Origin of the sequence: Nocardia sp. NPDC060259, from assembly GCF_042728775.1 — a bacterium.
Taxonomy (GTDB): domain Bacteria; phylum Actinomycetota; class Actinomycetes; order Mycobacteriales; family Mycobacteriaceae; genus Nocardia.
The window spans coordinates 1-55,019 of the sequence record NZ_JBHXAY010000039.1; the positions used below are offsets into that span (position 1 = coordinate 1).

Sequence of the window (55,019 nt, forward strand, 5' to 3'; positions counted from 1 at the left end):
CCCCGCGCATCCTCGAGGATGCGCGGCTGTCTCCGTTTCACCCGGACGTCCGGTTCGGCATTGGCGACGGTAGCACGTGCCGCTGTATGGTTAGCTTCTGCTGCGGAAGGAGGCCGTGATGACCGAAGCCTTGCTCAAGATCGGTGAGCTCGCCGCCCGCGCCGAAGTCAGTACGCGCACGATCGATCACTACACCGGCATCGGTCTGCTCGCGCCTGCCCAACGCAGTGCAGGCAACTACCGCCTCTACAACCCCGCCGATGTCGAACGCATCCACCTCATCCAGCGTCTCGAAGCGCAAGGCATACCGCTGGAGGAGATCGCGTCCGCGCTCAACAGCGGCCCCCGGGATATGAACGAAGTCCTCGCACGCCTCGATGACGATCTGCGGAACCTGCAGACCGTCACCGAGACCGCGCCCGTCGAGATCCACGGACTGCTCAACATCATCGCCACCCGCGTGCACTCGCTGATCGCGGTCGCCATACAGCTCCCACCGGACCTGCCGATCCTGTGATCAGTCGCCGGCGGTGATATCGGCGACGACGACGGTGACGTTGTCCGGGCCGCCGTTGAGCAGGGCGAGTTCGACCAGTTGCTCGGCGCACCCGGCCACGGTGCCTGCCGAGCGCAGGAACTGGGCGATCTTCTCCTCGGTGACCACGTCGGACAATCCGTCCGAGCACAGGAGGTATCGGTCGCCGGGTTCGGCATCGCCGAGCACCAGCGTCGGGGTGACCGGATCGCCGGTGAGCGCGCGCAGGATCAGTGACCGGCGAGGATGGGTTCTGGCTTGTTCGGCGGTGATGTGGCCCGCGTCGACGAGGCTTTGCACGAAGGTGTCGTCGTGGGTGATCTGGGATAGTTCGCCGGCGCGCAGGACGTAGGCGCGGGAGTCCCCGACATGTGCCAGCCCGTACCGGGTGCCGTCGAACAGCATCGCGGTGAGCGTCGTGCCCATGCCGCTCTGCTCGGTCGAACGGGCCGCCTGCTCGGCGATGGCGTTGTTGCCGCGCAGGACAGCCTGCTCGAGACGGTCGAGCAGTTCTCCCTCGTGGTCGTGCTCGAGGGGTAGGAGCGCGGCGATCATCAGTCCGGAGGCGACTTCGCCCGCGGCGTGGCCACCCATCCCGTCGGCCAGCGCCAGCAGGCGGGGCCCGGCATGGACGGAGTCTTCGTTGCCCTCCCGGACCAGGCCGCGATGAGTGCGTGTCGCGTGGGTCAGTTGTGTGTTCACGAGGACACCTTCGTTCGGTGGAGATGGATCAGATTTCGGCAGCGGACTGCAACAGCCGTTCCAGGACATCGGTGATCGTGAGCAGGCCGACCAGCTCCGCACTGTCAGGGCTGGTGACCAGGCTCAGGTGGCTGCGGGTTTCGCGCATCGTGCGCAGCGCCTCGTACACGGGGACCGTTGTGGCGATTTCGAGCACCGGCCGCATGAGCTCGCCCGCGATGGTGCCGGGTGCGGCGGTGAGGCTGTCGCGGACGTGGACCACACCGCGCACGCCGTCGCGATCGCGGACCAGCAACCGCAGGTGGCCGGTAGCGCGCGAGGCGGCCTGGATCGCGGCGGTATCGGCGTCCGGCGGCACAGCGCTCGGCGCGGTGTTCGGTGCGACGATGTCGCCGACGGTCAGCTGTTCCAGTTCCAGTGCGCTGGTCAGGTTTCCGCGGTAGCGCTCGTCGAGGGTGCCGACGGTCGCCGAGTGTTCGACCAGGTGCCGAAGGCCTGCCGGATTCTGTCCGGCGTCGACTTCGCCGACCGGGGTGACGCCGACTCTGCGCAGGCACCAGTTGGCGGCGTGGTTCAGTGCGACCAGCACCGGTCGGGTGAGGGTCATGAACAGCTGCATCGGCAGCGCGAGCAGGGTAGCCGACTTCTCGGGGTGCGCGATCGCCCACGACTTCGGCGCCATCTCGCCGATCACCAGGTGCAGAAAGGTCACCACGATCAGCGCCAGCACGAAACCCGCGACATCGGCCACCCACAGCGGTGCCCCGAGATGCTCGATCAGCGGGGTGATCCAGTGATGCACAGCGGGTTTGGTGATCGCGCCCAGCGCCAGCGTGCAGACGGTGATGCCCAGCTGGGAACCGGCGAGCAAGACCGGCAACTCGGCCGAACCGCGCAACGCGGCCCGTGCGGCCCTGCTGGTCGGCGCGGCGTCTTCGAGCCGATGCCGCCGGGCGGCGATCAGCGCGAATTCGACGGCGACGAAGAACGCGCTGGCCGCGATCAGCGCGATCGTGACCGCGACGACAACCCAGGGATTACTCATCGCCGCCTCGCGCGGATCGGAGGGTCAGCGACACCGACGACGGCACGTGTCTACCGACCGCCCTGACCTCGGCGAGAACCGTCCGCGCCGCCGGGGGCTGTTCGACGAGGAAGTCGGCGCCGCTGGAGGGCACCGCGATTTCCACTCGGTCGCCCACCTGCGGCAGCCCGCCGAACACGCTGATGACCAGACCCGCGATGGTCTCGTAGTCACCGTGCGGCAGTTCGAGGTCGAGCAGCCGTTCGGCTTCGTCGAGATGCAGGTCACCGGCGACGAGCCAGCCTTCACCATCGGCGATGATCTCGGCGGTCCCGGAGTCGTGTTCGTCGGCGATCTCACCGACGAGTTCCTCGGCGATGTCCTCGACGGTGACGATGCCGGCGAACCCGCCGTATTCGTCGACGACCAAGGCCATCTCTTCGTTCGCGGCACTGAGCCGGGTGAACACCTCGGGCAGCGGCAGCGACTCGGGGACAAGCAGTGCCGGACGCATCCGGTCTCCCGCGGTGCCGGTCACCGGCCCGTCGAGCAGGTCGTGCAGGTGGATGACGCCGCGCAGGTCGTCACTGCTGGTGCCGACGACCGGGTATCGCGTGTGTCCCGAACCCATGCGAGCCAGGACCTGCTCGGCCGGTTCGTCCACCGGCACGGTGTCGACCTGGGCCCGCGGAATCATCGCGTGCTCGGCGTTCTCCGAGGGAAAATCGAGGATCCGGTCCAGCAGCGTCGAGAGCTCCCTGGGCAGTTCGCCCGCCTCGCGAGAGGCGGCGACGATGTGCTCGAGGTCGCGCGGGGTCGCCGAATGCTCCACATCGTGGACCGGCTCGATCCGCAGCAACCGCAGCAAAATATTGGCCGACTGATCGAAAAGCCGGATCAGCCAGCCGAATACGCGGAGGTAGGCCGTCGTCGAGCGAGCCAGCCGGCGCGCCACCGGCTCGGGCCGGGCGATCGCGAGATTCTTCGGGAACAGCTCGCCGAACAGCATCTGCACCAGGGTGGAGAACACGATGGCGAGCACGGTGCCAACAGCCACGCCGACGGCTACCGGCACGCCGACCCCGCCGAGCAGCTCGCCGAGCCCGCGCCCGATCAACGGCTCGGCCACATAGCCGACGAGCAGACCGGTCACGGTGATACCGAGTTGGGCGCCGGACAACATGAACGAGGTCCGCCGGGTCACCGCCAGCGCGCGCCCCGCCGCACTGTCGCCGGTCTCGGCGCGTGCCTTGAGCCGCGACCTGTCCACCGCCATGTACGCGAATTCCTGGGCGACGAAGTACCCCGTCAACGCGGTGATGAGCAGGACGACAGCGATTCCGGCGACGACGCTCAGGACGGTCAGCATGCGTCGGCCTCGTCCGAGGGGCCGCGGCGGGATCGCTCAGCGGCCGTGTACCCGGGAGGTCGAGGTTCGCGCGTGCCGCGAGATCCCTCCTGGTCTGATTCACCATCAGGCATACGCATCACACTAACACGTGCCACTGTATGGTTGCCGGTGCGACTTCGCGTACCGAGCGGTCGCGACGCTGCTCACCAATTCGCCTATCCGCCAGCTTGTTTCGGCTTCCGGCTCCACCGGCTTCCGGTAAACCAGACAGTGGCACGTGTTAGTGTGCGAATGGTCGGCACCTTTCGGGCCGACACGATCGATGGGAGATATCGGTATGGGTGTCAGTTTGTCCAAGGGTGGCAATGTCTCACTGACCAAGGCGGCGCCGAACCTCACCGCGGTCGCGGTCGGCCTCGGCTGGGACCTGCGGACCACCACCGGAACGGACTTCGATCTCGACGCCAGCGCGATCGGGCTCGGCGCCGACAAGAAGGTCGTCTCGAGTGGGCACTTCGTCTTCTTCAACAACCTCAAGTCGCCGGAGGGGGCGATCGAGCACGCCGGTGACAACCGGACCGGCGAGGGCGAGGGCGACGACGAGGTGATCAACGTCGATCTGGCCAACACCCCGGCGACGATCGATTCCATCGTGTTCCCGGTCTCGATCTACGACGGCGCGAACCGCAGCCAGTCCTTCGGGCAGGTGCGCAACGCCTACATTCGCGTGATGGACCGCAGCAACGGTGCGGAACTGGCTCGCTACGACCTGTCCGAGGACGCGTCCACCGAGACCGCCATGGTCTTCGGTGAGCTGTACCGCAACGGCGCGGAGTGGAAGTTCCGCGCCATCGGCCAGGGTTACGCGTCCGGTCTGGAGGGCATCGCCCGGGACTTCGGCGTCAACCTCTGACGCTGATCCCGACGGCCTCCGCCGGTGGGTGTACGGGAAACCGGCGGAGGCACGACCGACGCCGGGTGGCGTGGTGTCGGGTGTGCGCGGGGCACGACGGTGATCTTGCTACCTCGAGTGCACTCGAGGTCAACGCGGAGTTCAGCGGTCCGCGCGGACCAGTGGTGCGAGGAAGCCGGTGACCTGTGCGGTCGACGGCTGACCGAGGCGGCGGCCGAGGATGTCCGGGGCATCGGCGGCCGCGCGGCACCGGTCGGGGTCGGTGTTGGCGGGGTCGGCGGAATAGCGTTCGCCGATCATGATCGCTCGCCCGGCCTCGCGTCCGGTGCGCAGTTCGTAGACGGTGATCTCGTAGGTCGCCCGGAACAGGTTGACGGTGCGGCCGATGGGAGTGCCTGGGGCGGGCGGGAGTTGGCAGGTCTGGACGAGATCGCCCAGGCTCACCTGCTGCATGCACGCGATGAGCTGGACCGACGACGTGTCGCTCGGATGCCAGGCGCTGGACTCGCTGGTGGCGACCATCGTGGCGAGATCACCCGACAGGTAGATCGGCCGCGCGCCGTCGCGCTGGTATTCGGCGGCGTTCGGGAACGGTATCCGTTCGCCGCACATCCGGTCGTAGTCCGACATCTCGAACCGGCTCGCCTGTACCGCGGTGATCGCGAAGAATCCCACCCCGAACAGCACGATGAACAGGATCAATCCCACGCCGGGACCGATCCGGATCCGGGGTTGCGTGCGTTCGCCCCGCTCCCGCACCGGGGTATTACGCCACCGTTCGACCAGCGACGGCCCGGTCGACTTGTTCTGTACCCGCTCCCGCGACCGGCTCGACGCGGTCGGCCGCGCCGGAGGATCCTGTTCGACCCAGTCGGTCCAATGCGCGGAACTGTCGAATTGCTCCGCCGATTGCGCGGTGCCGCGGTGTGCCGGATCGGGGTCGTGCGACGAACTGGACGACCATGCCGCGGCGGCCCCGGCTACTCCGGCAGCGGCGCCGACCGCGGCTGCGGCGGCGGGCGCCGCGTACTCGGCACTCGGCGTTTCGTGACCCCAGTATTCCGGTTCCTCGTCCGCGGGCCACGGCTCGTAGTCCGGATCGTCGTATCCCTGCGACTCGTGTGCGCCGACGGGATCGTCCTCGTGTGGAATCTCCCCGCTCACAACCTCGCTCGCGGCGCTGCCGTCGGCGGCCGGTTCGCCGGCCGAATCGTCGTCGGTGTCAGCCGAGGGTTCTGCGGCTGACTTCGTCAGCGACACAACACCTGCCGATTCGACGCCGGTCGGCTGGGCAGCGACAGTGGTGTCTTCGTCTGTGTCGCCTTCGCTCGGGTCCGCTGCCGGAGCGGTTGTTTCGCCGGGTGACGGAGTACTCGCGTCGTCGTCTCCGTCGACTGACTCGTTGTCGGCAGGCTCGGCCCGGAGATCAACAGCATCGTCGGAATTGGTCTCGGCACTCGAATCCGCCTCTGTCACTGCACCACCGGATGCATCGTCGGCGCCGGGATCCTCGGCTTCATCCGTGCTGATCGTTGGAACCGCAGTGGTTTCCGCTGCGAAGGCCTCACTTGCGTCCTCGTGATCCACCAGCGGGGCGGCAGTTGCGCTGTCGTCGGGGGTTTCTGTCGAGCCTGAGGCGTTATGCGAAGCGACATCCTGTGAATCCTCCGCTGCGGCAGGAACACTCACCAATCCCGCCAAGGGCGAAACCGCACCGGCCGTGTCGCCTGCGGACACCTCGGCGCTTTCCGGCGCGGACGCCGTCTCGGATCGCTCCTCGGCACCGGATTCTTGTTCGGGAGAGCGCTGTTCGTGACCGTGCGTCGCCCCGGGCACCTCAGCCGATGTCGCCGACGCGCGCGGCCGATGCGCGAGTCGATCGATCGCGGCGAGAAACGCGGGTGTACTCGCCTGCGCGAGCCGTGTACTCACCCGCGACAAACCACTCTCCCCGGACCCCGCGGCAGCGTCCGTCTCCTCGGCGTCGCCGAGTTCGATCGAGGCAGGCGCGGCTGGCCGGCTCGTGGTCGACGGATCGAGCCGCGCGGGAAAACCCTGATCCGCCAAGGCGACCCGGCTGGGCAGCAGGTGGCTGAGATTCAGTGCCGCGAACACCCTGCGGACATCGTTGACGCTGAGCCGGACCGTGCGCCCGGTCTCGGCGTGGAAGTAGTCGTGCAGCGCCGTCGAGTCGTCGCGGTGGACGAGGACGGCGCGGTATCCGTCGGCGATGCGGGCCTCTTCGAGGGTGACCTGCGATCCCGGCTGGGGGACCAGCGCGACCACCGCGTTCACCCACCCGAAGATCCCGGACTGCTGCAGCAGGTTCTTCGCCGCGAATACCTGCCGCCGGACCTGGACGAACGGATTCGGCACGCGCACCGCGTGATAGAGCGCGGCCTCCTCGCCGCCGACCGTCCACGGCCCGTTGGGCGGGGTGGCCAGCGTGCCGTCCTGGCGGACGGTGAATCCCTTCACCTCCACCACGGTGGCGCCTTGCGGCGTGCACACCAGCGCGTCGACCTCGACCGATCCGCCCCGGCTCTCCGGCACATGGCACCGGAACACCGCGACGCCACCCACCTCGGACGCCAAGTCCCGGATCGCCGCGCCGACGACCTCTTCTGCGCCTTCGAGTTCGGTTTCGTCCGCGACAACGACGATCACCACGACCCCCTGCGTAACCGATTGCGGACCTCTACCAGGATACGACCTACGCCATCGAAACCGAATCCCGTTGCCGAGCAACGGGATCGGCAATCACGATTACCGCTCTCACCACGGGGCGCCGGGGAACCGCCCCGGCCCGGGTTCCGCGGCTGCGGGCCGGACCCATTCCAGCGGTGTCCGGGTCACCTGACCTGCGACGATGGCCAGTCCCGTCGGCCGGTCCACCGCGACGAACCCGAAGGGCCGGTCGATGCGCACCGAGGTGATCGTCGACCAGCTCCGCTGCGGAACGCCGCCCGGCGCCATGGCGACCGCGGAGACGGCGGCGGCTTCGAATCCGGTGGCGTCGAACCGGGCGACGACATTCTGGCCTGCGGCCTCCACGGCCAGCGGCGCCGGGCTGAGCCCGGGGAAGTGGCCTCGGTTCTGGTCGAGCGCGGCGGAAAGGCCGAACAGTGCGGCGTGGTCGGTGAGGTCGTGGGTGGCCGCGACCTCGAACGGCGGCAAGGTCAGCGCCACGGAATCATGGCCACCGTAGGTTTCCCGCCGCTCGACGGTCAGACAGGGCGCGGTCGTGCCGACGGGGAGGTCGGTGCGCACCGGGACAGCGCCATCGAGCGCGGCGAGGCCCGCGGTGACCGCCTGCTGTGGAGCGCCCGCGCCGATGAGCAGATGGACGTCGAGTTCGCCACGGCCGGTGACGATTACCCGCGTCACCTCGTCACCGAGGACCGCAACGCTGCCATCGGGATAGGTGCTGCGGTACAGACCGGGGCCCCGATGCCCTTGCCACGGCCCGGTTTCGGGCGTGTACAGGATCTCGTCGAACGGCGTCGCCCAGCGTGTGCGCGCCAGCAGCGCGGTCGCCAGCGCGAAGAGGGTGCTCTCGGTGATCGGGACCGGGAACTTCTCGATCAACCCGTCGGTCTTCTCCCGCGCCCACTTGTCCAGTGCGGCAGGGTCGTCGAGCGTCCCCACGGTGCCCGCGGGCAGGCCGGCGACCCAGTCGTCGCGCAACGGCAGTCCCGGCCGCACCCAGGCACCGATCGCCGTCGACACCTCCCGCGACGCGTCCAGCGATGCCAACATCGCCAGCCCCGCCGCGTGGGCCTGCTCCGCCGGAACCCCCACCGCGGCGGCCAGCTCGGCCCTGGCCTGCCCGCTCGCGGCACCGGCCAGCACCGCGAGCAACGGCCACAACCCGGCCGCCGACACCACCGCGTCCTCGCCCCCGAACGTCCGGCACCACCGCGCTGTCAGCTCGTTCGACGAACGGACATGCCCCATCAGTGAACTCCCCATGCCCGGATCCTACGACCAGACCCCGACACTCCGCAGCCTCCGTCCCCGCCGTCGCGCCGTCGGTCAGTCCCGCACGATGCCCAGCCACACATAGTCCCTGGCCCGTGTCACCGCGACGAACTGCTGACGCATGGTCAGCTCGTAGCGTTCCCGCTCGGCCTCGGTGGTCGGCGGCGCGGGCTCGGTGAAGGGATGGATGACCGCACGGAAGTCCAGACCTTTGGCGCGGTAGACGGTGCCGACCTTGACGCCGGTGTCCTGTTCGGCGCAGCGGTAGTCGACCAGGTTCTGCGCGGGGATCCCCCATCGGCGGAGCAGGCCGAGCAGGTAATCCGCTTCGGCGTTCGTGATCGTGATGATGGCGGTGTCCGACAACGAGATTCCCTCGGCGACGATGCGATCCAGCTGCCTGCGGACCTGCTGGCCCACCTCGGCGCGGGTGCAGACCCAGTGTTCGGCGTTGCCGTCCGGCAATACCGAGTCGGTGAGGTCGATCGCCTGCGGTTCGCGCGTCTCGCTGTCCTCGACCGGCCTGGCTCCGGGAAGGCTCGCCGCCAGTTTCAGGATGGCGCGCCGGTTGCGGTAGTTCCTGGTGAGCCGTTCGCTGCGCCCGACGATGGTGATGCCGGCGTCGGCGAACCGCCAGCCGCCCGCGTAGATCTGCTGCTGCCGGTCACCGACGAACAACAGCGAGTTCGGCTCGCCGCCGGTGAGCGCATGGACCAAACGCACGCTCTGCACGGTCATGTCCTGAACCTCGTCGACGACGACCATCGCGTAGGGCCGGTCCAGTGGCTCGGCGCGCAGGGCATCGAGCGCGGCGGAGATGATGTCGTTCCCGTCGAAGCACTGCCGCTCGGAGCGGATCGACTCGTATTCCTCGTACAAGGCCCACACGTGTCTGCGCTGGCTGGTACGCAGTCCGACGCGCCGACCACGCCGATCCACCGCGGCGTACTGGGCGAAGCCCGCCTCGGTGGCGGGAATGCCGCGCCCTTTGATCACCCGATCGATCTCTTCCCGCCAGTAGCGGCGATCGGATTCGATGGCGACCAACGGCCCCGGTCGGCCCACGTGCATCCACGCCAGGTTGAACGCCGTCTCGGTGCGGGGGAGCTCCATCACCCGGCGAATACCTCTGCCCGACAGGAACTCCTGCGCCCAGGAATGCAGATTCGTGAAGGTCGCGCGGCCCGCCGCGTCGGGGAGCAGGCGCGCGAAGGCGGACTCCTGACAGGGTGGCAGGTTTTTCACCAGAGTCGTGAACAGCAGCGGCCCGGTGCTGCGCCGGGCACGATGGGCCATGCGATGCAGAGCCAGCACGGTCTTCCCGGTCCCCGCGGGCCCGACTATCCGCGCCGGACCGTTGTAGTTCCGGCTGACCAGCGCATTCTGCGCGGGGTCGAGGAACGCTGTCCACGTCGGGAACGGTGCGGCCAGCGCACCGGCGAGATGGTCGGTGCGCAGCGACTCCACCTCGAGCAGACCCGCCACCTCGACCGGCTCCGGCGCCGGGACGAGCTGCGGCATCGGTCGATAGTCGGAGTCGCGCCGGGCGGTGTGCTCGGCGAGCTCACCGGCCGACCGGGCAGGCATCACCGAATGCCGTCCGGTCAACCGGTGGACGGTCGTGTCGGTGCACACGACGAACCGGCCGTCCACGCCCGCGGACCGTCCCGGCGGCAGCACGAACACCAATTCGACTGTCTCCCGCACGAACTCGTTGCGATTCGGCCCGATCGCCACCCCGGTGAACAACTGCTCGGCATGCGCCCGCAGCCGCCGGACCTCTGCTTCGCCGGGCAGTTCGTCGACCACATTGAGAGCGAGCACGCCGCCCTGCCCGATCAGCAGCGCGTCACACCGCCCCGCGGGCGCCGGCTGCGTGCGATGCAGCAGCAGCCGCCACCGCTGCAGCCCCGCCATCAGCAACGTGATGTAGACAGTGCGCGATCGCCCCGACAACTCCCCGCTGGTTTCCGCGAGCATCTGCTCGCCGCGCCGGCGCAGAATTTCCCGATCATTGCTGGACGTCATGTCGGCCACCCCTGCTTGGTCCGCGTACTCCGCCCCATCGAGTATGCGTGAATTACCCAGTAGCAGAAGTGGTTTCGTAGGAGACATCCCGCATCGGCGGACCGGCGACGAGAGCAACGCGGCGCACGTCTACGCCGCCTATGGTCGCAACAGCACCGTGCCGAGCGCGGTCCGCTCCTCGAGCTTGCGATGCGCGGCAGCGGCATCGGTCAGCGGCAGCACGGAGTCGATCCCGACGGCCAGCTCACTCCGCGCGGCGGCCGCCAGTGCGGCGGGCCGTTGCCGCGCGACTTCGCCGAGCCACGCGGTCCCCGCGCACCCGGTGAGGGTGAGGCCGCGCAGGATGAGGTCGACGGCACCGATCTGGGCGGGAGCGCCCGAGAGCCAGCCGTAGCTGAGGATGCGGCCGCTGAGCGGGGTGATGACGTCGAGGAGCGGGGTCAGCGAGTCACCGCCGATCGAGTCGAACACGACATCGACGGTGTCGCCCGCCAGGAGTTCGCGCAGCCGATCGGCCCAGCCCGGCACGGCATGGTCGATCACCTCGGCGGCGCCGTGTGCGCGGGCAAGGCGAGCCTTGTCCGCCCCGCCCGCGGTGGCGATCACCCGCGCGCCGCGTGCCACGCACAACTGGGTGAGGCAGCTGCCGACGCCGGTGGCCGACGCCTCGACCAGTACGGTCTCGCCGGGAGTGAGGGCCGCGGTGGCGACCAGGGCCATGGCGACCGACCCCGGCATCTGGGTCGCGGCGGCGAGCTCGGTGGTCAGCCCGTCCGGGATGACGATCACCGAACCCTGCTCGGCGGCAACGAGTTCGGCGTACGCGCCGAAACCGCCGGTGTCGGTGACGACCCGGGCGCCGAGCAGGGCCGGGTCAACGCCGGCGCCGAGCTCGACGATCGTCCCCGCCGCCTGGAACCCGAACACCGCGGGCAGCGGCGCGGGGAACGGGAACGCGCCCGCCCGCACCAGGGTCTCCGGATAGAGGACCGGGATCGCCTCGGCGCGAATGACGACCTGTCCGTTGCCCGGTCGCGGTTCGTCGACGTCGCGCGCCACCAGCACCGTGGGTGCGCCGGTCTCGGTCATTACGATTGCCTGCATCAGAACTCCATAAGTTGACTGCCGGTCCAGATAAATCGAACGATATGGACCGGCGGTCAACTTGTCAACGGATCGGCCGGTGCCGAGAAAGCGATGCGATGCCCGACCCACGCCCCACCGAACGCGCCGACGCCGCGCGCAACCGTCGAGCGATCCTCGAGGCCACCGCCGCGCTGCTGGCCGAACACGGTGCGGCCGGCGTGACGATGGATCGGGTCGCCGCGGCCGCGGGCGTCGCCAAAGGGACCATCTTCCATCGCTTCGGCAGCCGGGCCGGTCTGCTGTACGAGCTGGTGGCCGAGGGGGCGGCCGAGATGATGGCGGCGGTGCAGGGCGGGCCGCCGCCGCTGGGGCCCGGCGCGCCTGCGACCGATCGACTACTCGCCTTCTTCGACGCGATGACGACCATGATCACCGCCGACGTCGAGCTGATCGCCGCCTACAAGGCCATGCCCCCGCATCCGCGCAGTGCGGAATTCCACGCGTTCTGGGCCGAGCACATCACCGGGTTGCTGCGCGAGGTCCGCCCGGAGATCGACGCCGAGACGGTGGGCGCGCTGCTGCTGTCGATCATCGGCGGGGAACTCGCGCAGCAGATGGCCAGGGCTGGTGAGGTCGACCGGCTGCGCGCGGGGGTGCGGGAACTGGTGCACTCGGTGCTGAGCGCGCCGTAATCCGCTTCTGCTCGCGCTGTTTCGCCGGCCGGTGCCCGCAGCGGGCCGGGGATCACCGGACGTTGCGCGGGCGGAACTGGATGCTGATCCGCGGGCCGACCGGCCGTGACGTTTTGGGCACCGCGTGCTCCCAGGTGCGCTGGCACGCGCCGCCCATCACCAGCAGATCGCCATGGCCCACGGTGAATCGCAGGCTGGCCCCGCCGCCGCGTGGTCGCAGCAGCAGTGCGCGCGGTGCGCCGACCGAGACGATCGCGACCATGGTGTCGTTGGTGGCGCCGCGGCCGATCGTGTCGCCGTGCCAGGCGACGCTGTCGCGGCCGTCGCGGTAGAAACACAGGCCCGCGGTGCGGAACGGCTCGCCGAGCTCGGCGGCGTAATGGCCGGTCAGGGCCTCTCGTGCCGCGACCAGGATCCGGTCGGGTAGCGGGTCGTTCTCGCCGAAGAACGACACCAGCCGGGGCACGTCGACGACCCGGTCGTACATGGGCCTGCGCTCGGCGTGCCACGGCACCCGTTCGGCCAGGCGCTCGAAGACGGTGCTCGCGCCGCTGAGCCAGCCGGGTAGGACATCCACCCAGGCCGTCGCGTCGAGCTGGGTGCGCCGGATCGTCTCGATCGAACCCAGCGCAACCGCATCACCGTCGAACAGTGAACCTTGCAGGGGCAGCGACATGCCCGCCAGTCTACCCCGTGTTCGAACGTATGTTCGTATTAGCGGTGGGATTGCCGAACCAGCGGGCGAGGTGGTCGTCGAGGCCGGGCTGGTGCTCGCCGATCCAGGCGACGTGGCCGTCGGGCCGGAGCAGGATGGCCGGAACATCCAGTGCCGCGGTGGGATCCGCGATGAGGTCGACCCGGTCCGACCAGCCCTCGACGGACAGACGTTCGGTGCGGTCGAGCACCAGGCCGCGGCCCCGATGCAGTCGCTCGTAGAGGCGGCCCTGCTTCAGGTCGATATCGGGCAGGCGGCGTCCGAGCAGGTCGGGGCCATCGCCGAAGTCGTAGCGGATGGTGATCGCGGCGATCTTCTCGATCAGATGGCGGTTCACCTCGTCGAAGTCCATCAATTCGGTGAGCAGCCTGCGCACGGCCCGGGCGCCCGGCTCGGTCGACGACAGCTGCACCTGGGCGCGGGTGTTGTCCAGTACGTCAGCGGCGACCGGATGACGTTCGGCCTGGTAGGTGTCCAGCAAGGTTTCCGGCGCCCATCCGTGGACCTGCGCGGCCAGTTTCCAGCCGAGGTTGACCGCGTCCTGAACGCCCAGATTGAGGCCCTGACCGCCGGCGGGCGGGTGGATGTGCGCCGCATCGCCGGCCAGCAGCACCCGACCGACCCGATACCGCTCGGCCAACCGGGTGGCATCACCGAAGCGGGACAACCAGCGCGGGGAATGCACACCGAAATCGGTTCCGGCGATCGCGCGCAACCCTTGCCGGAAGTCCTCGAGGGTGGGCGGCTCCGCGCGATCCTCGCTGACTCCCACAGCGGGGACGACGACGCGATAGATCCCCTCGCCGAAGGGCCCGAGACTGAATGCCGGAGTGGTCGCGCGGATTTCGGCCACCTGGGCGGCGATCTCCTCCAGCGGCACACCGACTTCCATCTCGCCCATCAGCGTCTCGGTCCGCGAGGGCTCGCCGGGAAAGCCGACGCCGAGCAGTTTGCGCACCGTACTGCGCGCTCCGTCACAGCCGACGAGATACCGCGCACGCAGTCGCTCCCCGTCGGTGAGCTCGACGGTCACGCCCTCGTCGTCCTGCTCGAAACCGGCCACCGCGCAACCACGCCGGACCTGCGCGCCCAGCGCGATCGCATGGTCTCCGAGCAGATGTTCGACGACCGGCTGCGGGATGCCCAGCTGATAGGCGTAGGTGGAATCCAGGCCGTCCGGCGTGGGTGTGGCGATGGCGGCGAAGATGCCGCCGACCGGACGCTGCCGCCCGCGTTCGAGCAAGCGATCGAGCAGTCCGCGCATCGCCATCAGCTCGAGGCTGCGCATATGCAGACTGACGATGCGGACGAACGACGACACGGGCTCGGGTTCCTTCTCCAGAACCAGTACCCGCACATCGTGCAGCCGCAGTTCGGCGGCCAGCATCGCACCGGTCGGCCCGCACCCGGCGATGATCACGTCGACCATGAACCACCCCTTCGCTGAATCCGGATTTCCGCAGGTCCTGGCATCGGCTGCCCATTGTGCGGTACCCCGGTTCCTGCCACAAGCGAATTTCGACGGCGTTCTGTGAACCGCGAATTCGGCGACGGCCGCTGCGCGCGGGAGAAGGGGGAATCGGAACGCCCAGCGCTCCTTGCCCCTTCCAAGGTATAGCCGACCCGGGGGCTTGCGGCAAGACCCCGGTCGTCCTGCACAATCGCACGTCGATGTTCGGACCAGCGAAAAACGGGAGTAACGCAGTGCGTGAGATGAAGACCGACGTGATCGTTGTCGGCGCGGGCCCTGCCGGACTGATGCTCGCCGGGGAGCTGTCCCTGGCCGGTGTGCGGCCCGTGGTGCTGGAGCGGCGTGCGGAGCCGGGCACCGCGCACAAGGCCAGCGGCCTTGGCGGCCGGATCCTGGATGTGCTGCGATACCGCGGCCTGCTCGACCGCTTCGCCGCGGTGGGCAGCCCGATCCCGGCGCCGATCTTCCCCTTCGGCGGCATGCATGTCGATTTCAGCCTCCTGGCCGACGGTCCCATGGACGCGATGGGGATTCCGCAGGCGCGCGTCGAGGAACTGCTCGCCGAGCGCGCCGTCGAACTCGGCGCCGAGATCCGCCGCGGGCACGAGGTGGTCGCGGTGAGCCAGGACGACAGCGCGGTGACCGTGGACGTGCAGGGACCGGACGGGCCGTACCGGGTGACCACGCAGTACCTGGTCGGCTGCGACGGCGGACGCAGCCGGATCCGGGAACTGGCCGCGATCCCGTTCCCCGGCAACACCTTTCCCGAGGTCAACCGCCTCGGCGTGGTCACGGTGCCGGACTCGGTCACCGTCCTCGACGACGGCGGCCTCGACGTCCCGGGCCACGGCCCGATCAGTCCCGGCTTCACCCGCACCGAGCGCGGTGTCTTCGCGATGGGGCCGGTCGACCCGGCGGTGCGCACGATGTTCTTCCAGACCACCGAGGACGATCTCACCGAATACGACAACGACGACCCGATGACGCTCGCCGAACTCGGTGACAGCGCCCGCCGCGTGCTCGGCGCCGAGCTGCCGCTGGGCGAGCCGATCCGGTTGTCCCGCTACCAGTTCCAGGCACGGCGGGCCGACCGCTACCGGGCGGGCCGGATCCTGCTCGCCGGTGACGCCGCCCATCTGCTCCCCGCCACCGGTACCGCGCTCAATGTCGGCATGCTCGACTCGGTCAACCTGGCGTGGAAACTGGCTGCGACCGTGCGGGGTTGGGCGCCGTCCGGCCTGCTCGACACCTACCACGACGAACGGCACGCGGCGGCGGGCCGGGCGCTGCAGCAGACTCGCGCACAGGCGGCGCTGCGCCGCGGCCAGGACGCGGCAGCCGATGCCCTGCGCGCGGTCTTCCAGGAACTGTTCGCCGACGAACCCGCGCTGCGCCGCCTGGCGGGCATGATCTCCGCGGGCGACGTCCGCTACCCGATGCCCGGCGCAGATCCGCACCCGCTGGCGGGCACCTTCGCTCCCGACCTCACGCTGCTCACAGAGGCAGGCACGACCAGCGTGGCGGAACTCCTGCACACCGCCAGGCCCGTCTTCCTCGACCTCGCCGATCGCGCTGACCTGCGCGAGCTCGCCAGGGCGCGGGAGCCGCGAATCGAGATCGTCACCGCCAAAACCGAGGATCGTCCGGCCGACGCGCTCCTCATCCGGCCCGACGCCTTCGTCGGCTGGGCCGCGGCCGTCGACGAAGCCGCCGACACCGCGACCCCGGCCCTGCGGGACGCGCTCGACCGCTGGGTCGGACAGCCCTGACGAAGCGGTCGCGGATCAACGGGCGACGGCGGTCGCCTGCTCGATCCGCGACAGCTTCTCGGGATTGCGCACCACGTAGAGACCGGTGATCGACCCGTCGTCGATCCGCGTCGCGACGACACTGTCGAGCATCCCGTCGATCCGGATGACCAGCGCCGGAGCGCCGTTGATCTGCACCAGTTCGGTCGACACCTGGCCGCCGACCCGGGGCAGCCCGGCAGCCATCAGCCGGGCGACCCGGTCGGCGCCGACGATCGGGCGCACCACGGCCTTGACCACGCCGCCGCCGTCGGCGAGCAGCACGATGTCGGGCGCGAGCAGGTCGAGCAGGCCCTGCAAGTCACCGGTCTCGACCGCGCGCCCGAAGGCCTCGAGCGCGTGCCTGCTCTCCGCCGAGGACACCGTCCCGCGCGGCCTGCGCGCGGCGACATGGGCCCGCGCCCGATGCGCGATCTGGCGCACCGCGGCCGGGGTCTTGTCCACGGCGGCGGCGATCTCGTCGTAGGCCAGGTCGAACACCTCGCGCAGGACGAACACCGCGCGCTCGACCGGCGCCAGCGTCTCGAGGACCAGCATCATCGCCATGGACACGCTGTCGGCGAGCTCGACGTCCTCGGCGATGTCCGGCGTGGTGAGCAGCGGCTCGGGCAGCCACGGCCCGACGTAGGTCTCCTTGCGCCTGCCGAGCGTGCGCAGCCGGGTCAGGGCCTGGCGGGTGGTGATCCGGACCAGGTACGCGCGCTGGTCACGGATCTCGGCCTGCTCGACGTCGACCCAGCGCAGCCACGTCTCCTGCAGGACGTCCTCGGCGTCGGCGGCCGAACCGAGCATCTCGTAGGCGACCGTGAACAGCAGATTGCGGTGCGTCACGAACGCCTCGGTCGCCGGGTCCATTCCCTCGGTCATGGGTGGTCCTGTCTGTCGGTGGCTGTCTTGCCCATGAGACGCCGCACCGCGCCGTCGTGTGACATTTCGGGGGAGTGGGCTGGGTCACGTCCCATTCTCGCGTTGAAATCCGGGGTGGGCTGTGGATTACTCCTGGAGTGAGCGCGATGTCTACGACCGAGCGGCCGAGCCGTGCCATGCTGCCCGGCTGGTCGGTGCCGCTGGTGTTCGTCGTCGCCGCGACGTCGCAGTATGTCGGTGCGGCACTGGGCGTTTTCCTGTTCGGCACCACCGAACCGGCGACCGTCGCGTGGCTGCGCGCCGCGGCCGCCGGGGTGGCACTGCTGGCCTGGCGGCGGCCGTGGCGCAGCCGGTGGACGCGGCGGGGGATCGCGGTGGCGGCCGGGTTCGGCATCGTCACCGTGTCGATGAACATCGTGTTCTACGAGGCGATCGCGCGGATTCCGCTCGGCACCGCGGTCGCCATCGAATTCCTCGGTCCGGTGGCCGTGGCCACCCTCGGCTCGCGCCGGGCGAGGGACTTCGTCGCGGTGGTGCTGGTCGCCGTCGGTGTGGTGCTGCTGGCCGGTGTGCAACTGGATGCCGAACCGGTCGGTGTGGCTTTCGCTCTCGCCTCGGCGATCCTGTGGGCGGCTTACATCCTGGTCGGTAAGCGTGTCGCCGACAGCGGCGACGGACAGGATTCCCTCGCCGTCGGCATGGCGGCCGCGGCCGGACTGCTCGCACCGGTCGTGCTGATCCCGCAACTGGCCATCGACGCCGCGGTGTTCGCCGACCCGCGCACCTGGTTGCTCGGGCTCGGCGTCGGCGTGCTGTCGAGTGCGGTGCCGTACGCCCTCGACCAGGTGGTCCTGACCGCGGTCGGCCGGGCGCGGTTCGCGTTGTTGCTCGCCCTGCTCCCGGCGACCGCGACTGTCGTCGGTGCCCTCGCGCTGAGCCAGCGGCTCACGATCCCGGAGCTGGCGGGTATCGCGCTGGTCATGCTGGCCTTGACGGTCAGTGCCCTGCCCACCCGCCAGCCCGCGCCGGAACCGCCCGCGCCGCTGTAGCGCGATGGCGGGCGGTGACCCACTGGTCGGCGTCGCGCTCGCGGTGCGCGGCAGGCGGTGCGACGGTTTGACCCTCACGTTGCGTGAGGGTCGACGATGCCCGTATGAGCACACCATTTCCCGCTTTCGAGATCAGCCCGGTCCCCGTTCCCGGCCCCGACGCCGTGGCTCCCGAACCGTTCCACGGCATCTACGGCATGCCGATGTTCGTCACCGTGCCGTCGGTCGATCTGACCGTGTCGACGGACTTCTGGGTCAGCGCACTCGGCTTCTTCGACCTGTTCTCCGTCCCCGGTCAGCTGACCCATCTGCGCCGCTGGACCTTTCAGGACGTCCTGCTGGTCTCGGGCGAACAGCAGGACGACACACCCGCCATGACAGTGAGTTTCTCCTGCGTACTCGGCGAGATCGAGGCGATCGCCGCCGCGTGCGAAGCGATGTCACCCGGCTGCACGACCGGTCCGCGGCTCATGCCGTGGAACTCGATCGAACTGGAGGTCCGCACGCCGGAGAACATCCGGGTCGTCATGACGGCCGCGCGGCCATGGGACCCCGACAGCCCGGAGGCCGCGCACCTGCGCTCGATCGGTATCGAGGCACCCGAGCTGTGACGGTCATCGGGCACGGCACACTGGATGCCGTGTCCGAACCGCTCACCGTCGGCGCCGCGGCCGAACTGCTCGGCGTCACGACGCGCACGCTGCACCACTGGGACGCGGTCGGGCTGGTGCACCCGTCCGACCGCACCGCCGCCGGCTACCGCCTGTACACGGCGGCGGACCTGGCCCGCGCCCAGCGCGTCATCGTCTACCGGGAACTGGGCGTGGCGCTGGACGAGATCGGCGCGCTGCTGGACGCGCCCGCCGCCGATGCCATGGTCACGCTGCGCCGCCAGCGCGAGGCCTTGCACGCCAAGACGCTGCGCCTGCAGCGGATGACCGCGGCCATGGACCGGATGATCGAGGCGAGGGAATCGGGGATCCTGCTGTCCGCGCAGGATCAGGTCGCGATCTTCGGTGCGGACTGGCGGCCGTCCTGGGTCGACGAGGCTCGCGAACGGTGGGGTGACACCCCGCAGTGGACCCAGTACGCCGAACGCGCCGCGGCCAGGTCGGCGGGGGAGTGGCGGCGCATCACCGACGACACCGCCGCCCTGCACGCCGACTTGGCCGAGGCCCTGCGCGCGGGTGTCACCCCCGGCAGCCCGCGCGCCGACGCGCTCGCCGAACGGCATCGCGCCTCGATCGCCGTCTACTTCGACTGCACCCACGCAATGCAGGTGTGTCTCGGCAGGCGCTACATGACCGATCCGGACTACACCGCGTTCTACGACGCCATCGAGCCGGGACTGACCGCCTGGCTGAGTGCGCTCATCGACGCCAACGCGCGAGCGCACGGCGTCGACCCGGACACGGCGACCTGGGAATAGTGCGCCGAATGAGCTGTCACAGTGATGATCTCGCCGGGTCCTCGAGGAAGCGGTCAGCGGGGGTCGCCGCGACTGTCGCGCCGGAGTTCGTAGACGATGTCACTCGGCGGTCATCTCGGGAGCCGTGGGCCAGGTCGGGTAGCCCGTGTCGCAGCGGATTTCGCGGCGTCACCCGGCGAAGCCGAACAGCAGCGCCGCGACGACCAGTGCGGCAAGAGCCCCCACATCGACCCGTGCGACCCGCTTCGTCGGGGCGCCGAGATCGCCGAGTCCCACCACGGCGGCGAGCACGAGAAACGAACTGGTGCTGATGATCCCGGCCGCGATGGTCACCGCCCGCACCGGTGGCACGAACGCACCGACCATCAATCCGGCACCCACCAGGGCGAGCAACACCGCGCGATGACGCAGCAACAGCTCGAGATCCCGGTTCGTGATCGCCGTGCCGTAGACCCCCGCCGCGCGCCCCGGCGCCACCGCGACCACGCCCGGCACCACATGCACCAGACCCACACCAACCAGCAGCACCGCGCCGACAATTTCTCCGACCATGTCCCCTCCTTCATTCGACACTTGTCGTGCAAGCATTGCCTGCATGGGCGCAGCGCCACTTCCGGAAACGTGCAGTACCCCGGCGACGGTGTGGCTGGGGGCAGGGCACGCCATCTACCTCGGCCCGTCGCTGCGACTCGACCGGCATTCCGGGTCCGTGGCATGCCTGGCGGTCGGGCTGGAAACACCGTTCACGGTGCACGCGGACGCGCTCGGCGCCCGGACGATCCGCAGTGTGCTGGTCCCCCCGCGTACCCCGCACCGGATCGTCGCCGACGGGCGAATGCTGTTCTGCTACCTCGACTCCGGCTCACCGCGCGCCGCCGCCTGCCGGGACCGGATGCTCGAACAGGCAGGCGGTTTCGGCTTCGGACACCGCGAGGAGGCCGCGCTGATCCGCTGTGCCGCCGACTCCGCGCCCGCCGCCGTCCTCGATCTCGCGTGCGGCCCGGGCAGGCCCGACATCGATCCCCGAATCGCCGCCGCCACGGCCATCCTGTGCGCCGATCCGGCCGCCGCGATCTCCGCCGATCAACTCGCCGCCGCGGTCCACCTGTCGAAATCCCGTCTGCTGCACCTGTTCTCCGCCCAAGCGGGCACGACCTTCCGGCGCTACCGAGTCTGGGCGCGCATGCTCGCCGTCGGCCGGGCAGTGGCCGACGGCGCCGACCTCACCACGGCCGCGGCGCATGCCGGGTTCGCCAGCCCCTCTCATTTCAGCGACACCTTCCACGCCATGTTCGGCCTGACCGCCGCCGACCTGCTCGGCGCGGGCGTTCGCATCGTCGTCGACGATCCGGGCTTGCTTCTCCCCCGAGGGGAGACGGCACGCTGAGCGACATGGACGACGACACGCTGTTCACGATCGGGGAGATCGCGGAACGGACCGGACTGACGGTCAAGGCGATCCGCTTCTACGCCGACCGCGGCATCGTGGCGCCGACCACACTCAACCCGGCAGGTCACCGCCGCTACGACACCGCCGCCCTCGCTCGCCTGGAACTGGTCCGCACCCTGCGCACCCTCGGCATCGACCTCGCCACCGTGCGTCGCGTGCTCGCCCGTGAGGCCTCGATGACCGAGGTCGCCGCGACGCACGCGGACGCGCTCGACGTCGAGATCCGAACCCTGCGGGTGCGACGAGCGGTGTTGCGCGCGGTGGCCGCCCGGGAACCCACCCCACCGGAGATGGATCTCATGCACCGACTCGCCACCCTGTCCGCCGCCGAACGACACCGCCTGATCCAGGATTTCGTCGACGACACCTTCGGCCGCTACGCCGCCAACCCCGCCATGGTCGACCTCGTCCGCGCCGCGATGCCCGATTTGCCCGACGATCCGACGCCCGACCAGCTCGCGGCCTGGATGGAACTCGCGGAACTGGTGGAGGACAACGATTTCCGCGACGCCGTCCGGCGCATGGCCGAGTACCAGGCCAGGGAGCGCGCCGCGGGCGACACCACCGGCCTGCACCACGACCTCACCGAAGCCGTCCGCACCCAGGTCGGTGCCGCCGTCACCGCGGACATCGCCCCCGGCTCCGCGGCCGCGATCCCGGTGCTCGACGCGCTCACGGCCCGCTACGCGAGCACCTTCGACCGCCCCGACGACCCGGCGCTCCGGCACTGGATCCTCGAACGGCTCGAAGTCGCCGACGACCCACGCGTGCAGCGCTATTGGCGGTTGCTCGGCATCGTGAACGGCTGGCCAGGGCAACCGGATCTGACCCCGGTGTTCACGTGGTTCGCGCAGGCGCTGCGCGCGGCAACGTCCTGACCTCGACCGCCTCAGCTTCCCTGGGTCAGATAGTTGTAGATCTCGTGGATGGTGACGGTGGGCTGGGTGGTGAGGCCGACCTCTTGGGTCAGCGGCCCGATGGTGGTCTGGGCGAACTCCTGGAACTGGCCAGCGGACTCCCACACATCGGTGACGTGAAACCCGTCATCGGTCTTCCTGGCCAGATGAAAGATCAACCCCGGCCCGCCGGTCCCCCCGGGCTTGAACCCCATCTTCTCCAAGACCTGGTCATACTGCTCCATCGTCGCGCCGGTGAAATCGAGTTCGACGACAACAGCCATAACGTCATCTCCTTGCCGAAAGGTACGCCAAGATCCCGCGAAATCGCCCGCCCGCGGACCAGATCCAGCGGTCGAGCAGGAGAGGAGCGACTGGCAGCCCCGGCTCATCGAGAGAGGGTCGCGAGAAACCACCGTGGCCCGGCGCTCCGATCGAACCACGCTTACGCTGAACGGCAACACCACATCCGTCCTACCGGCTGTGGTGCGCATCACAGTGTAGTCGGCACCCGGGTGGCCGACAAGCGAGTTCACCAGCGGGAGCGCCGGAACCCGCCCTCCGAGTCGATCACCTGGCCGACCACCCAGCGGGCGTCGTCGGACACCAACCACGCGATCAACCGCGCCGGGTCGTCGGGGGCTCCCACCCGGCCGCGCGGGAACGCGGCCCGTACCTCCTCGACGACTCCGAGATCCCGATCGGTTGTCGCCGCCGACAGATACCCGGTGTCCACCGGACCCGGATTGACCGTGTTGAGCACGATTCCGCGCTCGATCAGTTCGTCGGCGACCGTGGCTGTGAGGCCCGCCAGCACCGATTTCGCCGCGGCATACGCGATTTCCGTCCGCATCGGACCGAGGTGCTGCCCCGAGGTCATCCAGATCACCCGACCGCGATCACCTACCGGACCGCCCTCGCCGCGGTAGCTGCGTGCGAACGCCTGGGTCAGCAGCAGTACCGACCGGGCGTCGACCGCCCAGTGCCCGTCGAGCATCGCCGCATCGACGACGAACAGGCTCCCGTCGCTACCACTGCGCGCATGGTTCGCGACGAGAATGTCGACCTGGCCGAAGATGCCGACCGCCTCGGTGATCACCCGCTCCGCAGCCTCCGGTTCAGCCAGATCGACGGCGATATCCGCGACCCGTGTCACTGCTCCGAGCTCGCGGCACAATGCCGCCGGGTCCTCGGCGCCCCACGGCTGCTGTGCGTCGTGCGGAGCCCAGTGCGTAAGAAACAGCGCGGCACCCTCCGCTGCCAGCCGCTGTGCAACCGCGAACCCGATCCCGTTCCGGCGGCTCACGCCGGTCACCACGGCGACCCGCCCTGCCAACGCCTCCGATGCCATACTCCCGATTGCACCCGGTACCCGTATTGCCTGCAACCGAATACCCGGCGGTTCGACGAAGTGGCCGGGCTCGGGTCGGATCGGACGTGAATGCCGTCACGCGCCGTACGGCAGCTGCGATGGCGGATGATCCGGTCCGGCGTTCAAACCTCCGCGCTCGCAGGACTTTCAGTCCGAGTGTGACGGCGGACGCACGCGCGCTATCCGCGCGCACCCCGTGGCGGCGCTCACAAGCGGGACGACCTGGTCAAAGGTGGGTTCGGACGCTGATAGGGTGGAGCGCGAGTTAGGCATCCTTTAACGGACCGTCCGGTGAGGCGGGGAAGGAGGTCGGCATGGCTGTGCCCGAACGGGCGGCCAAAACCGGCGCGGGCGAAACATCGCAGCGGCACACTCCCGAGTGGGTGGCAGCCGGGCGCGAGCTGTTGTCGCCATCGGACGTGCACCGGACCGTCGCGCGCATCGCGCATCAGATCATCGAGAAGACCGCCCTCGATTCCGGCGACGCCGACGCACCGCGGGTGGTTCTCATGGGCATCCCGACCCGCGGCACCACCCTGGCCAACCGGCTCGCCGCCAAGATCGAGGAATTCTCCGGCGTGCGGCCGGCGCTGGGCTCGCTCGACATCACCCTTTACCGCGACGACCTGCGCAGCCGTCCGCACCGCCCGCTCGAGCGCACCTCGGTGCCCGACGGCGGGATCGAGAACGCCCTGGTCGTTCTCGTCGACGATGTGCTGTTCTCCGGCCGCACCGTGCGCTCGGCCCTCGACGGCCTGCGCGACCTGGGCCGCCCCCGCGCGGTGCAGCTGGCGGTGCTCATCGACCGCGGTCACCGCGAACTGCCGATCCGCGCCGACTACGTGGGCAAGAACGTGCCGACCTCGCGCGCCGAGGACATCTCGGTCCTGCTGACCGAACACGACGGACACGACGGTGTGTATCTGCACCAGGAGGCGCAGGCGTGAAACATCTGTTGACGGTCGCCGATCTCGACCGGGCCACCGCCACCGAACTCCTCGACGAAGCCGAGCGCTTCGAACAGGCCCTGCTCGGCCGCGAGGTGAAGAAGCTGCCGACGCTGCGCGGCCGCACCGTGATGACGGTGTTCTACGAGAACTCCACCCGCACCCGGGTGTCCTTCGAGGTCGCGGGTAAGTGGATGAGCGCCGACGTGATCAACGTCAGCGCGTCGAGCTCCTCGGTCTCCAAGGGCGAATCGCTGCGCGACACCGCGCTGACCCTGCACGCGGCGGGCGCCGACGCGCTGATCGTGCGCCACCCGGCCTCCGGTGCCGCGCACCAGATCGCGCGCTGGATGGAACAGTGGGCGCGCGAGGAGAACCGCGCCGCGCCCTCCATCATCAACGCGGGCGACGGCACCCACCAGCACCCCACCCAGGCGCTGCTCGACGCGCTGACCCTGCGTCAGCGCCTCGGCGACATCGAGGGCAAGCGGATCGTGCTGGTCGGCGACATCCTGCACAGCCGGGTCGCCCGCTCGAACGTCTTCCTGCTCAACACCCTCGGTGCCGAAGTGGTGCTGGTCGCGCCGCGCACCCTGCTGCCGGTGGGCGTGGACAGCTGGCCGTGCCGGGTCGCGACCTCGCTGGACGCCGAACTGCCCGGCGCCGACGCGGTCATGATGCTGCGCGTGCAGGCCGAGCGGATGAACGGCGGATTCTTCCCGTCGGCCCGCGAATACTCGATCAACTACGGACTGTCCGAGCGCAGGCTCGGCGTGCTCGGCGACGACGCGGTGGTGCTGCACCCCGGTCCCATGCTGCGCGGCATGGAGATCGCGTCGGCGGTCGCCGATTCGCCGAAAGCGGCAGTCCTGCAACAGGTGACGAACGGAGTGCACATGCGGATGGCCGTGTTGTTCCGGCTGCTCGTCGGCACCCAGGAGGTGGCGGCGTGAGCGAACTGCTGATCAAGAATGTCAAGCCTTACGGTGAAGGCGAGCCGGTCGACGTGCTGGTGCGCGGCACCGTCATCGCCGAGATCGGCACTGGCATCGAGGCGTCGGCCGACGCCGAGGTGATCGACGGCAACGGCCAGATCCTGCTGCCCGGCTTCGTCGACCTGCACACCCACCTGCGCGAGCCGGGTCGCGAAGACACCGAGACCATCGAAACCGGTTCGGCCGCAGCCGCACTCGGCGGTTACACCGCGGTGTTCGCGATGGCCAACACCAACCCGGTCGCCGACTCGCACGTCATCACCGATCACGTGTGGCGGCGCGGCCAGGAGGTCGGCCTGGTCGACGTGTTCCCGGTCGGCGCGGTCACCGTCGGACTCGAGGGCAAGCAGCTCGCCGAGATGGGCACCATGGCCGCGGGCATCGGCCAGGTGCGGATGTTCTCCGACGACGGCCACTGCGTCTACGACCCGCTGATCATGCGCCGTGCGCTCGAATACGCGAACTCGCTCGGCGTGCTCATCGCCCAGCACGCGGAGGAGCCGCGCCTGACCAAGGGCGCCGTCGCGCACGAGGGCCCCAACGCCGCCCGCCTCGGCCTGGCCGGGTGGCCGCGCGCCGCCGAGGAGTCGATCGTCGCGCGTGACGCGCTGCTTGCTCGCGATGCCGGCGCCCGCGTGCACATCTGCCACGCCTCCACCGCGGGCACCGTCGAACTGGTGAAATGGGCCAAGTCCCAGGGCATCTCGATCACCGCCGAGGTCACCCCGCACCACCTGCTGCTCGACGACTCGCGCCTGGAGACCTACGACGCGGTCAACAAGGTGAACCCGCCGCTGCGCGAGTCCGCCGACGTCGCCGCCCTGCGCCAGGCACTGGCCGACGGTGTCATCGACTGCGTCGCCACCGACCACGCCCCGCACGCCGAGCAGGACAAGTGCTGCGAGTTCGCCGCCGCCCGCCCCGGCATGCTCGGCCTCGAGACCGCGCTGTCGATCATCGTGCAGACGATGGTGCAGCCGGGCCTGCTCGACTGGCGCGGTGTCGCACGGGTGATGAGCGAGAAGCCCGCCGCGATCGTCGGCCTCGACGACCACGGCCGCCCGATCGCGGTCGGCGAGCCTGCCAACCTGACGCTGATCGACCCCGACGCCGAGTGGACGGTGCACGGCGCCGAACTGGCGAGCATCTCGAACAACACGCCGTTCGAGGACATGACGTTCCCGGCCCAGGTGTCAGCCACCGTGCTGCGCGGCCGGGTAACTGCCCGCGAGGGCAAGGCTGCCGGGATCTAGGAGGGCCAGGAACGTGGAAAGAACTCTGTGGGTACTGGGGTGTCTTGCCCTGTTCCTCCTGTGCCTGTGGCTGATGTACCGAGCCTGGCAGAAGAAGGCCGCGCGGCAGCAGGCACGGATCGGCGAACTGCCGACGGTGCCCGCCGAGCTGGGCGCGCAACTACTGGAACCGACCACCGGCCTCTACCTGGGCAGCACCATCGCGCCCAGCTGGCAGGACCGGATCGCGGTCGGTGACCTGGGATTCCGGGCGACCGCCGAACTGACGCGGTTCGAACGCGGAATCCTGCTCGAACGCGACGGGGCGACGCCGATCTGGATTCCGCAGGAATCCGTCACGGCCGTGCGCACCGAACGCGGACACGCGGGCAAAGTGATGACAGAGAATGGTGTGCTGGTAATTCGCTGGACACTGCCGACCGGAACCGAGATCGATACCGGATTCCGGGGCGACGACAAGACGGTGTACCCGGCATGGACCGCGGATGCGACCAGGGCGACGACGGGAGACGACGAATGAGCAAAGTGAAGGCAGCCCTCGTGCTGGAGGACGGCCGCGTGTTCCGCGGTACCGCCTTCGGCGCCGAGGGCCAGACCCTGGGCGAGGCGGTGTTCTGCACCGCGATGACCGGGTACCAGGAGACCCTGACCGACCCCAGCTACGACCGCCAGATCGTGGTGGCCACCGCCCCGCAGATCGGCAACACGGGCTGGAACGACGAGGACGACGAGTCCGGCAAGATCTGGGTCGCCGGTTACGCCGTGCGCGACCCCTCGCCGATCTCGTCCAACTGGCGCGCCACCGGCACGCTGCAGGACCAGCTCGACAAGCAGAACGTGGTCGGCATCGCCGGCATCGACACCCGCGCGGTCGTGCGTCACCTGCGCACCCGCGGCTCGATGAAGGCGGGCATCTTCTCCGGTGCCGCCCTCGCCGGTGACGACGAGCTGCTGGCCAGGGTCAACGGTCAGCCCTCCATGCTCGGCGCCGACCTGGCCGAAGAGGTCAGCACCGACGGCATGTACACGATCGAGCCGGTCGGGGACCACCGCTTCACCGTCGTCGCGGTCGACCTGGGCATCAAGACCAACACCCCGCGCATGTTCGCCGAGCGCGGTGTCCGCACCCACGTGGTGCCGTCGAACACCTCCCTCGACGACATCCTGGCGCTCAACCCCAACGGCGTGTTCCTCTCCAACGGCCCCGGCGACCCGGCCACCCAGACCGGCGCGATCGCGCTGACCCAGGGTGTGCTCGAGCGCGGGATCCCGCTGTTCGGCATCTGCTTCGGCAACCAGATCCTGGGCCGGGCACTGGGCCGCGACACCTACAAGATGAAGTTCGGCCACCGCGGCATCAACATCCCGGTGGTCGAAGAGGGCACCGGCCGCATCTCCATCACCGCGCAGAACCACGGCTTCGCGCTGGAAGGCGAGAAGGGCGAGGTGTTCGACACCCCGTTCGGCAAGGCCGAGGTCTCCCACATCTGCGCCAACGACGGCACCGTCGAGGGTGTGCGACTGCTCGACGGTCGCGCCTTCTCGGTGCAGTACCACCCCGAGGCCGCCGCAGGCCCGCACGACGCCGCATACCTGTTCGACCGTTTCGCCGGTCTCATGGAAGGAGCCTGATGCCTCGCCGCGAGGATCTGAAGCACATCCTGGTGATCGGCTCTGGCCCGATCGTGATCGGCCAGGCGTGCGAATTCGACTACTCCGGTACCCAGGCGTGCCGGGTGCTGCGGTCCGAGGGACTGCGCGTATCGCTGGTGAACTCCAACCCGGCGACCATCATGACCGACCCCGAGTTCGCCGACTCCACCTACGTGGAGCCGATCACCCCGGAGTTCGTCGAGAAGGTCATCGACAAGGAGCGCCCCGACGCCATCCTGGCCACCCTCGGCGGGCAGACCGCGCTCAACACCGCGGTCGCCCTGCACGAGCGCGGTGTGCTGGAGAAGTACAACGTCGAGCTGATCGGCGCCGACTTCGACGCCATCCAGCGTGGTGAGGACCGGCAGAAGTTCAAGGACATCGTCGCCAAGGTCGGCGGCGAGAGTGCCCGCAGCCGTGTCTGTTACACCATGGACGAAGTCCGCGACACCGTCGCCGAACTCGGCTTCCCGGTCGTCGTGCGCCCGTCGTTCACCATGGGCGGCCTCGGTTCGGGCATGGCCTACAACGACGAGGACCTCGACCGCATCGCCGGTGGCGGCCTGGCCGCGTCGCCGACCGCGAATGTCCTGATCGAGGAGTCCATCCTCGGCTGGAAGGAATTCGAGCTCGAGCTCATGCGCGACGGCCGCGACAACGTGGTCATCGTCTGCTCGATCGAGAACGTCGACCCGATGGGCGTGCACACCGGTGACTCGGTCACCGTCGCCCCGGCCATGACGCTCACCGACCGCGAATACCAGAAGATGCGCGATCTCGGCATCGCCATCCTGCGCGAGGTCGGCGTCGACACCGGCGGCTGCAACATCCAGTTCGCGGTCGACCCGAAGGACGGTCGCCTGATCGTCATCGAGATGAACCCCCGCGTCTCGCGCTCCTCGGCGCTGGCGTCGAAGGCCACCGGCTTCCCGATCGCCAAGATCGCCGCCAAGCTGGCCATCGGCTACACCCTCGACGAGATCGTCAACGACATCACCGGCGAGACCCCGGCCTGCTTCGAGCCGACCCTGGACTACGTCGTCGTGAAGGCGCCGCGGTTCGCGTTCGAGAAGTTCCCCGGCGCCGACGCCACCCTGACCACCACCATGAAGTCGGTGGGCGAGGCGATGTCGATGGGCCGCAACTTCTCCGAGGCCCTCGGCAAGGTGCTGCGTTCGCTCGAGACCAAGGCCGCCAGCTTCTGGACCACCGACGACGGTCAGTGGGCGGCGCAGGACCCGAGCGATCCCGCGTCGGTGCGCGAGGCGATCGAGGCCATCCTCGCCGACCTGCGCGTGCCCACCGAGGGCCGCATCTACCAGGTCGAGCGGGCACTGCGCTTCGGCGCGTCCATCGAGGAAGTCGCGCTGGCCTCTGGTGTGGATCCGTGGTTCGTCGCCGAGGTCGCCGGACTGGTCACGCTGCGTCAGGAAGTCCTCGACGCGCCCGTGCTCGACGAGGATCTGCTGCGCCGTGCCAAGCATTACGGCCTGTCCGACCGTCAGCTCGCCGCCCTGCGGCCCGAGCTCGCGGGCGAGGCCGGGGTGCGCTCGCTGCGCCACCGCCTCGGCGTGCGCCCGGTCTACAAGACCGTCGACACCTGTGCCGCCGAGTTCGAGGCCAAGACGCCGTACCACTACAGCTCCTACGAGCTGGATCCCGGCGCGGAGTCCGAGGTCGCGCCGCAGCGTGAGCGCGACAAGGTGATCATCCTCGGCTCGGGCCCCAACCGCATCGGTCAGGGCATCGAGTTCGACTACTCGTGTGTCCATGCGGCACAGACCCTCTCGGCTGCCGGGTACGAGACCGTGATGGTCAACTGCAACCCCGAGACCGTGTCCACCGACTACGACACCGCCGATCGCCTCTACTTCGAGCCGCTCACCTTCGAGGACGTCCTCGAGGTGTACAACGCCGAAACCGAGTCGGGCACCGTCGCCGGTGTGATCGTGCAGCTCGGCGGCCAGACCCCGCTGAGCCTGGCGCAGCGGCTCACCGACGCCGGTGTGCCGGTCGTCGGCACGTCCGCGGCCGCGATCGACCTGGCCGAGGACCGCGGCGAATTCGGTGACGTGCTCGTCGCCGCCGGACTGCCCGCGCCCAAGTACGGCACCGCCACCACGGTCGAGCAGGCCAAGAAGATCGCCGCCGAGATCGGCTACCCGGTGCTGGTGCGCCCGTCCTACGTGCTCGGCGGTCGCGGCATGGAGATCGTCTACGACGAGACCTCGCTCGAGGGCTACATCTCCCGCGCCACCGAGCTCAACCCGGAGCACCCGGTGCTGGTCGACCGCTTCCTGGAAGACGCCATCGAGATCGACGTCGACGCCCTGTGCGACGGCGAGGAGGTCTACCTCGGCGGCGTGATGGAGCACATCGAGGAAGCGGGCATCCACTCCGGTGACTCCGCCTGCGCGCTGCCCCCGATCACCCTGGGCCGCAGCGACATCGAGGCCGTGCGCCGCTCCACCATCGCGCTGGCCAAGGGCATCGGCGTCAAGGGCCTGCTCAACGTGCAGTACGCCCTCAAGGACGACATCCTCTACGTGCTCGAGGCCAACCCGCGCGCGAGCCGCACGGTGCCGTTCGTCTCCAAGGCGACCGCGGTGCCGCTGGCCAAGGCCTGCGCACGCGTGATGCTCGGCGCCACCATCGCCGACCTGCGCAAGGAAGGCATGCTGCCGCCCGAGGGCGACGGCGGCCACGTGCCGCTGGACGCGCCGGTCGCGGTGAAGGAAGCCGTGCTGCCCTTCCACCGGTTCCGTCGCGCCGACGGCTCCGGCGTCGACTCGCTGCTCTCCCCGGAGATGAAGTCCACCGGCGAGGTCATGGGCATCGACGCCGACTTCGGCACCGCCTTCGCCAAGAGCCAGGCCGCCGCCTACGGCTCGCTGCCGACCGAGGGCACCGTGTTCGTCTCCGTCGCCAACCGCGACAAGCGCGCCATGGTGTTCCCGATCAAGCGCCTGCACGACCTGGGCTTCCGCATCCTCGCCACCGAGGGCACCGCGGAAACCCTGCGCCGCAACGGCATTCCGTGCGAGCAGGTGCGCAAGCACTCCGACCCGGAAGCCACCGACCCGGCGACCGGCATGCCGGAGGCCTCGATCGTCGAGCAGATCCGCGACGGCGAGATCGACATCGTGTTCAACACCCCCTACGGCAACTCGGGCCCCCGCGTGGACGGCTACGAGATCCGCACCGCCGCGGTGGGCGCGAACATCCCGTGCATCACCACCGTGCAGGGCGCGGCCGCGGCGGTGCAGGGCATCGAGGCGAGCATCAACGGTGGCATCGGCGTGCGCTCGCTGCAGCAGCTGCACTCGGTGCTGCGTGGCTGACATGCACAGCTTCGGTCACCGGTTGCAGCACGCCATGCGGGAATTCGGCCCGCTGTGCGTCGGCATCGACCCCCACCCCGGCCTGCTCCGGGCGTGGGGGCTCACCGAGGACGTCGACGGGCTCGAGGCGTTCGCCGAGATCTGCGTCGAGGCCTTCGACGGCCGCGTCGCGCTGGTGAAGCCGCAGGTCGCGTTCTTCGAGACCTACGGCTCCGGCGGTCTCGCGGTGCTCGAACGCACCATCGAGGTGCTGCGCGGCTCGGGCACGCTGGTGCTCGCCGACGCCAAGCGCGGCGACATCGGCTCCACCATGGACGCCTACGCGCACGCCTGGCTCGGTGACGGACCCCTCGGTTCCGACGCGGTGACGGTCTCGCCCTACCTCGGTTTCGGGTCGCTCGACCCGGCGCTGAGCCTGGCCAAGGCCAACCATCGCGGCGTGTTCGTCCTCGCGGCGACCTCGAATCCTGAAGGGGCGCAACTACAGCGGATCACCGCCGCGGACGGGCGCACGATCGCCCAGACGATGGTCGACGAGGCGGCGGCGCGCAACGCGGGTCACGGTTTCGGCTCCGTCGGCGTGGTCGTCGGCGCGACACTCACCGAGGCGCCGGACCTGTCGGCCCTCAACGGCCCCATTCTGATGCCCGGTGTCGGCGCGCAGGGCGGGGGAGCGGACTCCATCCGCGCCCTGGTGCCGGAAGCGAACCTGGCGGCCGTGGTGCCCAATGTGTCGCGCGAGGTCCTCAACGCGGGTCCGTCGGTGACGGCGCTGTGCGACAAGATGGCTCAGCTGCGGGAGGAGTTCGCCTTCCTGCAGGGGTGACAAACGCGACAGGCCGGGGTAGTGACACGCTGCCCCGGCCTCGTTGTCTCTGCTGGTCGGCCGGTCAGGCGGGGCTGTCGGTCGCGAACTGCTTTCGGGCGAGGTAGTCGGTCGGCGTGGCGGCGAGCTGCGTTCAGGCGAGGCAGTACGTCGCCGTGACTGTGGCGTACAGGGACAACGCGTCCGACGAGGCCGCTGAGCCGAGGACCATCGTCAGTGCGCGGCCGTCGGTCGACCGGAACGCATACGTGACGTAACCGAGCAGCTCACCGCCGTGCCCCCACAGATCGTCACCACACGGTGGATCGAAACGCTGCAGGCCGAGGCCGTAGTGGAATCCCATGCCCATCGGGACGGTCTCGCGCATCCGGCCCAGCGCGGCGGGGCTGATCAGGCGGCCACCCAGCAATGCCGCGAAGAACGCGTCGAGATCGGCTGTGGTGGAGATCATCTCGCCTGCCGCCCAGTCCAGCGACGGGTTCATCTCGGTCACGTCCACGCGGCCGACGCCGTCGATGTCGCGGTGTGCGGTGAGCGCGGGCGCGGGGATACGGGGGTCGTCGCCGGGAACGGTGGTGGTGGTCAACCGCAGGGGAGTGAGAATGCGGTCGCGGATCTCGTCGCCGTAGCGGTGCCCGGTCACGTGCTCGATGAGCAGGCCAAGTGCGATGTAGTTGGTGTTCGAGTACCGGAAGCGGGCGCCCGGCGCGAAAGAGGGGTCGTGGCGCACCGCGGTGGCGAGCAGATCGCGGGGCGCGTGACTGCGAAACCGGTCGTCGCCGCGCCACCGATTCGTCGACATGCCGGGTTCCTTCATGTAGTCGTAGAGCCCGCTGGTGTGATTCATCAACTGCCGCACCGTGATCCGGTTCCCGCCGGGAATCGGGTCGGGCAGCTGCGCGGCGATCGAACCGTCCAGGTCGACTTTGCCCTCGTCGACCAGTTGCAGCACCACGGTCGCGACGAAGGTCTTGGTGATGCTGCCGATCCGGAATCGGCTGTGCGGATCCGGCGTGGACTGCCCGCTGCCGGCGTACTGCCACTCCCGCTGCCGCTCCTCGTCGGAGACCCGCAGCACCACATCCGTGTCGTTCCAGCGCGCACCGGCCTCGACCGTGTCCCCGACGACCTGCCAACGCGCCGTCACGAGGACGGTGGCGGCCACCAGCGTGGCCGTCAGCACGGTGCCCAGAACGACCACAGAGGCACGAAACAGTTTCTGTCGCATAGCTTTCCACGCTAGGCACGCTCCGCGCCGACGACGAGGGTGTGAGCCCCGCGATGGGGGTGCGGAAAACCCCACCCCTGGACTGCGGTCGCACCCTGCCGATCGGATGGTTGACGCTACTGATCGCCAGGCGCCCGCTTCCTAGCGTCGAAAGCATGGAAACGACAGCCACTTCGACCGAACTCACCGGCATCGCGGGATGGGCGGTCCAGCTCATGGAACAGCTCGGCGGCCTCGGCGCGGGCATCGCCATCGCACTCGAGAACCTCTTCCCGCCACTGCCCAGCGAGGTGATCCTGCCGCTGGCCGGCTTCACCGCGAGCCGCGGCCGGTTCAGCCTCGCCGAGGTCCTGCTGTGGACGACACTCGGCTCGGTCGTCGGCGCCCTCGCCCTCTACGGCCTCGGCGCCGCCCTCGGCCGCGACCGCCTGCGCCGCATCGTCGACCGCCTGCCGCTGGTACGCCTGTCCGACCTGGACCGCACCGAGGACTGGTTCGCCCGCCACGGCGACAAGGCCGTGTTCTTCGGCCGGATGATCCCGATCTTCCGCAGCCTGATCTCGATCCCCGCCGGCGTCGAACGGATGCCCCTCGGCCGCTTCACCCTGCTGACCACCGCGGGCAGCCTGATGTGGAACGCGATCTTCGTGTTCGCGGGGTTCGCGCTCGGCGAGAATTGGCACCTCGTCGAGACCTACGCGGGCATCCTGCAGAAGGCCGTGATCGTCGTCGTGCTCGTCGCCGCGTCCGTGTTCGTCCTCCGGCGTCTACGTCAGGTGCGGACGCAGATGACCGCCGGGCGATGAGATTCCCGCGCAGGCCGAACCGGCCCGACCGCGGTGTGACTACCGGTCGGTGTGGCCGGGACACGCGAGAATTGGGCGATGAGCACATCCTGGCGCGATCCGCGCACGTCGATGTGGGTGTGGCACGGGAGGATCGGATGATGAGCTCTTCCTCCCCGCGCTCGTCACGCGCCGCGGCGGCGATCGCGGGGTATCTGCTCGGCGTGGTCACCGTGCCGCTCGACCTGCTCGGCGTGCTCGCCGCGCCGATCTCGCCGGGCCTGACCGACCGGATCGCCTCGGTGGAGCGGCGGCGGCTCACCCGGCTGCTCGGCGTGCGCTCGAACGGCGTGCCGAGGGGGCCGCGGGCCGCGGGCTATCTGGCGGCCCGCGCGCTCGTCGGGACGCTCGGCGCGTTGGTCCTGGCGTTGTCCGGTCTGGGGGTCGTCGTCGCGGTGGCCGTGGTCTACGGCGCGGCAACCGGTGCCGCCGTGCCGATCATCGATGCGACCGAACCGGGGCAGGTCACCTGGGCGAGCGTCATGGTGCTGGCATTGCCGGGAGCGGTGCTGTGCTTCCTCGCCGTGCAGGGGTTGCTCGGGGTCGTGCGAGCCGAGGCCTGGTGTCTGCGGCGGAGCACCCGCCCTGGCCAGGACGAACTCGCGCAGCGGGTGGCGCAGCTGACCACCACGCGCGCCGAGGTGATCGAGGTGATCGACGACGAACGACGACGCATCGAACGAGACCTGCACGACGGCGTGCAGCAGCGGGTGGTCGCGCTGTCCATCCTGCTCGGCCGGGTGGAGCGGGAAGCCGACGAGGACCGGCGTGGCGAGCTGCACCGGCGCGCGATCACCGAGACCGGGCACATCCTCGACGAATTGCGGGAGGTGTCGTGGCGGATCTACCCGGCGATGCTCGCCCGCGACGGACTCCACGCCGCGCTCGAAGCCCTTGCCGACCGGACACCGTTGCCGACCCGGCTCGACTACGCGCTCACCGAACGTGCGCCGCGACCGGTCGAATCGGCCTGCTATTTCACCGCGAGCGAGGCGATCACCAACGCCATCAAGCATTCCGGGGCCGAGGCCATCGCCGTCGGCGTCGAACGCGACGGGCCGCTCGTGCGCCTGCGTGTGCGCGACGACGGGAACGGCGGCGCCGACCCCGGCGGCCACGGGCTGGCCGGTATCGCCACCCGCGTCACCGCGCTGGACGGCACGATGAGGGTGGACAGCCCGCCGGGCGGTCCGACCATCGTCACCGTGGAGGTTCCGTGCGGATAACCCTGGCCGAGGATTCCGCGCTGCTGCGCGAGAGCCTGGCTCAGCTGCTGACCGCCGAGGGACACGAGATCGTGGACTCCGTCGGCACCGCGACCGAGTTGCTGGCCGCGGTGCGGGTCCGCCCGCCCGACCTCGTGATCGCCGATGTCCGGATGCCGCCCGATCACGTCGACGAAGGCATCAGGGCGGCGCTCGAGATCCGCCGGGACCAGCCGGGGATCGCGGTCCTGGTGCTCTCGCAGTACGTCGAACGCAGGCACGCGGCCGAATTCCTGACCGGCACCGGCGGCATCGGCTACCTGCTCAAGGATCGGGTCGCCGCGATCGGCGCGTTCCTCGACGCGGTCGAGCGGGTCGGCGCGGGCGGCACCGCCTTCGATCCGGAGGTGGTGCGGCAGCTGTTGCTGCACAACCGCGCCGATTCGCCGCTGCACCGGCTGACCGAGCGCGAGCGCGCGGTGCTCGAACTCATGGCGCAGGGCCTGAGTAATGCGGCGATCTGTCAGCAGCTGTTCGTCACGCGCAGCGCTGTCGAGAAGCACATCAACGCGATCTTCACCAAGCTGGACCTGCCCGTGGGCGAGGCCCACAATCGCCGGGTTCTCGCCATCCTGCAGCATCTGCGCGCGGGCGCCGTCGACGCCTAGCCCGTGATCGCACCACCCGGGCTGCCGGTGTGACCGGGCCAGGTCACACCTCGGCCGAGGCGGGAATCCGCCCACGCCACCAGCCCGCCGCGCCGACGGCGAGCGGCACCAGCAGGGTGAGGAATCCCGACACCGGCATGTACACCAACCCGACCAGCGTCGTCACGGCGAGCGCGACGAGCACCGATGCGGGCACGGAACCGCGCGCTCGCTCCAGCTCGATCATGGCCACCCCGAGACCGATCCCGACCACACCGAACGTGGTGAACCAGAACGAGAGCTCGGTGTCCTGATCGCCCGCGGCGAGCAGGACGACACCCATGATCGTGTGGACGGCGGCGATGAACACCACTGCGGCCCCGGCCAGCGGAAAACTAGTTCTTGAATTCATATTCATAAACTGTGCCACTAGGCTGAGCCGGTGGCAAGACCCCGTCTCTTCACCGACGATCAGGTGCTCGACGCGGCCCGCGACCTGCTGGTCGATCCGGCGATCACCCGACCCGCGATCACCGCGATCGGCAAGGCCGCCGGCGTGCACACGGGGTCGATCTATGTGCGCTTCGCCTCACGTGACGAACTGCTCGCCCGGCTGTGGTTGCGCTCGATCCGGCGCTTCCATGTCGGCCTGCTCGCCGCGCTGGCCGGGCCGTCACCGCTGCTCGCCGCGGCCACCTATCTGCCGCGGTACTGCCGCGCCAACCCGACCGAGGCCAGAGCGATGAAGATGTTCCATCGCGACGAACTGCTCGATGTCGGGCCCGAGGATCTGCGGGCGCAGATCGCCACCGTGAACGACGCGATGAACGCGGCCCTGCTCGCTGCCGTGGTCACCGAATTCGGGACCGCCGACGAGCGCGCGGCGGCGCTGGCCGAGGCCGCGGTGAAGGCGATTCCGTACGGTTTGGTGCGCGATTACATCGCCCGCGCGGCACCGATTCCCGACTGGATCGACGAGGTGACCGCGACCGCCACCGGCGCGGTTCTGGAGCGGTTCCGTTCCCGATCTTGACGACACGCGGTACGAAATCCAGCGACACGCGGGGAATTTCGGGAAAGTCCCTGGTCGGGCATCACCGGGTTTGCCGTGCCGATGACCACACCGCGCGCTACCTGATGGCTAACATCGCCCATATCGGTAAAACCGCTGGTAGGGGTGCATTTTTCGATTTCGGCGGTACGATCGGTGCGGAGGAATCGGTGGTCACCGCATCGGGCCCGCGCGCCCCATACGGCATCCGTAATCCTGCCCTGACCTGGGGGTCGGGTTCGCAATCGGCGGGCGTCGTGGGTACGGTCGCACAGACCGTCCGGGTAACCGGCGGTAGATCTAGCAATGAACGATGAGACGGAGGAACCGTGGCCCTTCCCCAGCTGACTGACGAGCAGCGCGCCGCTGCTTTGGAGAAGGCGGCTGCCGCTCGCCGTGCTCGGGCGGAGCTCAAGGAGCGCCTGAAGCGTGGCGGTACCAACCTGAAGCAGGTCCTCACCGACGCCGAATCCGATGAGATTCTCGGCAAGATGAAGGTCTCTGCGCTGCTCGAGGCTCTGCCGAAGGTGGGCAAGGTCAAGGCTGCCGAGATCATGACCGAGCTGGAGATCGCCCCTACCCGGCGTCTCCGTGGCCTGGGCGACCGTCAGCGCAAGGCGCTGCTGGCTCGCTTCGACTTCGACTCCTGATACAGGTGGTCGAACACACGCGGAAGGGTCGGCTGGTTGTACTGGTCGGCCCCTCGGCCGTGGGTAAGTCCACGGTCGTGCGGTGCGTGCGGGAACGCCTGCCCGAACTGGTCTTCAGTGTGTCGGCGACGACCCGGGCCCCCCGGCCCGGGGAAGTCGACGGCCGTGACTACCGTTTCGTTTCCCGAGCGGAATTCGACGCCATGATCGAGGCGGACGAACTGCTCGAATGGGCGGACATCCACGGGGGGTTGCAGCGATCGGGCACCCCCGCGGCTCCGGTGCGGGAAGCACTGGCCGCCGGACATTCTGTACTGATCGAAGTCGACCTGGCCGGCGCACGGTCGGTCCGGCAGGCGATGCCGGAAGCGCTGCTGGTGTTTCTCGCCCCGCCGAGCTGGGAGGAACTGGTCTCACGGCTGCGTTCGCGTGGCACCGAGACGCCCGAGGTGATCGAGCGCAGGCTCGAGACCGCCCGGGTCGAATTGGCGGCCTGTGACGAGTTCGACACGGTGATCGTGAACGCCGAAGTGACGACCGCCTGCGAGCAGTTGGTATCGTTATTCGTTAGCACAAATTCGAGTTCTTGACCCACTAACCCCGCAGGAGCCTCCCCTAGTGAGTACGGACACCGCAGCCGCGCCCGCGTACGACACCCCGATCGGCCTCACCAACCCGCCGATCGACGAGCTGCTCGAGCGCACGTCGTCCAAGTACGCCCTGGTGATCTACGCAGCCAAGCGCGCGCGTCAGATCAACGATTACTACAACCAGCTCGGCGACGGCATCCTCGAGTACGTCGGCCCGCTGGTCGAGCCCGGCCTGCAGGAGAAGCCGCTGTCGGTCGCCATGCGCGAAATCCACTCCGACCTGCTCGAGCACACCGAGGGCGAGTGACAATCTCTTTTCCGGAGGCGTAGAGACCATGCGGATTGTCGTCGGGGTCAGCGGGGGCATCGCCGCCTACAAGGCGTGTGCCCTCGTTCGCCGGTTCACCGAGACCGGCCATCAGGTGCGGGTGATTCCCACCGAGTCGGCCCTGCAGTTCGTCGGTAAGGCGACCTTCGAGGCACTGTCCGGCCAGCCGGTGCACACCGGCGTGTTCGCCGACGTGCCCGAGGTTCCGCATGTCCGGATCGGTCAGGAGGCCGATCTGGTCGTCATCGCCCCCGCCACCGCGGATCTGATGGCGCGCGCCGCGCACGGGCGCGCCGACGATCTGCTCACCGCCACCTTGCTGACGGCTCGATGTCCGGTGCTGTTCGCGCCCGCGATGCACACCGAGATGTGGGAGCATCCGGCGACGGTGGCCAATGTCGCGACGCTGCGAGCGCACGGCGCCAATGTCATGGAACCCGCGTCGGGCCGGCTCACCGGCACCGACACCGGTCCGGGCAGGCTGCCCGAGCCGGAGGAGATCTTCGGCCTGGCCTCGCTGCTGCTCGAACGTCCCGACGCGCTGCCCCGCGACCTGACCGGTCGCCGCGTGGTGATCACCGCCGGTGGCACCAGGGAACCGCTCGATCCCGTGCGTTTCCTCGGCAACCGCAGCTCGGGCAAGCAGGGCTACGCCCTGGCCAGGGTCGCCGCCCAGCGCGGCGCCCAGGTGACGCTGATCGCGGGCAACACCATCGAACTCGCGCCCCCCGCCGCCGTCGACCTGGTCCACATCACCACCGCCGAGCAGCTCAAGACCGCGGTCGACAAGCACGCGCTCGGCTCCGATGCGGTGATCATGGCGGCCGCGGTGGCCGATTTCCGGCCGACCCACGTCGCCGCGGCGAAGATCAAGAAGGGCGCTGACGAGCCCGACGTGATCCCGCTGACCAAGAACGAGGACATCCTCGCCGGCTTGGTCGACGCCCGCACCGACGGCAGGCTCGCAGGCACCGCGATCGTCGGCTTCGCCGCCGAGACCGGGGACGACAACGGTGACGTGCTCACCCACGCCCGCGCCAAACTGGCCCGTAAGGGCTGCGACCTGCTCGTGGTCAACGCGGTCGGCGAGGGCAAGGCGTTCGAGGTCGACACCAACGACGGCTGGTTGCTCGGCGCCGACGGTACCGAACAGGCCCTGGATCACGGTTCGAAGGCGCTGCTGGCCAGCCGGGTGCTCGACGCGCTCGTCCCGCTGCTGCGCTGACCGGGGTACGGTCCACCTACTTCGCGAGATCTGTTGCGCTGCAATGATCGTCGCGCAGTGTACTGCGTACGGGCGCGGTCTGTGGGCGGCTTCGCCGGTTCGGTGAACAGTCCGGGACAGTCTGTGTGCACTGCGCCACCTCGTCGGTGGTTTGGAATAGTCTTGATAAGGAACGAGTACCCGTTGAGGGAGAGGGAATAACTGTGCGTACGACAGGTAGTCGGCTATTCACCAGTGAGTCCGTGACCGAAGGTCACCCGGACAAGATCTGTGACGCGATCAGCGATTCCATCCTCGATGCGTTGCTCGCGGAGGACCCGAGCAGCAGGGTCGCGGTGGAAACCCTGGTGACCACGGGTCAGGTCCATGTGGCGGGCGAGGTCACCACCTCGGCCTACGCCGATATCCCGCGGATCGTCCGGGAGAAGGTCCTCGAGATCGGATACGACTCCTCCGCAAAGGGATTCGACGGCAACTCCTGCGGTGTCAACATCGCGATCGGTGCCCAGTCGCCCGATATCGCGCAGGGCGTCGACACCTCGCACGAGGCGCGCGTCGGCGGTTCCGACGACGCGATCGAGCGCCAGGGCGCCGGTGACCAGGGCCTGATGTTCGGCTACGCCACCACCGACACCCCCGAGCTGATGCCGCTGCCGATCGCGCTCGCGCACCGGCTCTCGCGCAAGCTCACCGAGGTCCGCAAGTCCGGCGTGCTGCCGTACCTGCGTCCCGACGGCAAGACCCAGGTCACCATCGAATACGACGGTGACCGCCCGGTCCGCCTCGACACGGTCGTCATCTCCACCCAGCACGCGGCCGATATCGACCTGGACAACCTGCTCGCGCCCGATATCCGCGCGAAGGTCCTCGACGCCGTCGTCGGTGACCTGGAGCTGCCCAGCCTGGACACCTCCGACATCCGGCTGCTGGTCAACCCGACCGGCAAGTTCGTGCTCGGCGGCCCGATGGGCGACGCGGGCCTGACCGGCCGCAAGATCATCGTCGACACCTACGGCGGCATGGCCCGCCACGGTGGCGGCGCGTTCTCCGGCAAGGACCCGTCGAAGGTGGACCGCTCGGCCGCCTACGCCATGCGCTGGGTCGCCAAGAACGTCGTTGCCGCCGGTCTGGCGGAACGGGTCGAGGTGCAGGTCGCGTACGCGATCGGCAAGGCGGCCCCGGTCGGCCTGTTCGTCGAGACCTTCGGCACCGAGAAGGTGGACCCGGTCCGCATCTCGGCCGCCATCTCGGAGGTCTTCGACCTGCGTCCGGGCGCGATCATCCGCGACCTGGACCTGCTGCGCCCGATCTACGCGCCGACCGCGGCTTACGGTCACTTCGGCCGCACCGATGTCGACCTGCCCTGGGAGCACACGGACCGCGCCGACAAGCTGCGCGCGGCCGTCGGCCTGTAAGACTCACCGCCCGCGTGGCAGCGGACGACACAACGACAGCAGCGGGACACCCGATCGCTCGGGTGCTCCCGCTGCTGTCGCCTGCGCACCTGGACCGCGATTTCGACTACCTGGTGCCACCGGACCTGGACGAGATCGCGCAGCCGGGCGTGCGGGTCCGGGTGCGTTTCGCGGGCCGCCTGGTCGACGGGTACCTGCTCGAGCGGCTCCCGCGCAGCGACCACACCGGCAAGATGGTGAAGCTCGAGCGCGTCGTCTCCCCGGAACGCGTCCTCACCCCGGAAATCCTGCGCCTGGCCACCACCGTCGCCGCCCGCTACGCGGGCACCCGCGCCGACGTCCTGCGCCTGGCCATCCCACCCCGCCACGCCCGCACGGAGGCGGGGGCGACCAAGAAGTCCACTGCCGCAACGGAATCGGCTTCGAATGCGCACGCAGCCGACGCAGCCGACGCAGCCGACACGCCGGACGCAGTCGACGCAGCTGACGCGGCCGAGCCGCCGCCATCGGCGACCCCGAGCGTACTGGCCGACGGTCGCGGTCAGCAGCCGATGGGCGAGCGGCCCGGTGTGGAGCTGCGGCAGTCCGGGGCTGATGCAGCCGTCGACGCTGTGCCCGGCGAACGGGCGTCATCGGGATCGGCGGCAGCGCGAGAATCGTCGGCTCACGATCAAGGGCCGAACGCCGAACCGCGTGCCGAGCCCGAACCGCGTGCCGAGGCCGAACCGCGTGCCGAGGCCGAACCGCGTGCCGAGGCCGAACCGCGTGCCGAGCCCGAAGCGCGTGCCGAGCCCGAAGCGCGGGCTGGGACGGAGCAGCGGCCGACAACGTCTGGTTCGGACGGTGGAACATCCAGCGCCGTAACGGAACCGAGTGTCGACACGTCGGCGTGGGGGCGCTATACGCACGGCGAGGCGTTCGTCGGCGCGCTGCGGCAGGGTAGGGCGGCACGCGCCGCCTGGCAGGCGTTGCCGGGGGAGGACTGGGCGGCGCGGCTGGCCGAACTCGCCGCCACGGTGGTGGCGAGTGGGCGCAGTGCGGTGCTGATGGTGCCGGATCAACGTGACCTCGATCGGCTGCTCGCCGAATGCATTCGGCTGGTGGGGGATTCGGCGGTCGGGTTGTCGGCGGGGCTGGGGCCCGCGGCACGCTACCGGCGCTGGTTGGCGGTGCTGCGCGGTCAGGCGCGCATCGTGGTCGGCACTCGGGCCGCGGTGTTCGCGCCCGCGCGCGACCTCGGGCTGATCGCCATCTGGGACGACGGCGACGACACCTACGCCGAGCCGCGTGCCCCGTATCCGCATGCGCGCGAGGTGGCGATGCTGCGTGCTCACGAGACGGGCGCGGCCTTCGTCGCCGCCGGTTTCGCCCGCACCGCCGAAGTCCAGGCCGTGGTCGAATCCGGTTGGGCCCGTGACCTTCTCGCCGAGCGACAGGTGCTGCGCGAAGTGATGCCGCGGATCAGCGCGCCCGGTGACACCGACTTCGCCCTGGAACGCGATGCGCTGGCGCGGGCGGTGCGGATGCCCGGCGTCGCCTTCGCGGCCGCCCGCGCGGCGCTCAAGGAGAACGCCGCGGTGCTGGTCCAGGTGCCCCGGCGCGGGTATGTCCCCTCGCTGGCCTGCGCGAAATGCCGGACGCCTGCCCGCTGCAGGCACTGCAACGGGCCGCTGTCGCTGCCGCAGTCCGCGGACGGACAGGCGGCGAGCCCGCAGTGCAAGTGGTGCGGTATCACCGAGGCCGCCTTCCGCTGTCAGGCCTGTGGGGCGCGTGCCTTGCGGGCGATGGTGATCGGTGCGGCGCGCACCGCCGAAGAACTCGGCCGGGCGTTTCCCGGCGTGCCGATCCGTGGGTCGGGTGGCGGGGAAGTCATCGACACCGTCGAGCCGGGCGCGCAGGTGGTGGTCGCCACGGTCGGTGCGGAGCCACTGGTGCGTGGCGGTTACGGGGTGGCGCTGCTGCTCGACGGCTGGGCCTTGCTCGGGCGGGCCGACCTGAGGGCGAGCGAGGACACGCTGCGCCGCTGGATGGGTGCCGCCGCCCTGGTCCGGCCGCGCGGACAGGTCATCGTGATGGCCGAGCCCGCGTTGCCCACCGTCCAGGCACTGGTCCGCTGGGACCCCGTCCACCACGCCGCCGCCGAGCTCGAGGCTCGCACCGAGGTCGGGTTCCCGCCCGCCGTGCGCTTGGCGGCCGTGGACGGGACGTCCGCTTCGATCGCCGAATTCCTGGACGCGGCGGAGCTACCCGACGGCACCGAGGTGCTCGGTCCGGTCCCGCTGCCCCCGACAGCGCGAAAGCCGTTCTCCGGCAGTGACTCCCCGGCGGAGGTCGAGCGCATGCTGCTGCGGGTCGGCCGCTCCGCGGGCGCGCCGCTGGCTCGCGCCCTGACCGCTGCCCAGGCGGTCCGCAGCTCCCATCGATCCGACGACCCGCTACGGGTGCAGGTCGACCCGGTCGACATCGGCTGACCGGCGCGCGCCCGGGTCGTCGGCGTGGGTGACCGGCCGAACTCGGGCGAGGAGCGCCCGTCGGATTCGCAGGCCGCGGGCAGTGTCGACCCGGTCGCCATCGGCTGTCCGGCGTGTGCTCGGGCTGCGGGCGCGGTGACCGGGCGGGCTCGGGCGACTAGTGTCCGTCGGATTCGCAGGCCGCGGGTCCGGTCGCCATCGGCTGTCCGGCGTGTGCTCGGGCCGCCGGCGCGGTGACCGGGCGGGCTCGGGGCTAGGAGCGCCCGCCGGATTCGCAGGCCTCGGGCCCTGTCCTACCATGACCTCGGGTGAGCAGAGAGGATCGTGGTGGAGTTCTTCACGACGCACGACGGGATGTACGTGCCGAGCGATCTGGCGGTGAGCCGCTGGTCGCCGAACCAATTGCACGGCGTCGCGGTGTGCGGCCTGCTCGCGCTGGAGGCCGAGAAGCACAGTCCGGGGACGGGATTCGTGCCGGCGAGGATCTCGGTCGATCTGTTCCAGCAGGTCACCAGGGAACCGATCACGCTGCACAGCGCGGTGGTGCGGGCCGGTAATCGCATCAAGGTCGTCGATTCCTGGCTCGTCCAGCGGGACCAGACGCGGGCCAGGGCGACCGTGACCTTCCTGGCCGCCACCGACGACCCGCCGGGAACGATCTGGCAGCCGCCACGGACGCTGCCCGCCCCCGCGGAACGCCGTGACGATCCGCAGGGCGCCGCACCGCTGTTCAAGTCCGGTGACGGCGACTGGATCACCGACTTCGGTGCCGCTCGCGACGCCGAGCGCAAAGTCACCTGGCAGAACCTGCCCCCGCTGGTGGCCGGGCAACCATTCACGCCGTTCCAGCGCGCCGCCGCCACCGGTGACCTCACCAACCTCGTCTGCCACTGGGGTTCACGCGGCGTCGGCTACATCAATGCCGACATGACCCTCACCCTGTCCCGCCTGCCGGTGGGCCCGGAACTCGGCATGCAAGCCCTCGACCACGTCGGGAACGCCGGGGTCGCGGTGAGTACCGCGACCATGTACGACCGCGAAGGCCCGCTCGGCACCTGCGTGATCACCGCCGTGGCCAACGACCGGCGCCGGTCGGTCCCCGCCCAGCGCGGCGAGCCGGTGCCCGCGACCGCCGAGGGCTGACACGGGCCCGATGAATTCGCGCGGCCGGCGTCGTCTGCATTGACGACGGCGCGCGCCCGCGCGTCCCCGGTCCGTGTCCTGGAGGTCCCCTTGGCGAACACTCTTTCTCGTGACGAACTCTGGGCGATGGCGCACGCCGAACGGGCGGCCCTTGCCGAGGATCTCGCCGGTCTGACCGACGAGCAGTGGGCGCGGCCGTCGCTGTGCGGGAACTGGGTGGTCGAGGAGGTCGTCGCCCACCTCACCGCGGCGGCGAGTATCGGCAGGCTGCGGTGGCTGCGGAGTGTCCTCGGCGCCCGCTTCGACTTCGACCTGCACAATGCCCGGCGCCTGGCCGAACATCGTGGGGCCACACCCGCCGAGACCCTCGCGCTGTTCCGGGCGATCATCACCAGCACGACCGGGGCGTCCGGGCACACGGCGGCCTGGCTCGGCGAGGTTGTCGTCCATGGCCAGGACATCCGCAGACCGCTCGGGCTGTCCACCCTCCCCTCGACGGAGGCCGCCACCGCGGTCGCCGACTTCTACGCGAGCCGCGATTTCACCGTGCCCAGCAAGACCACCATCGCCGGCCTGCGCCTGGAAGCGACCGACGGGCCCTTCGCGACGGGCGCCGGTCCGCTGGTCAGCGGTCCGGCGATCGCGCTGGCCATGGTCATGGCAGGGCGCATCGCCTATGCCGACGAGCTGACCGGGCCCGGCCTGCCCACCCTGCGCACCCGACTGAGCGCTGGTCCCGCCGACGAGGCGTGAGCCGAGCCGCCCGGTGTGCCCACGCTGCGGGCCCGCCCTCCGCCGTGCAGGAGCGACACGGACCTACGCCGCCGGGTGATTCGATCCCGATCGCAGGACTCAGGCGTACAGCGCACGATGGCGGTGCGCCCATTCCGGGTAAGCGGTGGCCGGACGGCTCAGTACCCGCTCGATATCCCCACTGACCTGCTGTTCCTCCGGGGTCGGCGCCCCGAGGATGGTCAAGGTGTGGTCGGCGACCGCCTCGGGCATGAATCGCAGCATGTTCTCCTTGGCCTGCGCCGGGGTGAGCTCGACGAAGGCGATCGGCACTTCGACGGCTGCCGCGATGGCGGCGGCCTGTTCACGCGGGGTCACCACGGCCGGGCCGGTCAGCGTGTAGGCGCGGCCCGCGTGCCCGTCCTCGCGCAGGGCTGCTGCCGCGACCGCGGCGATGTCGCCCGGGTCGACCGCGGGCAGGCCGACGTCCCCGAACGGCGCGGCGACGGTGCGCGCGGTGCGCACCGGCTCGATCCAGGCATAGGTGTTGGAGAAGAACGCACCAGGCCGCAGCGCGGTCCACTCGAGGTCGGACTCCGCCAGCGCCTGCTCGAAGGCGATCGTCCGCGCGTACCCGGCGGAGGCGGGACGGGTCACCGCACCCTGCGAGGACACGAACACCACCCGGCGGACACCGGCGGCGGCGACGGCCTTCACGACCTGGGCGGGTTCCGGCCCGGTCATGAGCTGCTCGCCGGTGATCAGCAGGAACAGCGCATCCGCACGGCGCAGCGCGGGGGAGAGGCTGTCGAGGTCGCCCAGATCGGCAACGAGATGTTCGACGCCCGCGGGCAGGTCGACGGGCTTGCTACCCCGAGAGACGGCGCGGACCTGCTCGCCCGCGTCGGCGAGCAGTCCGACCAGCTGACGGCCGATATTGCCGGTGGCCCCGGTGACGACGATCATGAGAACTCCTTGAGTTAGTTGGCTGACTAACTCAACGTAGCAAGGCCTGGCCGGGCTGTCTATAGTTAGTTGTGTGACTGACTCAGTGGTGCCCAAGGCCGGCAAGCGGGAACGGCTCGTCCATGCGGCCGCGCGGGTCTTCTACGAGCAGGGGATCGAGAAGACGACCATCGCCGACATCGCCGCCGCGGCCGATGTGCCGGTGGGCAACGTCTACTACTACTTCAAGACCAAGGACCAGTTCGTGCAGGCCGTGATCGACACGCACGCCGCGGTACTCGGCGAGGTCATCGCGGGAATCGAGCCGCTGCCCGGCCCTGTCGAGCGGTTGAAGGCGATGGTCGCGAGCTGGGTGGACCAGCGCGAACTGGCCGTGCGTTTCGGCTGTCCGACCGGCTCGCTGGCCGCCGAACTCGACAAGCGAGCCGACGCCTTCGGCGGTGAACCGGCGCGGCTGATGAGCCTGCTGATCGACTGGGCGCGGGCTCAGTTCGCCGAGCTCGGCAGGTCCGACGCCGCCGAGCTCGCCGTCGCGTTCGTCGCGGCCTATCAGGGAATCTCTTTGCTCACCAACACTTTCCGCGATCCCGAGCTGATGGTGACCGAGGGCGCGCGGCTGGAGCGCTGGATCGACGAGCTGGCCGGTCGGAGCTGACCTCACCCGGCAGACTGCCAGCCGGAGCACAGCAGATCGATGGTGGTGATCCGGTCCTGTTCGGTGGTGAGGAAGACCCGCTGCTCGGCGATCCGGGCGGCGCCGGGAGCGTGGACGGGCTGCATCCGGACCAGCCAGTGCAGGGCGGGCTTGCCGCCGACACGGTCACCACCGGCGTCGAGCACGGTGAAATCGTCGGGCCCACCGAACCAGCCGCGGAACCGGTCGACGGCCGGACCCTGGCCGACCGCGTCGAACGGGCCGGGCGGAATGAGGGCGCGCAGGCGGACCTCGGGCGCGAGGCAGGCGGCCATCGCGGCGAAGTCGCGCCGGATCAGCGCGGCGAGAAACAGATCGGCGACGGGGGATTCGGTCGGCTGGAGGGTGAAGGTCGAAGTAGTCATACCGGAAGTGTCGGCCGTGCGCGCCGGCCGGACATCGGGTGATCACCCGATCTTTGCGGGCTGATCCTCGTCCGGCAGCAGGCCGTGGCGCATGGCGAAGACCGCGGCCGAGCCGCGGCTGTGCACACCGATCTTGGTGTAGATGTGCTCGACGTGGCTGCCCGCGGTCCGTGGACTGATGCCGAGTGTCTGCGCGATCTCGCGGGTGGAACGTCCGCGCACCAGCAGCGCCAGCACATCCAGTTCGCGGGCGGTGAGACCGGCGACCCGCGCGCGTTTGCGCGGCCTTCGCCCCTGGGCGGCGGCCAGCACCGCGGCGACGGCATCGCCGTCGAGCCTGCCCGCGGTCACCTCGGCGCGCAGGATCTTCGCGCGTTCGTCGGGATCGGCGGCCGGTCGGTGCGGGCGGTCCTCGCCGAGCGCGCGCAGCATCTGGGCGGCGGCCAGGATGCGGGCCGTCGGCGGCAGCATCGCGCCGGTGAGCCCGCGCGGATACCCGGAGCCGTCCATCCGCTCGTAGACCATCGAGGCCGGTCCGGCCAGCGCGGCGAGATGCGGGCTGCGGGCCAGGACGCGCTCGGTGAGATAGGGGACCATGCGCACGCGTTCGCGCTCACTCGGGGACAGCGGTCCCGGTTTGTTCCAGATGCCGGTCGAGACGCCGATGGTGCCGAGTCTGCACACCAGCGCTGCCCGGCGGACCATGGTCGCCTGGTCGGCGGGCAGGCCGTACTCGCGGGCCGCCGCCGCTGCCAGTTCGGCGACCGCGCGCGAATGTCCTAGGAACCAGATGGCTTTCGTGTCGGCGTAGTCGGCGAACACCGCGAGCACCTCGGTGAGTTCGGCCTCGGGGATCGGGCGGTCGAGGGCGGCGCAGCCGTCGATCACGTGCTGCCAGGCGTCGACCTGATCGAGCCCGTCGAGCAGCGCGCCACCGTCGCGGGTACACAGGTCGACCAGGTCGGGATCGAATTCGGTGCCACGGCGTGAGCGCAGCATCCGCACGGCCGCGTCGACGCCGCCCACCCGTGCGTGTACCTCGGCGTCGTCGGCGATGTGGACCACCCGCATCACCGGGATGATCGCGTCACCGCGCAGCCCGGCGGGCACGCCGTGACCGTCCCAGCGTTCGAAGGCCTGTGGGAGCGCGGCGCGGACCGCGGCGGGCAGGTCGAGGCGCTCGGCGATATCGGCGGCGGTGCGGCAGTGGGTGAGGAACGAGTCCATGGTGTCGCGGACCCCGCCCGCCAGGAATCGGCCGGTCACCGAGATGCGCCGAAGCGGGGAGCCGCCCGCGGCCAGGTGGCCGAGCAGGAAGGTCATCATCGGCAGCCCGGCCTTGTCGATGCCGTAGCTGTCGGCCCTGATCCGCAGATCGTCGCCGTACCAGTGGGCCATCTCGGGCGAATCGGCGACGCAGCCGACCCACGCGAGCAGCGAAACGTAGTACGCCGCAGCACGATCGGCATCGGACATGCCCGCGGCGTCGGCCAGCCGGGTGGCCAGCACCGTCTGGCGCAGGACGTGTTCCTGCGGCTGCCCGAGGCCGAGATCGGTGGCCAGCGACAGGGAGGCGATCAGTTCGGCCAACCGCATCGGCCGCAGCGGCTCCGTCATGGTGATCACAAGAGTACCCCTTGCGTTCGATGCATTGCCGATATATCGTCGATAGTGTCAAGAACAACGAGAGAGCCTGAGGAGGCTGTCATGCACAACGCAGAGAATCGAGAATTCGGACACTTCGGCCGCGGTCGCGGACCCGGCCCCACGGAATTCGGTCCCGATCGGCGGCAGTTCCGCCGGGGTGGGCGACACGGGCACGGTCCCGAGTTCGGACCGGGCTTCGGCCCAGGTTTCGGACCGGGTTTCGGTCCCGGCTTCGGTCGTGGACGCGGCCGCGGCGGCCGGGGCAGGCGCGGTGACGTGCGTGCCGCGGTGCTGCTGCTGCTCGTCGAGCGGCCCATGCACGGCTACGAGCTGATCCAGCAGATCCGCGAGCGCAGCGACGATGTCTGGCGTCCCAGCCCGGGGTCCATCTACCCGGCACTGGCCCAGCTCGAGGACGAGGGCCTGGTGCTCATCGAGAAGGTGGCCGGTCGCAAGACCGCCCAGCTCACCGACGAGGGCAAGACCTACGTCGAGGCCAATCGCGAGGAACTCGGTGACCCGTGGGCCGAGGTCAAGCAGGACATCGGCGCGCAGGCGCTGGACCTGCGCGGATTGGTCGGACAGGTGATGGGTGCGGTCGGTCAGGTCGCCCAGGTCGGTACGGCGGAGCAGGCGGCCAAGGCGGCCGAAGTGCTCACCGAGACCCGCCGGGCCCTGTATCGCATCCTCGCCGAGGACGACGTCACGCCAGGGGGCGACGCCACGTCCGGGAAGTGAGCTCCCGGTGCTGGGTCGGTGCCGCCGCGGCACCCCCGATAATTCGGGGCATTCATACCCCGTTTATGGAGGTGCGAAACCCACTCCGAGGGTGTATTTCTTTGGGATATGGGACAGCGGTGGCGCAGGCGGGTTTGGGGAGTGGCACAAAAGCGACGGGCAGGCGCGATCGCGCTAGCTGTCGCAGCGGCCTTCGGGAGCATGGCCGCGCCTGCCGGAGCCGAACCCGCGGGGTACCGGCCTGCCATCGTGCCGAACGAACCGGGCCCGCGCCAGACCGACCATCTCGCCGCCGCCCGTTATCTGGACGGGCGTCCGGGCGCGGTTCCGGTGGGGGTCAACAACTTCGGCTGTAGGCCGACCGCCGAGCATCCGCGTCCGGTGGTGCTCGTGCACGGTACCGACTCCAGTGCGTACTCCGATTGGGCGGGTATCGGTCCGCAGCTCGTCGACGCGGGGATGTGCGTGTTCGCCCTGAACTACGGCGGCGCGCCCGGCGCCGACACCTACGGCACCGAGGACATGCGGATCAGCTTCGCCCAGCTCGCCGCGTTCGTCGACGACGTGCTCGCGGTGACCGGTGCGGCGAAGGTCGACCTGGTCGGCTTCTCGCAGGGCGCGAACGTCAGCCGGTACTACGTCAACAAGCTCGGCGGAGCGCCGAAGGTCGGCACCTGGGTCGGGCTCGCCTCGCCCAGTTACGGCGGCGTCATGTACGGACTCGTGCCGGTCGGCCAGGCTGTTCCCGGCATGATGGACGTCTACGCGAAGGTCACCTCGACGGCCGCGGTCCAGCAGGCGCAGGGCGAACCGCTGATGGTCGAGCTCAATGCCGGTGGCGACACCGTGCCCGGCCCCCGCTACGTCACCGTCGGCAGCCGGGTCGACGAGATGATCCAGCCCTTCGAGAACATCGCGCTGCACGGCGCCGGCGCGGAGAACCTCGTCCTGCAGGACCTGTGCGCCGACGACCTGACCGGCCATTTCCACCTGGTCTACGACCTGTTCGTGCAGCAGCTGCTGCTGCGGGTGCTCGACCCGGCCCACGCCCCGGCACCGGTCTGCAAGCCGGTGGCCCTCGGCACCGGTATTCCCCAGGTGATCATCGCCGGAAATTCCTGACGGCCCGGCCGGATGGTGCGCCGACGACTCGACCACGGGGATCAATAGAATGGGCTGACCGCACTTCGTCCAGCCGGGAGCCGCCGCGTGACCATTCAGCCCGTTCGCCTGTTCGGCGATCCGATTCTGCGTTCCCGTGCGGATGCGGTCACCGAGTTCGGCGCCGAGCTCGGCCAGTTGATCGCCGACCTCACCGAGACCATGCACGACGACGGTGGGGTCGGGATGGCGGCGCCGCAGATCGGGGTCGGGCTGCGGGTGTTCGTCTACGACACCGGTGACGCCGCGGGACACGTGGTGAACCCGGAATGGTCGCCGATCGGCGAGGAGGAGCAGGTCGGGCCCGAGGGCTGCCTGTCGATTCCCGGGGTGCGCTATGACGTGCGCCGCGCCATGCGGGTGCGCGTCACCGGCGTCGACAGTGCCGGTGCGCCCGTGGAATTCGAGGCCGAAGGGCTGCTCGCGCGGTGCGTGCAGCACGAGTCCGATCACCTCGACGGCGTGCTGTTCGTGAACAAGCTCGAGCCCGCCGACCGCAAGGACGCGATGCGCACCATCCGCGAATCCGACTGGTTCCGTGCCGGAGTCACCGTCCGCGAGTCCAGCGGCGTCGGCGGTGGCCGCTGATGCGCGTCGTCTTCGCAGGAACACCCGAACCCGCAGTGCCGTCGCTGCGCAGGCTGATCGAGAGCGAGCGCCACGAGGTCGTCGCCGTGATCACCCGCCCCGACGCCGTCGCGGGTCGCGGCCGCAAGATCATGCGCTCGCCGGTGGGGCAACTGGCCGACGAGCACAGCATCCCGGTGCTCACCCCGCGCAAGCCCGCCGAGCCCGAGTTCGTCGCGGCGCTGACCAACCTGGCCCCGGACTGCTGCCCCGTGGTGGCCTACGGCGCGTTGCTGCCCCAGCAGGTGCTCGACATTCCCACTCACGGCTGGATCAACCTGCACTTCTCGCTGCTGCCCGCCTGGCGTGGCGCCGCGCCGGTGCAGGCGGCGATCGATGCCGGTGACGACCTGACCGGCGCGTCGACCTTCCTGATCGAGGCAGGCCTGGACACCGGCCCGGTGTACGGCGTGATGACCGAGAAGGTCGGCGTGGCCGACACCGCGGGCGAGCTGCTCGCCCGGCTGGCGGAGGCGGGCGCCGTCCTGCTGGACAAGACCCTCGACGGCGTGGAAGACGGGACACTGCAAGCGATTCCGCAATCCGGCGACGGCGTGTCCTACGCGCCGAAGGTGACCGTGGAAGCAGGCCGGATCCGGTTCGACGAGACCGCACTGGCCATCCACCGCCGCATTCGCGCCGTCACCCCGGCGCCCGGCGCGTGGACCGAGATGAACGGGCTGCGCCTCAAGCTCGGCCCGGTGGAGATGGTGGAGGAAACCTTGCCCGAACGCGAGATCGAGGTGCGCAAGTCCGGCGTCTTCGTCGGCACGTCGACCACAGCGGTCCGGCTCGGCCAGGTCCAGCCACCCGGCAAGAAGATGATGAACGCCCTGGACTGGGCCCGCGGCGCCCGCCTTGCACCGGGCACGGTGATCGGATGAGTGCGTCGGATCGCAGGCGACGGCGGGAAGCCGACGAGCGCAGCGGTGCCGCACCGCGCGACGAACGCAAGGTCACGGGCAAGAATGTCGACGGTGGCTGGGCGGCCCGCGCGGCCAAGGGCGGCGGCACCGTGCGAGCGGGCGGCGGCACCGCGCAGCGCTCCGGTGGTTCGCGCCAGTCGGACGATCGTGGCGACGCCGGTCGCGGTACGAGTGGCTGGCAACGTGACGACCGTGGTCGTGACGACGATCGCCGCGGTCGTGACGAACGATCGGGCGGCCCCCGGTCGGGTGGTCCCCAGGGCCGTGGCAGTGCGACCGGTGGTCGGGCTGCGGCGGATCGTGCTGCGCGCGAAGGGGATACGCGTGGCGCCGCAGCGGGTCGCGGCGGTGGTGCGCGCTCAGGTGGTAATGCGGCCCGCGGTGACAAGCGCTCGGCGGGTGAGCGTGGCGGTAGTCAGGCCGGTCCGAGGGCGGATCGCAGGCGCGAGGATCGGCCTGATCCGAGTGTGCCGAGCCCGCGGAAGCGGCGCGGCGAGCCGGTCGACCCCGCGCGCGAAGTGGCACTCGATGTGCTGCGAGCCGTGCGCGAACGCGACGCCTACGCCAACCTGGTGCTGCCGAAGTTGTTGCGGGAGCGCAAGATCAGCGGGCGTGATGCCGCGTTCGCGACCGAGCTCACCTATGGCGCGTGCCGTTCGCAGGAGCAGCTCGACGCGGTGATCGCGGCGTGCGCGGGGCGGCCGGTGGGTGAGATCGACGGGCCGATCCTCGATATCCTGCGGCTCGGCGTCTATCAGCTGCTGCGGACCCGCACCGGCGCGCATGCCGCTGTCGACACCTCCGTCGATCTGGCTCGTGCCGAATTCGGCCAGGGCCGTGCGGGTTTCGTGAACGCGGTGCTGCGGCGGGCAGGGGAGAAGACGGTCGAGGAGTGGGTGGCCGAGCTGGCGCCCGCCGATCCCGTCGGTGGTCTCGCCTTCGAATACGCCCACCCGACCTGGATCGCCCAGTCTTTCGCCGATGCCCTCGGCGCGCAGGCGGGTGAACTGGGTGCGCTGCTGGCCGCCGACGACGAGCGCCCGGTCGTGCACCTGGTCGCGCGGCCCGGTGAGATCACCGCCGAAGAACTCGCGCTGGTCACCGGCGGCGAGGAAGGCCGCTGGTCGCCCTATGCGGTGTACCTCGAAGGTGGCGACCCCGGTCAGCTGGAACCCGTCCGCGACGGCATCGCCGCTGTCCAGGACGAGGGCAGTCAGCTGGTCGCCGTCGCGCTGACCAAGGCACCGCTGAACGGCCCCGACGCGGGCCGCTGGCTCGATCTCTGCGCGGGTCCCGGCGGCAAGGCGGCCATGCTGGGCGCGCTGGCCGCGATCGACCTGTTCAGCGTCGACGCCGTCGAACCGGCCGAACACCGGGCCGAACTGGTCCGCAAGTCCACCCGCGGACTGCCCGTCACCGTGCACGTCGCCGACGGCAGGGACAGCGGACTGACCCCCGGTTACGACCGCATCCTCGTCGACGCCCCCTGCACCGGACTCGGTGCCCTGCGCCGCAGGCCCGAGGCCCGCTGGCGCCGCACCCCCGCCGACGTGCCGGAACTGGTCACCTTGCAGCGCGAACTGCTCACCGCAGCCTGGGAGCTGCTGCGCCCGGGCGGCGTGGTCGTGTACTCGACCTGCTCACCGCACCTGCCCGAAACAGTCGCGGTCGTCGGCGATTTCGTCCGCCGCTCCGGCGCCGAGCAACTCGACACCCGCGCATTGCTCCCCGGCGTCACCGACCTCGGCGACGGCCCATCGGCCCAGCTGTGGCCCCACCGCCACGGCACCGACGCGATGTTCCTGGCGGCCCTGCGCAAACCGGTCGACTAGCTGGTCGGGGGGGGGGGGCGCCCCCCGCGGGGCCCCCCGGCGCCCGCCCCCCCCCCCCCCCCGGAACGGAGGAGAACAACAGGGTGGGACAAGGACAAAGCCCCGCGGAGTAGAGCCGGGGCGGCGGCCCGGGCAGCGGCCGAGGAACA

General features: G+C 70.0%; 52 protein-coding genes. 34 read left to right on the forward strand and 18 right to left on the reverse strand.

Going from position 1 to position 55,019, the window contains the following annotated elements:
• Positions 1-118 precede the first annotated feature (118 nt).
• Positions 119-517 (forward strand): MerR family transcriptional regulator, encoded by a 399-nt coding sequence (locus ACFWF2_RS16525; protein WP_379308289.1) that lies wholly within the window; start codon positions 119-121, stop codon positions 515-517.
• On the opposite strand, the gene ACFWF2_RS16530 is transcribed toward ACFWF2_RS16525, so the two are convergent.
• Genes ACFWF2_RS16530 through ACFWF2_RS16540 form a run of 3 tightly spaced genes read right to left on the reverse strand, consistent with a single transcriptional unit; the run spans position 518 to position 3,630 of the window.
• Positions 518-1,237, reverse strand: coding sequence for a PP2C family protein-serine/threonine phosphatase (locus ACFWF2_RS16530; RefSeq protein WP_379308290.1), 720 nt, complete (start codon positions 1,235-1,237; stop codon positions 518-520).
• A 28-nt stretch (positions 1,238-1,265) separates the two neighbouring features.
• Positions 1,266-2,282 (reverse strand): hemolysin family protein, encoded by a 1,017-nt coding sequence (locus tag ACFWF2_RS16535; protein ID WP_379308291.1) that lies wholly within the window; start codon positions 2,280-2,282, stop codon positions 1,266-1,268.
• Complete coding sequence (locus ACFWF2_RS16540) at positions 2,275-3,630, reverse strand: hemolysin family protein (protein WP_379308292.1); 1,356 nt, start codon at positions 3,628-3,630, stop codon at positions 2,275-2,277. Before ACFWF2_RS16540 ends, ACFWF2_RS16535 begins: the two co-directional genes overlap by 8 nt.
• A gap of 319 nt (positions 3,631-3,949) precedes the next feature.
• On the opposite strand from ACFWF2_RS16540, the gene ACFWF2_RS16545 reads away from it, so the two are divergent.
• Positions 3,950-4,525, forward strand: coding sequence for a TerD family protein (locus ACFWF2_RS16545; RefSeq protein WP_379308293.1), 576 nt, complete (start codon positions 3,950-3,952; stop codon positions 4,523-4,525).
• Between the two features lie 141 nt (positions 4,526-4,666).
• On the opposite strand, the gene ACFWF2_RS16550 is transcribed toward ACFWF2_RS16545, so the two are convergent.
• The 4 genes from ACFWF2_RS16550 to ACFWF2_RS16565 all read right to left on the reverse strand — a co-directional run bounded on the left by ACFWF2_RS16550 (position 4,667) and on the right by ACFWF2_RS16565 (position 11,638).
• Positions 4,667-7,195, reverse strand: a complete 2,529-nt coding sequence (locus tag ACFWF2_RS16550; protein WP_379308294.1) for an NERD domain-containing protein — start codon at positions 7,193-7,195, stop codon at positions 4,667-4,669.
• A 105-nt stretch (positions 7,196-7,300) separates the two neighbouring features.
• Positions 7,301-8,497 carry a serpin family protein gene (locus ACFWF2_RS16555; RefSeq protein WP_379308295.1) on the reverse strand — a complete coding sequence of 399 codons (1,197 nt, stop codon included), beginning with the start codon at positions 8,495-8,497 and terminating at the stop codon, positions 7,301-7,303.
• A 63-nt stretch (positions 8,498-8,560) separates the two neighbouring features.
• Complete coding sequence (locus tag ACFWF2_RS16560; RefSeq protein ID WP_379308296.1) at positions 8,561-10,534, reverse strand: UvrD-helicase domain-containing protein; 1,974 nt, start codon at positions 10,532-10,534, stop codon at positions 8,561-8,563.
• Between the two features lie 138 nt (positions 10,535-10,672).
• Positions 10,673-11,638, reverse strand: a complete 966-nt coding sequence (locus tag ACFWF2_RS16565; RefSeq protein WP_379308297.1) for a zinc-binding alcohol dehydrogenase family protein — start codon at positions 11,636-11,638, stop codon at positions 10,673-10,675.
• Positions 11,639-11,736: 98 nt separating this feature from the next.
• On the opposite strand from ACFWF2_RS16565, the gene ACFWF2_RS16570 reads away from it, so the two are divergent.
• A complete protein-coding gene (locus ACFWF2_RS16570; RefSeq protein ID WP_379308298.1) occupies positions 11,737-12,312 on the forward strand; it encodes a TetR/AcrR family transcriptional regulator in 576 nt (191 codons plus the stop codon).
• Positions 12,313-12,364: 52 nt separating this feature from the next.
• On the opposite strand, the gene ACFWF2_RS16575 is transcribed toward ACFWF2_RS16570, so the two are convergent.
• Positions 12,365-12,988, reverse strand: coding sequence for an alpha-ketoglutarate-dependent dioxygenase AlkB (locus ACFWF2_RS16575; RefSeq protein ID WP_379308299.1), 624 nt, complete (start codon positions 12,986-12,988; stop codon positions 12,365-12,367).
• 10 nt (positions 12,989-12,998) lie between these two features.
• On the reverse strand, positions 12,999-14,456 hold the full coding sequence (gene rox / locus ACFWF2_RS16580; RefSeq protein WP_379308300.1) for a rifampin monooxygenase: 1,458 nt from the start codon (positions 14,454-14,456) through the stop codon (positions 12,999-13,001).
• A gap of 284 nt (positions 14,457-14,740) precedes the next feature.
• On the opposite strand from rox, the gene ACFWF2_RS16585 reads away from it, so the two are divergent.
• Entirely contained in the window at positions 14,741-16,267 is a 1,527-nt protein-coding gene (locus ACFWF2_RS16585; RefSeq protein WP_379308330.1) for an FAD-dependent monooxygenase, read from the forward strand.
• A gap of 15 nt (positions 16,268-16,282) precedes the next feature.
• Here ACFWF2_RS16585 and ACFWF2_RS16590 read toward each other — a convergent pair whose 3' ends face one another.
• Positions 16,283-17,173 carry an RNA polymerase sigma-70 factor gene (locus ACFWF2_RS16590; RefSeq protein ID WP_379308301.1) on the reverse strand — a complete coding sequence of 297 codons (891 nt, stop codon included), beginning with the start codon at positions 17,171-17,173 and terminating at the stop codon, positions 16,283-16,285.
• Between the two features lie 146 nt (positions 17,174-17,319).
• On the opposite strand from ACFWF2_RS16590, the gene ACFWF2_RS16595 reads away from it, so the two are divergent.
• The 3 genes from ACFWF2_RS16595 (at position 17,320) to ACFWF2_RS16605 (ending at position 19,651) form a co-directional block, all read left to right on the forward strand.
• The gene (locus ACFWF2_RS16595) at positions 17,320-18,222 is read left to right on the forward strand and encodes a DMT family transporter (RefSeq protein WP_379308302.1); all 903 of its coding nucleotides are present in this window, start codon (positions 17,320-17,322) and stop codon (positions 18,220-18,222) included.
• A 104-nt stretch (positions 18,223-18,326) separates the two neighbouring features.
• The gene (locus ACFWF2_RS16600) at positions 18,327-18,833 is read left to right on the forward strand and encodes a VOC family protein (protein ID WP_379308303.1); all 507 of its coding nucleotides are present in this window, start codon (positions 18,327-18,329) and stop codon (positions 18,831-18,833) included.
• A 29-nt stretch (positions 18,834-18,862) separates the two neighbouring features.
• The gene (locus tag ACFWF2_RS16605; protein WP_379308304.1) at positions 18,863-19,651 is read left to right on the forward strand and encodes a MerR family transcriptional regulator; all 789 of its coding nucleotides are present in this window, start codon (positions 18,863-18,865) and stop codon (positions 19,649-19,651) included.
• A 168-nt stretch (positions 19,652-19,819) separates the two neighbouring features.
• Here the strand turns inward: ACFWF2_RS16605 and ACFWF2_RS16610 are convergent, their stop codons facing one another.
• On the reverse strand, positions 19,820-20,203 hold the full coding sequence (locus ACFWF2_RS16610; RefSeq protein ID WP_379308305.1) for a hypothetical protein: 384 nt from the start codon (positions 20,201-20,203) through the stop codon (positions 19,820-19,822).
• A 43-nt stretch (positions 20,204-20,246) separates the two neighbouring features.
• Between ACFWF2_RS16610 and ACFWF2_RS16615 the strand changes: the two genes are divergently transcribed.
• A complete protein-coding gene (locus ACFWF2_RS16615) occupies positions 20,247-21,038 on the forward strand; it encodes a helix-turn-helix domain-containing protein (protein WP_379308306.1) in 792 nt (263 codons plus the stop codon).
• 5 nt (positions 21,039-21,043) lie between these two features.
• A complete protein-coding gene (locus ACFWF2_RS16620; protein WP_379308307.1) occupies positions 21,044-21,979 on the forward strand; it encodes a MerR family transcriptional regulator in 936 nt (311 codons plus the stop codon).
• Between the two features lie 11 nt (positions 21,980-21,990).
• Here the strand turns inward: ACFWF2_RS16620 and ACFWF2_RS16625 are convergent, their stop codons facing one another.
• Both ACFWF2_RS16625 and ACFWF2_RS16630 read right to left on the reverse strand, forming a co-directional pair.
• The gene (locus ACFWF2_RS16625; RefSeq protein WP_379308308.1) at positions 21,991-22,281 is read right to left on the reverse strand and encodes a hypothetical protein; all 291 of its coding nucleotides are present in this window, start codon (positions 22,279-22,281) and stop codon (positions 21,991-21,993) included.
• 248 nt (positions 22,282-22,529) lie between these two features.
• On the reverse strand, positions 22,530-23,348 hold the full coding sequence (locus tag ACFWF2_RS16630) for an SDR family oxidoreductase (RefSeq protein ID WP_379308309.1): 819 nt from the start codon (positions 23,346-23,348) through the stop codon (positions 22,530-22,532).
• Between the two features lie 335 nt (positions 23,349-23,683).
• Between ACFWF2_RS16630 and pyrR the strand changes: the two genes are divergently transcribed.
• The 7 genes from pyrR to pyrF are packed head-to-tail and all read left to right on the forward strand — an operon-like array spanning position 23,684 to position 32,384.
• Entirely contained in the window at positions 23,684-24,316 is a 633-nt protein-coding gene (gene pyrR, locus ACFWF2_RS16635) for a bifunctional pyr operon transcriptional regulator/uracil phosphoribosyltransferase PyrR (protein ID WP_229739509.1), read from the forward strand.
• Positions 24,313-25,269 carry an aspartate carbamoyltransferase catalytic subunit gene (locus ACFWF2_RS16640; protein ID WP_379308310.1) on the forward strand — a complete coding sequence of 319 codons (957 nt, stop codon included), beginning with the start codon at positions 24,313-24,315 and terminating at the stop codon, positions 25,267-25,269. Before pyrR ends, ACFWF2_RS16640 begins: the two co-directional genes overlap by 4 nt.
• Positions 25,266-26,564, forward strand: coding sequence for a dihydroorotase (locus ACFWF2_RS16645; RefSeq protein WP_379308311.1), 1,299 nt, complete (start codon positions 25,266-25,268; stop codon positions 26,562-26,564). The genes ACFWF2_RS16640 and ACFWF2_RS16645 overlap by 4 nt, the downstream gene beginning before the upstream one ends.
• A 13-nt stretch (positions 26,565-26,577) precedes the next feature.
• A complete protein-coding gene (locus tag ACFWF2_RS16650) occupies positions 26,578-27,084 on the forward strand; it encodes a transporter (RefSeq protein WP_189023641.1) in 507 nt (168 codons plus the stop codon).
• Positions 27,081-28,196 carry a glutamine-hydrolyzing carbamoyl-phosphate synthase small subunit gene (gene carA / locus ACFWF2_RS16655; protein ID WP_379308312.1) on the forward strand — a complete coding sequence of 372 codons (1,116 nt, stop codon included), beginning with the start codon at positions 27,081-27,083 and terminating at the stop codon, positions 28,194-28,196. The genes ACFWF2_RS16650 and carA overlap by 4 nt, the downstream gene beginning before the upstream one ends.
• On the forward strand, positions 28,196-31,558 hold the full coding sequence (gene carB / locus ACFWF2_RS16660) for a carbamoyl-phosphate synthase large subunit (protein WP_379308313.1): 3,363 nt from the start codon (positions 28,196-28,198) through the stop codon (positions 31,556-31,558). Before carA ends, carB begins: the two co-directional genes overlap by 1 nt.
• A gap of 1 nt (position 31,559) precedes the next feature.
• Positions 31,560-32,384 carry an orotidine-5'-phosphate decarboxylase gene (gene pyrF / locus ACFWF2_RS16665; protein ID WP_379308331.1) on the forward strand — a complete coding sequence of 275 codons (825 nt, stop codon included), beginning with the start codon at positions 31,560-31,562 and terminating at the stop codon, positions 32,382-32,384.
• A 133-nt stretch (positions 32,385-32,517) separates the two neighbouring features.
• Here the strand turns inward: pyrF and ACFWF2_RS16670 are convergent, their stop codons facing one another.
• Complete coding sequence (locus tag ACFWF2_RS16670) at positions 32,518-33,612, reverse strand: serine hydrolase domain-containing protein (protein WP_379308314.1); 1,095 nt, start codon at positions 33,610-33,612, stop codon at positions 32,518-32,520.
• A gap of 155 nt (positions 33,613-33,767) precedes the next feature.
• Between ACFWF2_RS16670 and ACFWF2_RS16675 the strand changes: the two genes are divergently transcribed.
• From ACFWF2_RS16675 to ACFWF2_RS16685, 3 genes are all read left to right on the forward strand, one after another.
• Positions 33,768-34,418, forward strand: coding sequence for a DedA family protein (locus tag ACFWF2_RS16675; protein ID WP_379308315.1), 651 nt, complete (start codon positions 33,768-33,770; stop codon positions 34,416-34,418).
• 140 nt (positions 34,419-34,558) lie between these two features.
• A complete protein-coding gene (locus ACFWF2_RS16680) occupies positions 34,559-35,683 on the forward strand; it encodes a sensor histidine kinase (RefSeq protein ID WP_379308316.1) in 1,125 nt (374 codons plus the stop codon).
• Entirely contained in the window at positions 35,674-36,330 is a 657-nt protein-coding gene (locus ACFWF2_RS16685; RefSeq protein ID WP_379308317.1) for a response regulator, read from the forward strand. The genes ACFWF2_RS16680 and ACFWF2_RS16685 overlap by 10 nt, the downstream gene beginning before the upstream one ends.
• A 43-nt stretch (positions 36,331-36,373) precedes the next feature.
• Here the strand turns inward: ACFWF2_RS16685 and ACFWF2_RS16690 are convergent, their stop codons facing one another.
• Entirely contained in the window at positions 36,374-36,721 is a 348-nt protein-coding gene (locus ACFWF2_RS16690) for a DUF6463 family protein (protein ID WP_379308318.1), read from the reverse strand.
• A gap of 30 nt (positions 36,722-36,751) precedes the next feature.
• Between ACFWF2_RS16690 and ACFWF2_RS16695 the strand changes: the two genes are divergently transcribed.
• The 9 genes from ACFWF2_RS16695 (at position 36,752) to ACFWF2_RS16735 (ending at position 45,935) form a co-directional block, all read left to right on the forward strand.
• Positions 36,752-37,342, forward strand: coding sequence for a TetR/AcrR family transcriptional regulator (locus tag ACFWF2_RS16695; RefSeq protein ID WP_379308319.1), 591 nt, complete (start codon positions 36,752-36,754; stop codon positions 37,340-37,342).
• A gap of 347 nt (positions 37,343-37,689) precedes the next feature.
• Positions 37,690-38,010, forward strand: coding sequence for an integration host factor, actinobacterial type (gene mihF, locus ACFWF2_RS16700; RefSeq protein ID WP_030203531.1), 321 nt, complete (start codon positions 37,690-37,692; stop codon positions 38,008-38,010).
• Between the two features lie 5 nt (positions 38,011-38,015).
• Positions 38,016-38,600 carry a guanylate kinase gene (gene gmk / locus ACFWF2_RS16705; protein WP_189023620.1) on the forward strand — a complete coding sequence of 195 codons (585 nt, stop codon included), beginning with the start codon at positions 38,016-38,018 and terminating at the stop codon, positions 38,598-38,600.
• Positions 38,587-38,907 (forward strand): DNA-directed RNA polymerase subunit omega, encoded by a 321-nt coding sequence (gene rpoZ / locus ACFWF2_RS16710; protein WP_378847075.1) that lies wholly within the window; start codon positions 38,587-38,589, stop codon positions 38,905-38,907. The genes gmk and rpoZ overlap by 14 nt, the downstream gene beginning before the upstream one ends.
• Positions 38,908-38,935: 28 nt before the next feature.
• The gene (gene coaBC, locus ACFWF2_RS16715) at positions 38,936-40,153 is read left to right on the forward strand and encodes a bifunctional phosphopantothenoylcysteine decarboxylase/phosphopantothenate--cysteine ligase CoaBC (protein WP_379308320.1); all 1,218 of its coding nucleotides are present in this window, start codon (positions 38,936-38,938) and stop codon (positions 40,151-40,153) included.
• Positions 40,154-40,356: 203 nt separating this feature from the next.
• Positions 40,357-41,568, forward strand: a complete 1,212-nt coding sequence (gene metK / locus ACFWF2_RS16720) for a methionine adenosyltransferase (protein WP_378847045.1) — start codon at positions 40,357-40,359, stop codon at positions 41,566-41,568.
• 14 nt (positions 41,569-41,582) lie between these two features.
• On the forward strand, positions 41,583-44,039 hold the full coding sequence (locus ACFWF2_RS16725; RefSeq protein ID WP_379308321.1) for a primosomal protein N': 2,457 nt from the start codon (positions 41,583-41,585) through the stop codon (positions 44,037-44,039).
• 327 nt (positions 44,040-44,366) lie between these two features.
• On the forward strand, positions 44,367-45,182 hold the full coding sequence (locus ACFWF2_RS16730; protein ID WP_379308322.1) for an acyl-CoA thioesterase domain-containing protein: 816 nt from the start codon (positions 44,367-44,369) through the stop codon (positions 45,180-45,182).
• A 90-nt stretch (positions 45,183-45,272) separates the two neighbouring features.
• Entirely contained in the window at positions 45,273-45,935 is a 663-nt protein-coding gene (locus ACFWF2_RS16735; protein ID WP_379308323.1) for a maleylpyruvate isomerase family mycothiol-dependent enzyme, read from the forward strand.
• Positions 45,936-46,034: 99 nt separating this feature from the next.
• On the opposite strand, the gene ACFWF2_RS16740 is transcribed toward ACFWF2_RS16735, so the two are convergent.
• Positions 46,035-46,880, reverse strand: coding sequence for an SDR family oxidoreductase (locus ACFWF2_RS16740; RefSeq protein ID WP_379308324.1), 846 nt, complete (start codon positions 46,878-46,880; stop codon positions 46,035-46,037).
• Between the two features lie 73 nt (positions 46,881-46,953).
• On the opposite strand from ACFWF2_RS16740, the gene ACFWF2_RS16745 reads away from it, so the two are divergent.
• A complete protein-coding gene (locus tag ACFWF2_RS16745; RefSeq protein ID WP_379308325.1) occupies positions 46,954-47,535 on the forward strand; it encodes a TetR/AcrR family transcriptional regulator in 582 nt (193 codons plus the stop codon).
• A gap of 2 nt (positions 47,536-47,537) precedes the next feature.
• Here the strand turns inward: ACFWF2_RS16745 and ACFWF2_RS16750 are convergent, their stop codons facing one another.
• A complete protein-coding gene (locus tag ACFWF2_RS16750) occupies positions 47,538-47,939 on the reverse strand; it encodes a nuclear transport factor 2 family protein (protein ID WP_379308326.1) in 402 nt (133 codons plus the stop codon).
• A gap of 42 nt (positions 47,940-47,981) precedes the next feature.
• Complete coding sequence (locus tag ACFWF2_RS16755; protein ID WP_379308332.1) at positions 47,982-49,556, reverse strand: HD domain-containing phosphohydrolase; 1,575 nt, start codon at positions 49,554-49,556, stop codon at positions 47,982-47,984.
• 90 nt (positions 49,557-49,646) lie between these two features.
• Between ACFWF2_RS16755 and ACFWF2_RS16760 the strand changes: the two genes are divergently transcribed.
• From ACFWF2_RS16760 to ACFWF2_RS16780, 5 genes are all read left to right on the forward strand, one after another.
• Positions 49,647-50,324: a PadR family transcriptional regulator gene (locus tag ACFWF2_RS16760; protein WP_379308327.1), complete on the forward strand. Its 678-nt coding sequence runs from the start codon at positions 49,647-49,649 to the stop codon at positions 50,322-50,324.
• A 201-nt stretch (positions 50,325-50,525) separates the two neighbouring features.
• The gene (locus tag ACFWF2_RS16765; RefSeq protein ID WP_379308333.1) at positions 50,526-51,446 is read left to right on the forward strand and encodes an esterase/lipase family protein; all 921 of its coding nucleotides are present in this window, start codon (positions 50,526-50,528) and stop codon (positions 51,444-51,446) included.
• 87 nt (positions 51,447-51,533) lie between these two features.
• Positions 51,534-52,073 (forward strand): peptide deformylase, encoded by a 540-nt coding sequence (def, locus tag ACFWF2_RS16770; protein WP_379308328.1) that lies wholly within the window; start codon positions 51,534-51,536, stop codon positions 52,071-52,073.
• Positions 52,073-52,996, forward strand: coding sequence for a methionyl-tRNA formyltransferase (gene fmt / locus ACFWF2_RS16775; protein ID WP_379308329.1), 924 nt, complete (start codon positions 52,073-52,075; stop codon positions 52,994-52,996). The genes def and fmt overlap by 1 nt, the downstream gene beginning before the upstream one ends.
• 509 nt (positions 52,997-53,505) lie before the next feature.
• Positions 53,506-54,870 carry an RsmB/NOP family class I SAM-dependent RNA methyltransferase gene (locus ACFWF2_RS16780; RefSeq protein WP_379308334.1) on the forward strand — a complete coding sequence of 455 codons (1,365 nt, stop codon included), beginning with the start codon at positions 53,506-53,508 and terminating at the stop codon, positions 54,868-54,870.
• Positions 54,871-55,019: the final 149 nt, after the last annotated feature.

Bases quoted from the DNA above. Each gene is read 5' to 3' on its own strand.
- ACFWF2_RS16535 (WP_379308291.1), bottom strand. From the start codon at position 2,282: ATGAGTAATCCCTGGGTTGTCGTCGCGGTCACGATCGCGCTGATCGCG.
- coaBC (WP_379308320.1), top strand. From the start codon at position 38,936: ATGCGGATTGTCGTCGGGGTCAGCGGGGGCATCGCCGCCTACAAGGCG.
- carB (WP_379308313.1), top strand. From the start codon at position 28,196: ATGCCTCGCCGCGAGGATCTGAAGCACATCCTGGTGATCGGCTCTGGC.
- ACFWF2_RS16585 (WP_379308330.1), top strand. From the start codon at position 14,741: ATGAAGACCGACGTGATCGTTGTCGGCGCGGGCCCTGCCGGACTGATG.
- ACFWF2_RS16760 (WP_379308327.1), top strand. From the start codon at position 49,647: ATGCACAACGCAGAGAATCGAGAATTCGGACACTTCGGCCGCGGTCGC.
- ACFWF2_RS16750 (WP_379308326.1), bottom strand. From the start codon at position 47,939: ATGACTACTTCGACCTTCACCCTCCAGCCGACCGAATCCCCCGTCGCC.
- ACFWF2_RS16625 (WP_379308308.1), bottom strand. From the start codon at position 22,281: ATGGCTGTTGTCGTCGAACTCGATTTCACCGGCGCGACGATGGAGCAG.
- carA (WP_379308312.1), top strand. From the start codon at position 27,081: ATGAGCAAAGTGAAGGCAGCCCTCGTGCTGGAGGACGGCCGCGTGTTC.
- ACFWF2_RS16545 (WP_379308293.1), top strand. From the start codon at position 3,950: ATGGGTGTCAGTTTGTCCAAGGGTGGCAATGTCTCACTGACCAAGGCG.
- ACFWF2_RS16670 (WP_379308314.1), bottom strand. From the start codon at position 33,612: ATGCGACAGAAACTGTTTCGTGCCTCTGTGGTCGTTCTGGGCACCGTG.
- ACFWF2_RS16525 (WP_379308289.1), top strand. From the start codon at position 119: ATGACCGAAGCCTTGCTCAAGATCGGTGAGCTCGCCGCCCGCGCCGAA.
- ACFWF2_RS16575 (WP_379308299.1), bottom strand. From the start codon at position 12,988: ATGTCGCTGCCCCTGCAAGGTTCACTGTTCGACGGTGATGCGGTTGCG.
- ACFWF2_RS16570 (WP_379308298.1), top strand. From the start codon at position 11,737: ATGCCCGACCCACGCCCCACCGAACGCGCCGACGCCGCGCGCAACCGT.
- ACFWF2_RS16555 (WP_379308295.1), bottom strand. From the start codon at position 8,497: ATGGGGAGTTCACTGATGGGGCATGTCCGTTCGTCGAACGAGCTGACA.
- pyrR (WP_229739509.1), top strand. From the start codon at position 23,684: ATGGCTGTGCCCGAACGGGCGGCCAAAACCGGCGCGGGCGAAACATCG.
- ACFWF2_RS16690 (WP_379308318.1), bottom strand. From the start codon at position 36,721: ATGAATTCAAGAACTAGTTTTCCGCTGGCCGGGGCCGCAGTGGTGTTC.
- ACFWF2_RS16740 (WP_379308324.1), bottom strand. From the start codon at position 46,880: ATGATCGTCGTCACCGGGGCCACCGGCAATATCGGCCGTCAGCTGGTC.
- ACFWF2_RS16675 (WP_379308315.1), top strand. From the start codon at position 33,768: ATGGAAACGACAGCCACTTCGACCGAACTCACCGGCATCGCGGGATGG.
- fmt (WP_379308329.1), top strand. From the start codon at position 52,073: ATGCGCGTCGTCTTCGCAGGAACACCCGAACCCGCAGTGCCGTCGCTG.
- rox (WP_379308300.1), bottom strand. From the start codon at position 14,456: ATGGTCGACGTGATCATCGCCGGGTGCGGGCCGACCGGTGCGATGCTG.
- ACFWF2_RS16600 (WP_379308303.1), top strand. From the start codon at position 18,327: ATGAGCACACCATTTCCCGCTTTCGAGATCAGCCCGGTCCCCGTTCCC.
- ACFWF2_RS16630 (WP_379308309.1), bottom strand. From the start codon at position 23,348: ATGGCATCGGAGGCGTTGGCAGGGCGGGTCGCCGTGGTGACCGGCGTG.
- ACFWF2_RS16540 (WP_379308292.1), bottom strand. From the start codon at position 3,630: ATGCTGACCGTCCTGAGCGTCGTCGCCGGAATCGCTGTCGTCCTGCTC.
- ACFWF2_RS16620 (WP_379308307.1), top strand. From the start codon at position 21,044: ATGGACGACGACACGCTGTTCACGATCGGGGAGATCGCGGAACGGACC.
- ACFWF2_RS16565 (WP_379308297.1), bottom strand. From the start codon at position 11,638: ATGCAGGCAATCGTAATGACCGAGACCGGCGCACCCACGGTGCTGGTG.
- ACFWF2_RS16615 (WP_379308306.1), top strand. From the start codon at position 20,247: ATGGGCGCAGCGCCACTTCCGGAAACGTGCAGTACCCCGGCGACGGTG.
- ACFWF2_RS16610 (WP_379308305.1), bottom strand. From the start codon at position 20,203: ATGGTCGGAGAAATTGTCGGCGCGGTGCTGCTGGTTGGTGTGGGTCTG.
- ACFWF2_RS16560 (WP_379308296.1), bottom strand. From the start codon at position 10,534: ATGACGTCCAGCAATGATCGGGAAATTCTGCGCCGGCGCGGCGAGCAG.
- ACFWF2_RS16680 (WP_379308316.1), top strand. From the start codon at position 34,559: ATGAGCTCTTCCTCCCCGCGCTCGTCACGCGCCGCGGCGGCGATCGCG.
- pyrF (WP_379308331.1), top strand. From the start codon at position 31,560: ATGCACAGCTTCGGTCACCGGTTGCAGCACGCCATGCGGGAATTCGGC.
- ACFWF2_RS16755 (WP_379308332.1), bottom strand. From the start codon at position 49,556: ATGACGGAGCCGCTGCGGCCGATGCGGTTGGCCGAACTGATCGCCTCC.
- ACFWF2_RS16765 (WP_379308333.1), top strand. From the start codon at position 50,526: ATGGCCGCGCCTGCCGGAGCCGAACCCGCGGGGTACCGGCCTGCCATC.
- ACFWF2_RS16595 (WP_379308302.1), top strand. From the start codon at position 17,320: ATGTCTACGACCGAGCGGCCGAGCCGTGCCATGCTGCCCGGCTGGTCG.
- ACFWF2_RS16590 (WP_379308301.1), bottom strand. From the start codon at position 17,173: ATGACCGAGGGAATGGACCCGGCGACCGAGGCGTTCGTGACGCACCGC.